The 57,671-nt window shown below is 35.8% G+C and carries 49 protein-coding genes and 1 pseudogene (1 of these 50 running past the window's edge); 12 read left to right on the top strand and 38 right to left on the bottom strand.

The window, feature by feature from the left end; genetic code table 11:
- Positions 1 to 344: 344 nt before the first annotated feature.
- From CBF35_RS06920 to CBF35_RS06945, 6 genes are all read right to left on the bottom strand, one after another.
- Positions 345 to 2,171, bottom strand: a complete 1,827-nt coding sequence (locus tag CBF35_RS06920; RefSeq protein WP_126779481.1) for an LTA synthase family protein — start codon at positions 2,169 to 2,171, stop codon at positions 345 to 347.
- Between the two features lie 47 nt (positions 2,172 to 2,218).
- The gene (locus CBF35_RS06925; protein ID WP_126779483.1) at positions 2,219 to 4,519 is read right to left on the bottom strand and encodes a bifunctional glycosyltransferase/CDP-glycerol:glycerophosphate glycerophosphotransferase; all 2,301 of its coding nucleotides are present in this window, start codon (positions 4,517 to 4,519) and stop codon (positions 2,219 to 2,221) included.
- Between the two features lie 57 nt (positions 4,520 to 4,576).
- On the bottom strand, positions 4,577 to 8,623 hold the full coding sequence (locus tag CBF35_RS06930) for a CDP-glycerol glycerophosphotransferase family protein (RefSeq protein ID WP_244922578.1): 4,047 nt from the start codon (positions 8,621 to 8,623) through the stop codon (positions 4,577 to 4,579).
- Positions 8,624 to 8,908: 285 nt separating this feature from the next.
- A complete protein-coding gene (locus tag CBF35_RS06935) occupies positions 8,909 to 9,985 on the bottom strand; it encodes a YcjF family protein (RefSeq protein WP_126779487.1) in 1,077 nt (358 codons plus the stop codon).
- Positions 9,960 to 11,168: a GTPase family protein gene (locus CBF35_RS06940; RefSeq protein ID WP_126779489.1), complete on the bottom strand. Its 1,209-nt coding sequence runs from the start codon at positions 11,166 to 11,168 to the stop codon at positions 9,960 to 9,962. Before CBF35_RS06940 ends, CBF35_RS06935 begins: the two co-directional genes overlap by 26 nt.
- 39 nt (positions 11,169 to 11,207) lie before the next feature.
- Entirely contained in the window at positions 11,208 to 12,626 is a 1,419-nt protein-coding gene (locus tag CBF35_RS06945) for a cryptochrome/photolyase family protein (RefSeq protein ID WP_126779491.1), read from the bottom strand.
- Positions 12,627 to 12,781: 155 nt separating this feature from the next.
- Between CBF35_RS06945 and CBF35_RS06950 the strand changes: the two genes are divergently transcribed.
- From CBF35_RS06950 to CBF35_RS06960, 3 genes are all read left to right on the top strand, one after another.
- Positions 12,782 to 13,213, top strand: a complete 432-nt coding sequence (locus CBF35_RS06950; RefSeq protein ID WP_126779493.1) for a GtrA family protein — start codon at positions 12,782 to 12,784, stop codon at positions 13,211 to 13,213.
- Positions 13,214 to 13,421: 208 nt separating this feature from the next.
- The gene (locus CBF35_RS06955; protein ID WP_126779495.1) at positions 13,422 to 14,612 is read left to right on the top strand and encodes a coenzyme F420-0:L-glutamate ligase; all 1,191 of its coding nucleotides are present in this window, start codon (positions 13,422 to 13,424) and stop codon (positions 14,610 to 14,612) included.
- A 214-nt stretch (positions 14,613 to 14,826) separates the two neighbouring features.
- A complete protein-coding gene (locus tag CBF35_RS06960) occupies positions 14,827 to 16,704 on the top strand; it encodes a DUF6020 family protein (protein WP_126779497.1) in 1,878 nt (625 codons plus the stop codon).
- A 243-nt stretch (positions 16,705 to 16,947) separates the two neighbouring features.
- Here the strand turns inward: CBF35_RS06960 and CBF35_RS06965 are convergent, their stop codons facing one another.
- From CBF35_RS06965 to CBF35_RS06975, 3 genes are read right to left on the bottom strand one after another with little or no spacing between them, the layout of a single operon-like run.
- Positions 16,948 to 17,286, bottom strand: coding sequence for a hypothetical protein (locus CBF35_RS06965; RefSeq protein ID WP_126779499.1), 339 nt, complete (start codon positions 17,284 to 17,286; stop codon positions 16,948 to 16,950).
- Between the two features lie 3 nt (positions 17,287 to 17,289).
- On the bottom strand, positions 17,290 to 17,628 hold the full coding sequence (locus CBF35_RS06970) for a DUF2304 domain-containing protein (protein WP_126779501.1): 339 nt from the start codon (positions 17,626 to 17,628) through the stop codon (positions 17,290 to 17,292).
- A 1-nt stretch (position 17,629) separates the two neighbouring features.
- Positions 17,630 to 18,355 carry a glycosyltransferase family 2 protein gene (locus CBF35_RS06975; protein WP_126779503.1) on the bottom strand — a complete coding sequence of 242 codons (726 nt, stop codon included), beginning with the start codon at positions 18,353 to 18,355 and terminating at the stop codon, positions 17,630 to 17,632.
- Positions 18,356 to 18,547: 192 nt separating this feature from the next.
- Here CBF35_RS06975 and CBF35_RS06980 point away from each other — a divergent pair, with 192 nt between their 5' ends.
- Entirely contained in the window at positions 18,548 to 19,537 is a 990-nt protein-coding gene (locus CBF35_RS06980) for an FUSC family protein (protein WP_170174735.1), read from the top strand.
- Between the two features lie 139 nt (positions 19,538 to 19,676).
- Here the strand turns inward: CBF35_RS06980 and CBF35_RS06985 are convergent, their stop codons facing one another.
- The gene (locus CBF35_RS06985) at positions 19,677 to 20,480 is read right to left on the bottom strand and encodes a Cof-type HAD-IIB family hydrolase (protein ID WP_126779507.1); all 804 of its coding nucleotides are present in this window, start codon (positions 20,478 to 20,480) and stop codon (positions 19,677 to 19,679) included.
- 18 nt (positions 20,481 to 20,498) lie between these two features.
- Positions 20,499 to 21,491, bottom strand: coding sequence for an ROK family transcriptional regulator (locus tag CBF35_RS06990; RefSeq protein WP_126779509.1), 993 nt, complete (start codon positions 21,489 to 21,491; stop codon positions 20,499 to 20,501).
- A 427-nt stretch (positions 21,492 to 21,918) separates the two neighbouring features.
- Between CBF35_RS06990 and CBF35_RS06995 the strand changes: the two genes are divergently transcribed.
- Positions 21,919 to 22,677 (top strand): DUF817 domain-containing protein, encoded by a 759-nt coding sequence (locus tag CBF35_RS06995; protein WP_126779511.1) that lies wholly within the window; start codon positions 21,919 to 21,921, stop codon positions 22,675 to 22,677.
- A 17-nt stretch (positions 22,678 to 22,694) separates the two neighbouring features.
- On the opposite strand, the gene CBF35_RS07000 is transcribed toward CBF35_RS06995, so the two are convergent.
- From CBF35_RS07000 to CBF35_RS07010, 3 genes are all read right to left on the bottom strand, one after another.
- Complete coding sequence (locus tag CBF35_RS07000) at positions 22,695 to 23,501, bottom strand: hypothetical protein (protein WP_126779512.1); 807 nt, start codon at positions 23,499 to 23,501, stop codon at positions 22,695 to 22,697.
- A gap of 134 nt (positions 23,502 to 23,635) precedes the next feature.
- Positions 23,636 to 24,265 carry a YfbR-like 5'-deoxynucleotidase gene (locus tag CBF35_RS07005; RefSeq protein WP_126779513.1) on the bottom strand — a complete coding sequence of 210 codons (630 nt, stop codon included), beginning with the start codon at positions 24,263 to 24,265 and terminating at the stop codon, positions 23,636 to 23,638.
- Positions 24,266 to 24,343: 78 nt separating this feature from the next.
- Entirely contained in the window at positions 24,344 to 26,110 is a 1,767-nt protein-coding gene (locus tag CBF35_RS07010; RefSeq protein WP_170174736.1) for a LysM peptidoglycan-binding domain-containing protein, read from the bottom strand.
- A 463-nt stretch (positions 26,111 to 26,573) separates the two neighbouring features.
- Between CBF35_RS07010 and CBF35_RS07015 the strand changes: the two genes are divergently transcribed.
- From CBF35_RS07015 to CBF35_RS07035, 5 genes are all read left to right on the top strand, one after another.
- Positions 26,574 to 27,845 (top strand): HdeD family acid-resistance protein, encoded by a 1,272-nt coding sequence (locus CBF35_RS07015; RefSeq protein WP_170174737.1) that lies wholly within the window; start codon positions 26,574 to 26,576, stop codon positions 27,843 to 27,845.
- A gap of 196 nt (positions 27,846 to 28,041) precedes the next feature.
- Positions 28,042 to 29,679 carry a peptide ABC transporter substrate-binding protein gene (locus CBF35_RS07020; RefSeq protein WP_126779516.1) on the top strand — a complete coding sequence of 546 codons (1,638 nt, stop codon included), beginning with the start codon at positions 28,042 to 28,044 and terminating at the stop codon, positions 29,677 to 29,679.
- Between the two features lie 11 nt (positions 29,680 to 29,690).
- Positions 29,691 to 30,752, top strand: coding sequence for a C45 family autoproteolytic acyltransferase/hydrolase (locus tag CBF35_RS07025; protein ID WP_126779517.1), 1,062 nt, complete (start codon positions 29,691 to 29,693; stop codon positions 30,750 to 30,752).
- A gap of 199 nt (positions 30,753 to 30,951) precedes the next feature.
- Positions 30,952 to 32,418, top strand: coding sequence for an AcpB/EbpR/MafR family transcriptional regulator (locus tag CBF35_RS07030; RefSeq protein WP_126779518.1), 1,467 nt, complete (start codon positions 30,952 to 30,954; stop codon positions 32,416 to 32,418).
- Positions 32,419 to 32,531: 113 nt separating this feature from the next.
- Positions 32,532 to 32,777: a hypothetical protein gene (locus CBF35_RS07035; RefSeq protein ID WP_126779520.1), complete on the top strand. Its 246-nt coding sequence runs from the start codon at positions 32,532 to 32,534 to the stop codon at positions 32,775 to 32,777.
- A gap of 83 nt (positions 32,778 to 32,860) precedes the next feature.
- On the opposite strand, the gene CBF35_RS07040 is transcribed toward CBF35_RS07035, so the two are convergent.
- The 8 genes from CBF35_RS07040 to ulaG form a co-directional block, all read right to left on the bottom strand.
- Positions 32,861 to 35,878 carry a DEAD/DEAH box helicase family protein gene (locus CBF35_RS07040; RefSeq protein ID WP_126779522.1) on the bottom strand — a complete coding sequence of 1,006 codons (3,018 nt, stop codon included), beginning with the start codon at positions 35,876 to 35,878 and terminating at the stop codon, positions 32,861 to 32,863.
- A gap of 189 nt (positions 35,879 to 36,067) precedes the next feature.
- The gene (gene araD, locus CBF35_RS07045) at positions 36,068 to 36,790 is read right to left on the bottom strand and encodes an L-ribulose-5-phosphate 4-epimerase AraD (protein ID WP_126779524.1); all 723 of its coding nucleotides are present in this window, start codon (positions 36,788 to 36,790) and stop codon (positions 36,068 to 36,070) included.
- Positions 36,783 to 37,637, bottom strand: a complete 855-nt coding sequence (locus tag CBF35_RS14865; protein ID WP_170174738.1) for an L-ribulose-5-phosphate 3-epimerase — start codon at positions 37,635 to 37,637, stop codon at positions 36,783 to 36,785. The genes araD and CBF35_RS14865 overlap by 8 nt, the downstream gene beginning before the upstream one ends.
- A complete protein-coding gene (locus CBF35_RS14870) occupies positions 37,638 to 38,279 on the bottom strand; it encodes a 3-keto-L-gulonate-6-phosphate decarboxylase UlaD (protein ID WP_170174739.1) in 642 nt (213 codons plus the stop codon).
- Between the two features lie 15 nt (positions 38,280 to 38,294).
- A complete protein-coding gene (locus CBF35_RS07055) occupies positions 38,295 to 38,597 on the bottom strand; it encodes a PTS sugar transporter subunit IIB (RefSeq protein WP_126779526.1) in 303 nt (100 codons plus the stop codon).
- Positions 38,598 to 38,620: 23 nt separating this feature from the next.
- On the bottom strand, positions 38,621 to 40,105 hold the full coding sequence (locus CBF35_RS07060) for a PTS ascorbate transporter subunit IIC (RefSeq protein ID WP_126779528.1): 1,485 nt from the start codon (positions 40,103 to 40,105) through the stop codon (positions 38,621 to 38,623).
- Between the two features lie 13 nt (positions 40,106 to 40,118).
- A complete protein-coding gene (locus CBF35_RS07065) occupies positions 40,119 to 40,574 on the bottom strand; it encodes a PTS sugar transporter subunit IIA (protein ID WP_126779530.1) in 456 nt (151 codons plus the stop codon).
- 16 nt (positions 40,575 to 40,590) lie between these two features.
- The gene (gene ulaG, locus CBF35_RS07070; RefSeq protein ID WP_126779532.1) at positions 40,591 to 41,658 is read right to left on the bottom strand and encodes an L-ascorbate 6-phosphate lactonase; all 1,068 of its coding nucleotides are present in this window, start codon (positions 41,656 to 41,658) and stop codon (positions 40,591 to 40,593) included.
- A gap of 162 nt (positions 41,659 to 41,820) precedes the next feature.
- On the opposite strand from ulaG, the gene CBF35_RS07075 reads away from it, so the two are divergent.
- Positions 41,821 to 42,588 carry a DeoR/GlpR family DNA-binding transcription regulator gene (locus CBF35_RS07075; protein WP_126779534.1) on the top strand — a complete coding sequence of 256 codons (768 nt, stop codon included), beginning with the start codon at positions 41,821 to 41,823 and terminating at the stop codon, positions 42,586 to 42,588.
- Between the two features lie 234 nt (positions 42,589 to 42,822).
- Here CBF35_RS07075 and CBF35_RS07080 read toward each other — a convergent pair whose 3' ends face one another.
- The 16 genes and pseudogenes from CBF35_RS07080 to CBF35_RS07155 form a co-directional block, all read right to left on the bottom strand.
- On the bottom strand, positions 42,823 to 44,463 hold the full coding sequence (locus CBF35_RS07080; RefSeq protein ID WP_126779536.1) for a peptide ABC transporter substrate-binding protein: 1,641 nt from the start codon (positions 44,461 to 44,463) through the stop codon (positions 42,823 to 42,825).
- Positions 44,464 to 44,490: 27 nt separating this feature from the next.
- Positions 44,491 to 45,567: a M42 family metallopeptidase gene (locus tag CBF35_RS07085; RefSeq protein ID WP_126779538.1), complete on the bottom strand. Its 1,077-nt coding sequence runs from the start codon at positions 45,565 to 45,567 to the stop codon at positions 44,491 to 44,493.
- Between the two features lie 209 nt (positions 45,568 to 45,776).
- Positions 45,777 to 46,127, bottom strand: coding sequence for a DUF2200 domain-containing protein (locus CBF35_RS07090; protein ID WP_126779540.1), 351 nt, complete (start codon positions 46,125 to 46,127; stop codon positions 45,777 to 45,779).
- Between the two features lie 30 nt (positions 46,128 to 46,157).
- Positions 46,158 to 46,487 carry a DsrE family protein gene (locus CBF35_RS07095; RefSeq protein WP_126779542.1) on the bottom strand — a complete coding sequence of 110 codons (330 nt, stop codon included), beginning with the start codon at positions 46,485 to 46,487 and terminating at the stop codon, positions 46,158 to 46,160.
- 100 nt (positions 46,488 to 46,587) lie between these two features.
- Positions 46,588 to 47,613 carry an amidase family protein gene (locus tag CBF35_RS07100; protein WP_211345299.1) on the bottom strand — a complete coding sequence of 342 codons (1,026 nt, stop codon included), beginning with the start codon at positions 47,611 to 47,613 and terminating at the stop codon, positions 46,588 to 46,590.
- A gap of 66 nt (positions 47,614 to 47,679) precedes the next feature.
- On the bottom strand, positions 47,680 to 48,891 hold the full coding sequence (locus CBF35_RS07105) for a phosphopentomutase (RefSeq protein ID WP_126779546.1): 1,212 nt from the start codon (positions 48,889 to 48,891) through the stop codon (positions 47,680 to 47,682).
- A gap of 4 nt (positions 48,892 to 48,895) precedes the next feature.
- On the bottom strand, positions 48,896 to 50,050 hold the full coding sequence (locus CBF35_RS07110) for an alanine racemase (RefSeq protein ID WP_126779548.1): 1,155 nt from the start codon (positions 50,048 to 50,050) through the stop codon (positions 48,896 to 48,898).
- 1 nt (position 50,051) lies between these two features.
- A complete protein-coding gene (locus CBF35_RS07115; RefSeq protein WP_126779550.1) occupies positions 50,052 to 50,402 on the bottom strand; it encodes a hypothetical protein in 351 nt (116 codons plus the stop codon).
- Between the two features lie 13 nt (positions 50,403 to 50,415).
- On the bottom strand, positions 50,416 to 51,339 hold the full coding sequence (yhfZ, locus tag CBF35_RS07120) for a GntR family transcriptional regulator YhfZ (RefSeq protein ID WP_126779552.1): 924 nt from the start codon (positions 51,337 to 51,339) through the stop codon (positions 50,416 to 50,418).
- Between the two features lie 10 nt (positions 51,340 to 51,349).
- Complete coding sequence (locus tag CBF35_RS07125) at positions 51,350 to 52,447, bottom strand: aminotransferase class V-fold PLP-dependent enzyme (protein ID WP_126779554.1); 1,098 nt, start codon at positions 52,445 to 52,447, stop codon at positions 51,350 to 51,352.
- Positions 52,448 to 52,452: 5 nt separating this feature from the next.
- Complete coding sequence (locus CBF35_RS07130) at positions 52,453 to 53,334, bottom strand: phosphotriesterase family protein (RefSeq protein WP_126779557.1); 882 nt, start codon at positions 53,332 to 53,334, stop codon at positions 52,453 to 52,455.
- 14 nt (positions 53,335 to 53,348) lie between these two features.
- The gene (locus CBF35_RS07135) at positions 53,349 to 54,665 is read right to left on the bottom strand and encodes a YhfT family protein (protein WP_126779559.1); all 1,317 of its coding nucleotides are present in this window, start codon (positions 54,663 to 54,665) and stop codon (positions 53,349 to 53,351) included.
- A 20-nt stretch (positions 54,666 to 54,685) separates the two neighbouring features.
- Positions 54,686 to 55,051 (bottom strand): DUF2620 domain-containing protein, encoded by a 366-nt coding sequence (locus CBF35_RS07140; protein WP_126779561.1) that lies wholly within the window; start codon positions 55,049 to 55,051, stop codon positions 54,686 to 54,688.
- 263 nt (positions 55,052 to 55,314) lie between these two features.
- Entirely contained in the window at positions 55,315 to 55,716 is a 402-nt protein-coding gene (locus CBF35_RS07145) for a hypothetical protein (RefSeq protein WP_126779563.1), read from the bottom strand.
- A gap of 46 nt (positions 55,717 to 55,762) precedes the next feature.
- Positions 55,763 to 56,286, bottom strand: a pseudogene (locus CBF35_RS07150) (HdeD family acid-resistance protein).
- Positions 56,287 to 56,306: 20 nt separating this feature from the next.
- Positions 56,307 to 57,455, bottom strand: a complete 1,149-nt coding sequence (locus CBF35_RS07155) for an ArgE/DapE family deacylase (protein WP_126779565.1) — start codon at positions 57,453 to 57,455, stop codon at positions 56,307 to 56,309.
- Between the two features lie 95 nt (positions 57,456 to 57,550).
- Here CBF35_RS07155 and CBF35_RS07160 point away from each other — a divergent pair, with 95 nt between their 5' ends.
- A protein-coding gene (locus CBF35_RS07160) for a TetR/AcrR family transcriptional regulator (RefSeq protein WP_126779567.1) crosses the window boundary here: on the top strand, positions 57,551 to 57,671 show its beginning. 479 nt of this gene lie beyond the right edge of the window; 121 of the gene's 600 nt are visible here — the first part of the coding sequence; its start codon is at positions 57,551 to 57,553; its stop codon lies off the right edge, out of view.

Here is a 57,671-nt window from a genome sequence, read left to right on the forward strand (position 1 = left end):
TTTAAACACCGCATTCTAATCAGTTTTAAAGTGACACAAAAAAGCAACTTCACCATTTCTGATGAAGCTGCCTAAGTAACTATTTATTCGACTAAATTTTAGCCATCCACACAATTTGACGTAGAGCCATAAAAAGAAGATATTTCTTAAAAAACAGAAACTTCTTCTTTTAGAATTAACTCATTAATCTTATTTAACAAAGACCCTAATTTTCCTATTCACTTTTAAAATTTAGTTAATCTTTCTTAGTCAAAAAATAACCATTTAGGACTAGTTTAAGCACCTATCTAAAATATTTCCATTCCAGTTTATGACTCTTCATTGATCTATTACTGTCTGATTCACTATTTAAAGAAAAACTCACCTGCATAATTTTTTCCAAATAACGAATCATATTGAATCCATTTGTAATCATTAACTAGTTGTTGAATTTCATCATCTAAGTCACTAATTTTTACTACTCTATCATTTAAGGTGACTGTTTCTGGATAGATGTCCCCGATACCTTTGTCAATTATTTTACCAATCAAAGTATAGAAGCCTGGTCGCTTATAATCTCCACTATTTACAAAGTGTGAAAAAAGAAATGCTGGAGTTATTTTAAAGTCTAGACTTTCACTCTTTCTCCCATGGTTCTTATATATAAAAAATGGTGCCTCTCGATGCTTATCTTTATACGCCGAAATATTTGGAATCACAGAGCCAGGTAGATGGTCGCCATAAAATATAACATTAATATTTTCCTCTGATTTTTCAATATCCCTAATAAATTTTTCAACTGCCTTATCTGTTTCATGTATGCCTTTAAAATAATTTTCTGCTATTTCCTTACGACTCTCATTTTTACCTTGATAAAATTCTTCGTTCATTTTTAAATCAATGTCACTATTAGGATAAGTATTATTATATGGGTAATGATTTTGAATAGACATTGCATGAATATAATTATAATCAGGTAATACATCCTGAATTTCTCTGAAAAATTCAGCATCTGATATAAATTTACCTCCATCTAACTTGCCTTGAAACTTAATTCCTTCATCCAAAAATCGGTAATCAGAAAATCCAAGCGCATTGTAAATATTTTTTCGATTGTAGAGTGTCGAAGTGTGCGAATGTATACCTATTGCCTTACCAGACAAATGGTTACTGGCAGTATGATTCAGTGACGATTCATAAAAATCTGTAAAAGGAATTGCAAGATCAGTATCTAATAAGGATAGAGTAAAACCACTTAATATAGAAAACTCCGTATTGGCTGTCCCACCACCTACAGTTTTAGGTGTAATCATTCCACCAGATTCGCGAATTAATCTATCTATATAGGGGGTAGGCGACTTTATGCCTGATGCAAGTATATCCTTATAATTACTAGTTGAAATAAAACTTTCTGAAAGAATCAAAATTGTTTTTTTATTCTTCAAATCTTTAGATTTTGATTCATCTAAACTCATATAACGATTTGTAATAAGTTTGATTTCTTTCTCAGTATAGTTATCTGGTTCTGCCATAAAAACTGGTGATATAGTATGTAAATACGAACTAACAAAACCATTTTTTCGTGCTAAAATAATTGGATTAATATTAGTTCTCTTTTCATCTAATTGATATTTAAATATATTATTATTAATTTTTTCCACATTGACTAAAAATAACCAACTACTAATAATCATTATTATTAACACTGATAACCGGACTTTACCGTTAATGAATGACAATTTATTCTTATCAACTTTTCTAATTAGTATAATTGATAACAAACATAAAATAAAAAATGCCACTACTCCACCTATTATCGGTATAAATGAGTTGGAAATTGCTGGGAGTAATGTGTCCCAAGCAAATAATGCGTCCATGTCGGAATAAGTAATAAACTCGTTTCTTAAATTAACTTTTACATTATTTGCATAGCCTACTCCTACTGAAAAAAAGATAAATATTACTAAAGTTAAAAAGTAATTATTCGTTATCATATATAGTAATAATACTAAAAAAAGCAAAATGCTCGCACCTTTGCCAAAAGAATCAAACAAAATACTCTCCGCTGGTATCTTGAAATCATTGTAAAGACTTAAATTCAAAAAAAGTTGCGAGATTTTACTTACGCCAATAAAACTGATTAGTATCAAGATTATTGACAAGAATTTAATTAGTTTTTGCTTTGATAACACTAAAAACGTCCTTTCGATTGCATATTCAAATATTTTATATTACTAGTTTAAGACGGAGTTTTAAAGATATTTGTAATTAGTTTTTTTATTTCTTCGTTACTATTAATTGTATTTTCTGAAATTAAATCCGTTTTATTAAAACGAGTATATAAATCTTTATACCCAGTCATTTTTAACGCCAACTCTGCTTCGTTGTAAGCCGTAACTTTTTCCAATCTTATTCTCAGATCATCATAAATCCCTCTAGATTCTGCGTATTGCTGTTTGTCTTTCATTAAGAGATAGAAAGGCACGTCTGCGTAAAGGCAATCAAAAATGATTGATGAATAATCACTTATTACAATATCTGCAACTAATAATAACTCTTGCGTATCTACATCTTTCGGAATAGATTTTTTGTTAACATTGTTAGTGGAATCATTATCAACATCCATATCATGAGGATTAAATAGAAACACATGATTACTAGGTAATTCTAAGTGTTTCTCTAATTGACTAAAATCTAGTAAATAGTCCATTACACGTTCATCCGTTTTATAATTGTAATCTCGCCATGTGGGTGCATACAAAATAATAATTTCTTCATTAGCCACGCTTAATTTTTCTTTAATTGCACTTTTTAGTTGCGTGTTTTGTTTGTTTTCTAATAGCCAATTATTTCGAGAGTAACCAGTTTCTATAATATCTGACTCTTCGATTGAAAAAGCTGTTTTGAATTTTTTTGTTGCTATTGGGCTATCCGATAATAAATAATCCCATCTGTTTACATCCCATTTCTTCCTTACTTTGTGGCTAGGATTAGCACTAACTATTTCTATCTCATGGGAATCAAACAATAATTTTTTCAATGGTGTTCCATGCCATAATTGAATTAGTTTTTGATTATCATGAATATAAAAATCTAATGGGACCCAGGATTCCGCAATAATAGCTTTAGAAGTACTTAACCATACATCAAACTCTTTACTTCTTGGTTCTATTCGATAATCTTCTGGCACACGCTCATCTGTCGTTACAAATTTTAATTGTTCCGTTGAAAAGTATGATTTTAAGTATTCGAATAAATATCTCGAATTGCCTTTATAATCATAATCAAAACCTAACATTAATATTTTATCTTCTGTTGCTACCATATTTTCTCGATAATTTACTAATGGTTTATTCTCTTTAATTGTTTGCTTTTTTTCTCTTTTAGTAATATTTCTCTCTAAACTTCCACGGTTTAAAATAAAATCATGATTATTAAAAACATTAATTCTATTGAGGACGTTTTTACCCTCACTTGCCAATCGATGATTTTCAGCAAACCTTTTTAATTTTTTTTTGTCAAAAGCTTTAAAAGAATAAACTTTTTTTAATTTTTCGATATCTTTATTTTTAAAGTAATCTGTTTTAAAGAATGAATAGTAATAGTCACTTTTATACGTATTCGGGAAGACGGTATCTTGATTTTTTTCAACTAATAATTCAATACCTTCAGTAATATATTTATTCCTAATTTCCTTATTATTAACTAATCTTCTATCTACATAAATAAATAATCTATCTAATAGATACTTTAATAAATTATATTTTGCTAATCGAGAACGCGGACTAAATTTTTCGTAAGTTGCTGTTACAGCTTGCATATATGAAATCAAATGGATTTCACTGTTTTCAGTATCTAAAGATTGGGTAGTTGAATTTTCATTTACTCGCACATAGTACAACAAGTTTGGTATTACTCTAATTTTATTAGCTGTTGTTGCTACATGAGCATAAAACTCGATATCTTCATAAAAATAACCTTCTCCGAATGCTATATTGTTACTAATAATAAACTCTTTTTTGTATAATTTATTAACACAAAAGTATGGTTGTAGTGCTAACAATTTTTCACAATCTTCATTTAAAATATAATCAGCCTTTAAAAAAGCTTCGTTGGGGTAATATGCCATCCCACGCCATTTCGTTTTAGGATTAGACGTTGTATAGTTAAAATAAACTAAATCAGTATCTTCTTCTTCCTCTGCCGCATTGAAGGTAAGTTCTATTGTTGATGAATGTAGCCAATCATCAGAATCTAAAAATAAGATGTATTTACCTAAAGCTTTTTTTATTGCTGCATTTCTTCTTGCTCCTTGTCTTAAATTTTGACCGTCATTTAAAATAGAAACAAAAATCCCTTTCTCTACTAACTTACTTTCCGCTTGTGTTAATTTTTCGACAGTATCATCACTTGAACCATCATCAATAAATAGGCACTCCATTTTCCCTCTAAAAGTTTGGTTCATTAAAGAGTCTGTTAACTCTTCAACAAACTCTTCAACGTTATAAGTTGGAATGATAATACTTACATCAATATTCATGACCTTTATTCTCCTCGTAACATCTTTATTCTAATCCTTTATCCCTGTAAATATTATTTACTCTTTAATTTTATCTTTAAATTTTTTTTGCATATTTTCAAAAATACGATTATTAGCATTCGCATCTCGATAAATATATAAATCATCTAATTTTCCCAAGTGGATGTTTCGCATCTCAGAATGATTAACAAAATAATTTAATTCTTCAATAACTTCTGATAGACTTATTTTTATTTCACCTGGAAAAAATTCAGTCGTTAATTGGTCACTTGTGTTATTTATTTTAGCATCAAATTGATAATAAATAATCGGTTTTTCTCTTAAGGCAAAATCAAGTCCCACACTGGAATAATCTGTAATAAGTAAATCACTTTCTGTTAGTAGCTCCTGAACAGTTGAAGTACCTTCAACTGCGATTTTTACAAAATTTGACTTAAAACACGATGAAAACTTTTGAAAATTTGTGTGCAAATAAAAAGTTACTTGCCAGTTATTTGCTTTGGCTAATTCTTCAAAAGCTTTACTTGTTAATAATTTATCAAATCTATCGTAAAATTCACTTTGTTTAAATACATTGTCTGGCTGAGTATCTAGATTTTCTCGCCACGATGGCATAATCAATATTTTTTTATGACTACTCATTGATTTTTTTTGTTCATTTGCAAACAACGCATCAAATCTAGATAACCCTGACACTATTACTTCATCATCGTCGTAACCAAAGTCACGCATTACAAGTTCTTTTTCACGTTTAGAGCTAGTAATAAACAAATTAGTAAATGGATTTTCTGGGTCTTTTCGATAAAGGTGAGCCATGTTTCGAACACCTAGAATACCATGTTGCAAGAATACTTTATACTTTTCAGCTAAGAGACCTTTGCTATAAGAATCTACTACTGGCGTTGCGTAGTTTGTTCCATGGCTACTAGCTAAGATATCCGCCTTAACAAAGACCTCAACATGCTCTTTCGTTTTATAAAAGACAATATTATCAAAATATCCTTCTAGATTGCCTAAGTCTTTCGACTCTTTACTAATTAAATAATAACTATCATAAGCATCTTGGTGATTATCTACTAAATATTTAAAATATGCCAACCCAGTATCTTGAGCCTTGTGAGGGTACTCACTGACTAAAATGATTGGTTTAGAATTTTTTACTAAACTTGCCTGGTCTTTGTAATCGATATAATACTGATTCACATCACGATTAATCAACGTCATCTTAGCTGATAAATTCTCAGTGTTTTTAGTCGGATAACAATGAATAACCATCACTTCATCCTCGCCATTACTAATGACTGCTGTATCTTTTGGTAAGTTTGGACAACTGATGCGGAAAGCAGTTGGCATTAATGGTTGCTCTGCTACTTCGAAAGTGAAAAAGAAATCAAATATATCATAGCTATAATAGTTTTGATTCAATTCACTAGCGACTGCCTTCATGACATCAGCAGTTAACACGATGTTAACTTGATGTTCAAAGATACCGTTCGCAAGTTCTTTTATTTGAGTGACTGCGCCTAATGCCTCATGTCGTTGCTGATTTCCTCGTAACTTGACTAACCCATTAACGCTTGCTAAAGGAAAGACTTCTGTTCGAATCGTTAAGTTTAAGTGCATATCACCGGCTTGAGAAGTCACTTCATCTAACTCATGGTTTTTATAATAGCTTTTTGGTGAGGGAGCCTTATCACGACTAACACGAATACAATTATCAACACTCCTGTAGATAAAATAACTATGTTTGTTATTTGTCAGATAACAATGGTTTTCTGCCATCACTTTGAATGCATCTGTCACCCTTAATTGTTGACGATTATTTGTCACAATCTTGATTAACCCACCGTCTTTACTAGATCCTTGATCGATTAGAGACGTTGGTATGTAGTAACCTAACTCATTTTTTTCAATCGGTAATAATTTATTTCCTACTTCTAAGAAGAGCTCTCCGAAATTAGTGGCACTCTTAATGAAAAAGCCTTGGTCTTGACTACCGATAATAAGCTCTTTTTTGTTGACTTGTTCAAGTGCTTTAATGTCAATGTAATCAAAAAACAATAGACTGAGTTCAGTTTCACTATGTTTTAACCCATCTTGATTCACCGCTGGCACTTCTTTCAGAAATTTTTCAAAGGTTTTAGATGCTACCTCAATTAACTTGATAGACAATCCCTGATTAGTTTTGGTAGCGTAACTTTGGATGACTAAATGACCTTGACGATTTTCTGAAAAAATCACACCTTCTTCAACTAAATCTTCACTAATAATACGCTGAGCGGTTCTCTTAGTTTCATACCCCTTTACATCCATTGAAAAATAAAAATCAAATGAAGGTATGAAGTAAGGCGCTGTTAGATTTTGCGTATTCAATTCAAGAATGTCTGCCAAATTAAATGTACAAGATACTTGATTACGATAAAATGTTTTTCCTAGCTTAGTAAAACTTATCACTTCGCCACGATACGCATGATTTTTTTGACTGTGACGAATTTTAGTTTCTAACTCAAAAGCTTCTATTGGCGCATAATTGGTAATAATTTCTAACTGTAAATTAACTTGATTTTTATTAATTTTAAAATCTCGTACTCGATGAGTGTGATGAAAATTCATAATACTCGGCAATTTATTAACTTGGATAGTTAAAGTATTCTCCGGCGTTTCAAATAAGTAGCAACTTTCTCCGTGAGACTCCCCCGCCATTAGACCGACTTGCGACATATTAGATATTTCCCAAGGTCTTCCGTCATCGGTTACTATTTCAAGCATCTCTTCTGTATCTTTTAACAGTTCAACTATTTTAGCAAATGAGACACGATAACTACCATTACTAACTGGAATATGTTCTTCATAATTTTTCCCTTTAATCATAAGGCCCTTAGTCTCAGTTTTTAGTAAAAATTCAGTTGCCGAATGTGATAGTTCAACTTTCCCCCTCACTTTTAGATTATTCTCGCTTAAGGGTTGTTCTTCAATGGTTATATTAGTCTTCTTTTTAGCTGCTTTAACTTCGCTAAAAACGGCTTCCGCAACTTTCTTACTCGAAGTACCATCTTCAATTCCACAATATTTCGTGTAAAACTCATTGTATTTTAAAGACAATGGTTCAACTGCAACCTGCTTAATATCCGTGATTAATTCTGTTGTTGTTTGTGACATTGGCCCAGGGGCTTCACTAACAAAATCAATATAAAAACCACGTAAAGTCTCTTGATAGTGCTCTAAATCATAAGTAAAAAAGAGTAACGGTTTCTTTGTATGAGCAAAATCAAACATTACCGAGGAATAATCAGTAATACACATATCAGAAACTAAATATAATTCTTGAATATCAGGATAATGACTAACATTCAAAACATCCATACGATATTGTTTTGGAATTGAAATATGTTGGGCTGTCGCCACATGGCCTCTAATTAATAAAATATAGTCCTCGGATAGTTCATCAATCATTTGCTTCAAGTCTAATTCTAACTTGAAATTTTTAATGGCGTCATCACGAAAGGTCGGCGCATATAGCAACACTTTTCGGTCATCATCAGCAATTCCTAATTCTTTTTTTACTTTTTCACTTATTGCAGCAAGTTCTGCTGGGCTGCGGTAAAAGATATCATTACGAGGATAACCTACTTCTAAAACTTCTTTTTTATACTTAAACGCTGACCTAAAGTTAATTGTGGCATAATTACTCGGTGAAACTAAATAATCCCAATAAGTCACTGCATGATTAACACGATCTAAGTAAGTCGCATTTCTTCCAATAATTTTATCTAAGTCATTTTGCATTCTTTTGAGTGGCGTACCGTGCCAAGTTTGTAAATATGTCGTACCTTCTCGTTTGACTAAATCTGTTGGGAAATTCTGGTTATTCACCCAGTAGTGAGCCCGAGCTAAATAATAATAATATTTAAAGCCAAAACGCAACACTTGCTGTGTATTGCTTCCCTTTATTTGAGCTCTTGACTCAACAATCCAGACATATTTATAATTCAAGTCTAATCCTTGTAAATAATCATAGATAGCTTTGGGACTATCCCCTATCGATTTACCAACGTTACTCTCAAAGACAATTAATTGTTTATTAATTGGTAAGACTGTTTTCATCACATTGTAAAACTTTTTTATGAGTGGAAAATAAAACTTGCTATTCCTCACTTTACGGTATATTTTTCTATTAATTTTAGTAATCATTTCACTCAAGTTTGTCATCCTTCCTACTTTTAAAAAACAATATATATATATATACCAGAACATTCACATAGACTTTTATATTATACCAATTTTCCTACTCGTTTAAAAGCTTTAGCTAGGACTAATCAGCTTTTGCGAAATAAAGAACTACCAACAATTGACACACTGGTCAACTATCGGTAGTTTAATTTTTTATTATTACTTCGATTTTTTTAACGCTTTTTTATACTGCTTTTTCGTTAAATCAATGATCTCACGATTCGTAAATTTTTGACCGACCGCCTGACCTTCTGCCACAATTTTCAAGACTTGGATATAACTCGTCGCTAATACTTGCGTAATAATTGCGGCGACACCACCACTAATAACACCTCCACCAACACTCCCAGCTCCTGGAATCAACTTAAATAGACTGCCTGAAACATATCGGCCGAGGTGTGTCGTTAGGCTTGTCCCAAGAATCACCGCTGTTAAATTAGTTAAGACTGATTTTTTTATTGGCAAGTTGAAAACTTTCGTAAGATGTGTCAACATCGCCACTTGAATTGGCACTAATGCCAGAGCATCGGCAAAGGGAATCGGGACGAAACTAGAGCCAAAGGTAGTCGCAATGTAAGCTAAGGCGATTTTATGCGCTGTTTGGACTTTTATTTGCATACTCACTTTTTGACTACTTATAAATGATTGGGCAACAGCTTCTGGCAATAGTTGATACGTCTCATCAACTAACTGACTTAAACCGGTTACTGGCACATCACTAATGCTTAATTTTACTGTTTCAGCAACAACTGGAAGAATTCTCACGACTTTCAACTCTGGCATCTCTGCTAGAATCTCCTTAAATTTCTCAGATTCCTGACCATAAGCTTGGGTCAAAACTAAAATAACAGATACTTTTTTGGAAAAGTGACTAATTAGTTTAAGCTCCGTTGACTCTATCCGTTTGGACTGAGCATTTATGCAATACCAAATAACATGTAGATAATCCTCACTTTGACCTGCTAAATAAAGACTATTAATCAAATCATCAATCTCTTGTTGACTAATTTTTCGACCTTCTTTAGCTAGTTCAAACCCTCTAGTATCATAAATATTAACTAGACTATTAGGATTGGTTATTTTAATTACTTGTTCTGTTTCGGGCTTACCAAGGGCCGTTTTGGTGAGTTCTTCACCAAATACACTGTTGATTAACGTACTCTTGCCAACTCCTGTTTTGCCGGCAATGAGAATATTCAAAGGCTGATCGCTAGGGAGTGGCTTTAGGCTCTTCATCTTCTTCAGTTCCCTCCTCCTTCTTAGTAAAAGCCCTTTTAGTCATGGTTAATAATTCTTCTTCCGTAATGATTTGACCTGCTTTTTCAAGGGTGGCGACTTGTTCTAACACTTTGATATATGTTTGTGCCAAGCCTTTGGTAATTTGTTTGGCAATGCTACTATTAATAAGGATTGCGGCAACATTCCCTCCTGGAATTAGCTTGCCAAGACTGGTAGATAAATACTTACCAATCATTTTCGCCCCTTGGGAGCCAAGTAAAGAAGAGCTCAGACCGAGAAGCAGAGATTGACTAACAGATATCCCAAAAGATACAGTTAAATGAAGTAGCATAACAACTTGAATACTCATTAGGGCTGTGGCGTCAGCAAAGGGCAGTGGGCTCGCACTAACACTAGCTGCTGCTAAGACATACTTATCAGCAATCTTTTGAGCCTGTGCGACTTTCATTTCGATATTAACTTTTTGGGCAATTGTAAACGCTTGTTGGGCGTATTCTGGTAAAATATCTTCTGTTAATTGGACTAACTCTTCGACACCATGGTGTGAAATTAGTTGCCCCTCCGCAAGCTCGAAATCTTTTGCTAAAATTGGGTGAACACAATAGACAGGTAAGTTCATCTCTTCTAAATATCTCAAAAATTCAGCATTCACCTCACCATAATACTGGGTTAAAACAATAATAACTGGGGCTAATTCAGATAATTTTCGAATGAACCCTAATTCAACGTCTTCAATTCGTCGCCCTTGGGCATTAATCCCATACCAAATAGCATGAACGTGCTGGCTTTTGTCTTGAACATAAAGTTGCTTAACTTTTTGAATAATTCCTTCGATGACTTTTTCTTGAGAATTAGTCATTAGCTCTAGGCCTTTTGTGTCATACACCCTTAGAGGCAGATGCTTTTTTTGATAGTGTTGTAAATGCTGAGTAACCGGCTTGCCGATGCCTGTTGTCGCTAATTCTTCTCGGAAAACACTGTTAATCAGGGTACTCTTACCAATTCCTGTTTTCCCAGCAATCAAAATATTAACAGGTTCATAACTTGCCTTGATATCGTCGACGACTTTTAAACTCGCCTTTTGAGATAGCCCAAAGAGACTAACTAAGTCTTCCGGTCGAATACTCTTCCCTTTTTGCTGAATTTTTTTCATAAAATTATCGAACAACAGTTTTGCCATAACATTCACTTCCTAACTCCCTTTATTTTGACTTTATTATTAATAGGTTTGCTTAAATAATTCAATTGCTAACTTACGAGCAACTTGATGGTCAACGATTGGCCCTGGGTAATCTTGACCAATGAGACACTGATATTGCTTTTGTTGAGCACTTGTCATCAAGGCTGGTTCATGAATCAAATTAGCAGGTACTTCGACTAGCTCTGGCACATACCGGCGAATGTACTCACCATTTTTATCAAATTTCCGACTTTGAGTTGTCGGGTTAAAGATTCTAAAATACGGCACAGCATCCGTCCCTGTGGAAGCTGCCCATTGCCAGCCACCAATATTACTCGCCGGATCGTAATCAATTAGCTTCTCCGCAAAATATTTCTCACCTAAACGCCAATCGATCAACAAATCTTTTGTTAGAAAGGAAGCCACAATCATACGCAAACGGTTATGCATCCAACCTGTTTGATTTAACTGACGCATACCTGCATCGATGATTGGGTAGCCTGTTTTACCAGCTTTCCACTGCTCAAACAAGTCGTCTTCTTGTTTCCAAGGTAAACTCCGATAAGCAGCTTGAAGTTCTTGGTCCTTTTGATTTGGATTAAAATAATAAATCATATGATAAAAATCACGCCAAGCTAATTCTTTTAAAAAGATTGTTTGCCCTTCACTTTCTTCCATTGACGTTGCTGCTAGCCAAACTTTACGAATTGATAATTCACCGGTTCTTAAATAAGGAGAAAGTTGACTTGTCCCAGCTAAACTGGGTATGTCACGGTCTTTTCCATAATTTGCCATTTTATTCAAAACAAAGTCATTTAATTTTTTTTCGGCTTCTTCTTCACCGACTAATTTATTAAAATCATGTTCTCGCTTAGATAATAACTCTTGGAAAACTGACTTACCAGCTTGAAAGTTCGTTTGATTTTCAACAAATCTCACGCCAGATTGCCTTAAAGGGACTTTTCGATACAATGGTTTTGGAAGCTTGAGCCATTGGTTATAGTAAGGTGTAAATTTTTTGTATGCTGTTCCGGTTTTAGTTTGAACTTCCTGGGGCTGATGAAGATGACCGTCAGCATAAGCATTAACTTGAATTCCCTCAGCATTAAAATAAGTGACAGCTTCTTCGTCACGCTGACGCCCAAAACCGCGTTCGTCTTGATTAAAATATATTTTATGCCATTCAGGATAGCTGGCCTTTAATTGTTCAAAAGAAGATACTGGACTCCCTACTAGGAAATGTAAAGTTACTCCTGCTTGCCCTAAGGACACTCTAAAATGTTCTAAGGCAGTAAAGAAGTGATCGTGATTTAAAGAGTTAGGCTTAAATTGTTGTGGGTTTAACTGGAAGAGGCACAATAATTCCTCATCTGGTCTTAAATTCAGCAACGCTTGATTTAAAGCTTGATTATCTTCTATTCGTAAATCTTTGCGAAACCACATAACAACTGTTTTCATTTAATTCCTCCATCTAAATTTAATTATTTTTATCATACCACACTCTTTTATAAGTTAAGTTAAAGAAGCCTAGGCTTAGTCGACAGCTCCCCCCTTTACTGCTATAATAAGCAAGATTCTAATTAGAAATTATTAACTCAAGGAGTCATTATTTTATGAAAAAAATGAAAGAACTTTTATTTCAACTTAGCTTCATGAATGATCATTACTATTCAATTTTAATGTATTTAGTTATGGGTGGTATCACCACTTTTATTAATATTTTTATCTTTTGGTTGTTTAACTCACAATTCGGCTTAAACTATACTATCGCAAATATTATTGCTTGGTTCTTCTCAGTTTTATTCGCTTATGTTTCTAATAAATTTTATGTTTTTGAAAGTAAAAACACCTCCTTGAAAACCTTAACCAAGGAAGTCTCTTCATTCTTTTTCTTCCGTATCTTATCCTTATTTATGGATTTATTAGTAATGTTCATTTGTATCAGCCTACTGAGCTTTAATCCCCTACTAGGGAAAGTCTTAGCTAACATAATTGTTTTAATCGCTAACTACGTATTTAGCAAATTTTTTATTTTTAATAAATGATTTTCAAAGCTAAGCCAGAGGTTTTCAGACTCTTCTTAGCTTTTTTTAGTATTTTCAGTGGATTTATTTTACTTACACCACACTTATACGGTATAGTATAGAAGGTAAAAAAGTCCTCAATCATTTTATGAGAGACTTATTGTTAAGCTTTTAAGGTTATTTTAACTAGGAAAGACCTTCAAAAGCCTTAAATAAAGGAGCGAGTCAATTGGAAAGAACTGTTGGAACTACTGTCCGTGGTCTCCGTGGACCAATTATTAATCAAGGGGACGATTTAGAAAGCATTATCGTAGATACTGTTTTAAACACTGCGAAAATGGAAGGGTTTGACATTGAAAATCAGGATATCGTTACTATTACTGAATCAATTGTTGCCCGTGCTCAAGGAAACTACGCGACGATTAATCATATTGCCACAGACATCAACACTAAATTTGGCGATGAAACAATCGGTGTTATTTTCCCAATTCTCAGCCGTAATCGTTTTTCAATCTGTCTGCGTGGCATCGCCCGTGGCGCTAAAAAAATCGTACTAATGTTAAGCTACCCTTCTGATGAAGTTGGCAATCATTTAGTCGATTTAGATGAATTAGATGAAAAAGGGATTAACCCTTGGACTGATGTTTTAACTGAAAATGACTTCCGTCAACACTTCGGTTATAAAAAGCATACTTTCACTGGCGTTGACTACATTGATTATTATAAATCTCTAGTCGAAGCTGAAGGGGCAACTTGCGAAGTGATTTTTTCTAATAACGCTAAAACAATCATTGATTACACAACAAGTGTTTTAACTTGTGATATCCACACCCGTCAACGGACGAAAAAAATCTTAAAAGCTAACGGTGGTACGAAAATTTTTGGCTTAGATGATATCTTAAACAGCTCAATTGATGGTAGTGGGTTTAACGAAGCTTACGGTTTACTTGGCTCAAACAAATCAACTGAAGAAGGCATTAAATTATTCCCAAATGATTGCCAACCCTTTGTTGACAGTATCCAAAATAAACTTAAAACAGCTACAGGTAAATTAGTCGAAGTGATGGTTTACGGTGATGGTGCCTTTAAAGATCCCGTTGGTAAAATTTGGGAACTTGCTGATCCAGTTGTCTCACCAGGTTTCACAGCTGGCTTAGAAGGAACGCCTAATGAAGTTAAGCTAAAATATTTAGCGGATAATAACTTTGCTGACTTACGTGGCGATGAATTAAAAACGGCAATTTCATCTTACATTGAAAATAAAGACGATGATCTCGTTGGAGCGATGGAAGCTCAAGGGACAACGCCTCGTCGCTTAACTGATTTAATCGGTTCACTTTCTGATTTAACATCAGGTAGTGGTGACAAAGGAACACCTTTCGTTTACATTAAAGGATATTTTGATAATTATACTAAGTAAATTTAAAAAAGTTGAAAACTTTACTCTTTTAATTTGGGATTAGCTTAGTAGACAACGTTCGTTAAACTTTAAGGCGCTGCTGACTTCAAGTCCCAGCGTCTTTTTTATTTCTTGGCTGTTCTCCCCTACTTATCTATAGTAGAATAATAGCTAGCAGTAAGTAATATTAAGCATCACTAGACTATAATAATTTTAATCATTAAGGAGTTTTCAAATGAAAAAAAAGGTAGTTATATTTTTTATTGTTCTCAGCCTCTCTCTCTCTATTCAAAAACCAGTTATTAATGCCATTGAGTATAATAGTATTGATAGTCAATTTTTGGCACTTATCTATCATTTTTTAGCTAATTTTACTAATTCTATTAAGTATAGTCCTTTATCTATACTCTTGTTAAGTTTTGGCGTTTATTTTATTATGAATAAAACAAAATCCTTGAAAATCACCTCTACTTCTCTTATTCAAAAGATACTATCTTTATTTTTAGCTGTTATGACTTTGATTGGCTCTGTCTATGCTAGTAATATTGAAAGTATTACGATTGCTTTTGCAGGGATTGTTCAGCTAACAAAGAGTGGGATTATTATGACAGGTTGGTTCTTTATTTTTGAAATATCTCAACTATTTTTAACAACTATCATAAAAACTGGCATTCCTAACATAAAACAACCGACTTTTTTAAAGTCAATTATTAGTAGGTATCAGAAGAAACCTTTTACAACTGCTACTATTGTTTTAACTATTATGTGGCTACCTCTACTGATTTTAAATTATCCCGGAATCATAATGGGGGATAGTTTACAACAAATCACTCAATTTTTTGGTTTTGTGCCCTTGCGCAGTGATAACCCGATTTTATCAACAGTTTTTATCTCTGCTTTTGTAAAATTAGGCCAGTTCCTTGGGTCTGCTAATTTCGGAATATTTTTACACTCCATTGTTCAAAGTGCTATTTTAGTCCTTTCATTAGCTTTTTCTTTAAAATTGATTCAACGTTTTGGAAAAAGTGAATCATTTACTTTTTATATGACTTTTTTACTTGGCTTTTTACCTATTATTAGTGGTCTAATAAATGTTGCAACTAAAGACCTCTTATTTTCCGCTTCCTTTTTAGTGTTTATTGTAAGTTTAGCTATTTACTTACACGACCAAAACTATTTTTGGAAACATCGGACTTATTTAATTACGATTGGTTCCATTCTTATCGGTATCCTATTGAGAAAAAATAGTTTATATGTAGCCATTCTTTCTTTATTAGTAGTTCTGGTTAGTGCGCTATTACGTCGCTCTGTTAAAAATTATCGAATTGTCCTCATTGTGATGGGTTCGATCAGCCTAGCAGTTGTTATGGATAATGCATTAGTTAAGCTCGCCGGAGCCAATAACGAAACATTACGAAGAGAATCTCTCTCCGTTGTTTTTCAACAAACTGCCCGCTATGCCCACTACTACGATGAAGAAATTACTTTAGCTGAAAAAGAAACAATTAATAAAGTCCTTGATTATGATAAAATAAAAAATGTCTATAATCCGAGAATATCAGATCCTGTGAAAGCTACTCATTTGGAATCTGCTTCTAGTCAAGAAATGAAGGACTACCTTAACCTTTGGTTTAAACAATTTAAAAATCATCCTTTAGTATACTTAGAGGCTACTTTAAACCAAAACTATTCTTTTTTCTACTTAGAGAAAAATCCTAATGTTTATTACTTGTTTTTAACCGATGCTTATAGAAGAAATACACCTATCAGAATTCAGTACTACGAAGATTTAGGCTTCAAAGAAAATAAACAGGTCAAAGATTTTCAACTTGTTAAAAAATACTACTATCAGCTTTTTGATAAGCTACCCGTTTTAAGTCAATTAAATAATGTCGCTTTTTATATTATTCTTTTGATGATGATTATGGTTTTTTCAATCCAAAAGAAAAAAAATAAAACCTTAGTTTTACTAATTCCGCTTATCGCTTTATTCCTTTCCCTTCTTGCTGGACCTGTCGTCACTGGCTATGTCAGATATTTAATTCCTTTTGTGATGTGTGGTCCACTAGTCTTTGCCTTCAGCATTTGGGAAAATCGTCAACCTTCTCCATAATAAAAAAACTAGTAAGCAGTGGCTGAAGGTTAATAAAACACTTATGGGGGCTGCTAGTTTCCGATGATCTATCGGAGACTAGTGGCCTTTTTTCTATTTTATCGCCCTTAATAGCATGCTAATCTAACTAAAAAAGACACCTCCCTGTTTCACTTTCATGAATACTAGGGAGGTGCTTTATATTGACTCAATTAATCAAACATTTTCAAACATGTTTGATTTTATGGGTTCTTTTTGACTTTATTACATACTAATAATCATAACCCCAACAAGGATTACCCCTGCTCCAACAATATTCATTAGCGAAATACTTTCCCCTAATATAAAGTAAGAGCCAACTAAAATCATGACATTTGTTAAGCCCAAACCTAAGGGGACAATATAACTAACATTTTTGTTAGCAATGATGTACATCCATAAAATAAAACTTAACAAGTAACACAACAACCCAATCATACTAATATAAGACATGTGAAAATTAAAGATCCCTTTAGTTAAAGAAATTGAAGCATCACTGGCTCCTAATTTGAATAAAATAATCCCCATTGATGATAGGATGACATAAATAATAAATGAAATCATTGCTTACTCCTTATCCGATTGCTTATTTTTTAATAGTGAAACTTCTTGAACCAATATTTTTATTGTTTCATTTTTTTTTGACGAGGCTGATGTCACGGAAAATAATTGGACAAATAAAAAAATAATGCTAATAAACATTAAGAAATTTAATGGCAACTCAAAGCCAAGGGCACTTGATATGATTCCTGGTAAATGAGGAAATATCGCAAAAACAACCATCGTTAAACCTAACAATAACCAAATAAGCGAATGGTGAATTAATAATTGATTTTTACTGACCATTTTTAAAATATAAGTCACAAAAAGTAAAGCAATAGCTAACACAAATAATTGTAACAACATCTTAACTTTCCTCCCTTTTAACTAAGGATAATAGCAAAATCGAATAGGATACTTCAATCATATACACAATTGACTTAAGAGGTGTAATTGAAGACGATCCCGCTTGTCTTTCAAACATATTGGCAGGTACTTCTAAAAATTTATAATTTTTCTTTAAGACACGAACAAGTGTCTCTGGCTCTGGGAACTTAATGGGGTATTCTTGACAAAATAAGTCAATAATATTGCGGTTAACTGCTCGATAACCTGAGGTAACGTCATAAATTCTTGTTCCTGAAACTAATTTTATCAAGCCTGAAATAATTTTTATGCCGAACTGTCTTAGTTGTGATGACTTAAATTCTGAAGGACTATTGGAGACAAAACGGGAACCTAACGTAAAGTCAGCCTTGCCTTCAATTATTGGTGTTAATAAACTAGCTAAAGAGTTAATATCGTGTTGTCCATCACCATCAAACTGAACAGCAATATCAAATCCATGAATAGCAGCATATTTATAGCCCGTTTGAACCGCCCCACCAATTCCGAGATTAGCAACAAGGTTAACGACATTTTTCCCTTTTTCTTTTAATAGTTCCTTTGTATTATCAGTTGAGCCATCATTTATTACAATATATTCAATATGATACATTGACTTTTCACGATAGTTTTCAACACTGGCAATCGTCTTTAAAATACTTTTTCCTTCATTATATGCTGGAATAATAATTAACACTTTTTTTGACATATTATTTTACGTCTCCATTCTCTTTATTCTATCAAATTGTACCATAAGATACAGATAAAAAATATGGTATTACGTAGTGTTCTAGGTTTGTCAGAATGACATCTTAATCATCTTTATGTCAGGGCAATTGATTGCTTATTTAGTCAATTCTATGATATGCTGTTCAACACTGTATTTTTGAAAGGAAGTTTTATGAAAAAAATTAATCGTCACTCCATTATTAGTAGTCTAGTTAAGTTAACTATCATTATTTTGTTTATTTCAAGTTTCACAGCAGTCTTTGGTTCTCAAGAAGCCTTAACCTCTGTTTCTGCGATTACCGGGATCTTAATCTTTTTTTATGTCCCCCTAAATTTATCTGTTAAGACTGGCGCCCTAGTAACTGGTGGGAGCTTTTTTATTTTAGGTCTCCTAGCTTCTCTTAATCTATTCCTCCCAATTGGGCTATCACTAATCATTAATTTACTGAGCATTTTTCTAATGATTTGTCTGTTCGGTCGCCCTTTTGCTTATAAACTCTATGTCCCTTATATTTTACTTTATATTTTTGCTAGTACAACTAGCCCCCTTGAGTTTAAGTTATCGATTCGAATTGCTGCTCTAGCTTTTTCGGCTTTGATCATCACAGGTATTTATTACTTTAGACATCAAAAAAGTTCTGGCACTGAGACGTTAAAAAGCATGCTGACCATCAAATCAATTCCACATGAGATTCTTCACGTCGCCTTCACAATGGCCGTAGGAATCAGCCTAACCTTATTAGTTAGCCAGATTTTACACTTTGAAAAGGCGATGTGGATTTGCATGACGATTATGTCGTTATCACAAATTGAAACGCAAATGTTCAAAGACCGCTTCAAACAACGCATGTTTGGTAGCCTTATCGGCATTGTTGTTTATGGGATTTTATTTAGCCTACTTGTGCCCAGTCATTTACATTTACCGCTAACGTTGTTTTTAGCTTTCGTCTATAATTTCCTTGACGATTATTTCTTACAAGTTATTTTAATTACGGTCAACGCCTTATACGCTGCTAATGTCATTTGGCAATTTAATGTGGCTTCAATTAATCGCCTACTGTTTATCTTGATTGGTAGTTTGATTGTTTATGCCTTGACCCGTTTTGTTAAAAGCAGTTATCCCCAACGACTACTTAACTTAATACCGAATAAAAGCAATTAAAAAAGTGGTGTGGCAAACGTCGTTTAAATACGACTCATTGACTTTTGAAACCCGTTTATCAAATAATATTCGTCAAAAAAAGGCGCCGTGTGATTTTTAAATCATACGGCGCCTTTTTTCTATTCAGCTACACTTCATCTCAGTCACTCAAACCTAGTAACTTTTCTAAAACAACTAAAACTCCCTCATCTTGATTACTTGGGGCTAGGGCTTTCGCAGCTTCTTTAGCAACTTGACTGCCATTTTCCATGGCAAAACTGTGGCCGGTATAAGCTAACATCTCTTTGTCATTGCCACCGTCACCGAAACTCACAATATCAGCTGTGGCAATGTCCCACTTAGCTTGTAGCAGGCTTAAGCCATTAGCTTTGTGTAAGCCTGGAATAATTAAATCAATGTCTCCATGGCCACTTGTAACAGCAGTGATTTCTCCGGCGAAATTATCATTGAATAAAGCCATTAATTCAACTGTTTTTTCTTCCGGTCCATTTAAAGCAAATTTGAAGAAAACATCTTGATCTAAGGTTTTCAAATCAGGTACAACAGCTAGACGATGATAAAAGATACCTGCGTGTTCAACAAATGCTTGCCGCTCTTTTTCAGCGATGTAAGCACTTTGACGGCCACATAAAATTGTTTGAACTTCCGGTAACTCATCAATAAAACTTAAGACTCGTCTAACTAAGTCTAAACTCATCTGACCACAAAATAACTCTTGCTCCTCACTAATGACTAAGGCGCCATTTTCTGCTACAAAGGAAATATCTTGAGCAATCTCTGGAAAAAATGATTTTAACTGGAAATATTGATTGCCACTAGCCACAACAAACTTAATATCTTGTTTCAGGGCCTCTGCATAAATCTTCGCGAATCGTTGACGATTGTACTCATTTGTGGCTTTTAAAAAAGTCCCATCCATATCAACTGCGATCATTTTAATCATTATTAAACGCCTCTTTCTCTAATTAGTTATTAATTTCAATCCTTGACTGACTAAGCCTTTAAAATAATTATCAGCAAAGTCATTTGATAAACTTAGCTTTGGTAAAACTAACAAAGGAAATAATTCAACCATTTTTTGCTGAACTGAGGCTAAATCCGTTTCAGTAATTCGGTTATCACGAGTATAAACTAGGATTTCTCTAGGGTCGTACAAACTGATTAAACTTTGAACAACCTCACTTAAATTAACAACTAAATCAACTTTTTCCAAAGGTTGGGATTCCCATTTGGCTCCTAAAGGCAAGTATTGAATTTCCCCAGCAAAGCCATTGCGACCTTTAAGGATTTTGCCATTTAAGACAATCCCAGCGCCTGGTGGAAAATCTTTAGGATAATAGATACCAATCACTGCATCCTCTTGATTGCCTTGAGCTTCAGTATACCCTAGGACTGCTAAATTAATATCGTTTTCAATCGCCACTGGTAATTGGAACTCTTGTAGTAATTCGCTGCGAACATTAACATAAAGTAATGGTGGATAGTCTAACATTTTTAAACTACCATCTAGCTCCACACCGGGGATTCCTAAAATAATACCACTGATTTTCGGATAGTTGCGAATCAACTCTTTAAAATATTCTTTTAAGCCTATCCAAGAAAGGCTGCTACCTTTCTTCTCTTCTTGAAATAACGCCTTGCCTTCCAAGTCACAAATATAAAAATTAAAAATAAATTCCCCGGCTTGTTCAATCAATTGACCAATTAACAGGAGGCGCTGGGCCGCATTAAACTGATAAGAAACTGCTCTGCGACCACCTGTCACAACAGAAACTGACTCTTCTTTAATAATTTCACGAATTAATAACTCTGGCATAATCTTACTAATTGTTACGACACTCAGGCCACTGATTTCCGCTAGTTCGCGCTGAGATAAGGGACCGTGTTCTTGAATCAAGTTCGTTAAAAAGGCTAGATTTTGCGCTCTGATTTTCTGAGGCTTAATAATTTCCATCTTGTCACCACTCTTTTTTAATTAACTTAATTAATCTAGTTAATTATCATTTTAAAGTACTTTAAGGACAATAGCAAGCCTTCTTTACTGATTAACGACTCATCTCAATTTGTTTTTTTAATAAAATTTTGTTAATGTGCCACACATAACACTTAACCGGCTTGTACCATCAAACAAATTGCGACGTCATTTACTTCTTCCCTCGCCTTCCCATTTTCACTTGATAAATAATAGCTCAACAAGTCGTTGCTCCATCTAAGAATAGCAGAAATATAAACTGTATTCGATTTAATGGCTCACTATTATCTAAATTTACCTTAAATTAAATAAGAAACCTTAAAATCAGTAAACATAATTATAAGCTTCTTGGTATTCTCTCTCTCGACTTTGCCCCTATGGTATTGTTACATTTAAAGGAGAGTGTACTATGGGTTACTTACTAGATTTTACAATCAAGCAAATCAGATCATGTTTATTTCCAGCCTTAATATTCATTGCCTTAGGCTTATCAAAAATCATCAATATTCCTGGTCTTCACCGCTACGATTTGTTATTTTATAGTGTTATTATCATTCAATTTATTTTAATAAAAACAGGTTACGAAACTTGGCCTGAGATCAAAGTCATTTTTCTGTTTCATTTGATTGGCCTAGCTTTAGAAATATATAAAATAAACATCGGCTCTTGGTCTTATCCCGAAGCTGGTTTTTGGAAAATCTTAAACGCACCCCTCTATGCTGGGTTTATGTATTCCAGCGTTGGTAGTTACATTTACCGTGCTTCCAAGGAACTTAAACTAAAATGGCACCATTGGCCAGCAAAAATTGGGGTGATCTTGATTAGTGCCGGCATTTACTTGAATTTTTTTACTCATCATTTTTTTTATGATTACCGCTATTTAATTATTCTAGGTGTCTTCATCTTTTTCAGAAATACTTTTGTTAAGTTTGAGCTTAATAACCGGCTGTTCACGATGAATGCTCGCCTATCCTTTTTACTCATCGGTATTGCCATGTGGGTTGGTGAAAACATCGCTAGTTTTCTAGGAGCTTGGGTTTATCCTAATCAAGCAAAGACTTGGCACCTCGTTCACTTAGGAAAAATCACTAGTTGGGGCTTGTTGATTATATTGAGCATTGCTCTAGTTTATTATGCCCAACAAAAAGAAGAAGCCGCCACTACTTAAAGTGGCGACTTCTTCTTTTATTCCACGACAGTCCAAGAATCTATGGTTTTGCCTTCTTCATCAAAAAACTGTAACCAGCCGTTCGTTCCGGCATAATATAAAAATAAACCAACTTCATTCACACTTTTCAAAATAATATCTTCAGTCGTTTGAAAATCAACAATTTTATCACTGTAATCGGAGCGCAATTTGTCTCCCATTTTTGCTGAATAACCAACTGATCCATCTTTGTTTAAGGGGGCTTCTTTAACTAGTTTGGCGCCCGCTTTTAGTAACAGTTCATTGCGTTTTTGCCAGATAATCCGACCTTGACTGCCACGAAAATTGCCACTGAACTCAACTTGACTGACGGCTTTGTTCCAACGATGTTGGGCTTTGCCTGGTTTTTTCTTTGCTGGCTTAGCTGCTTCAACTGGCTCAGTCAACTCATAACCGAAAGCCTTTAGTATGTATTGTAATTGGTTTACATACTCACCGACTTGAATTTCAGCACTTTTAGGTAGCTTTGAGTTTGCTTCTTTACCGATTTTAAGGGCGATGTTATTTTCTGCTGCTAAGTTCAAGAATGACTGTTCCAGATAGTTTGCTTCAATCTCCCAACTAGGTGTGATTTCAATTAGTTGATCATAGTCTGTTTCAAAAGCCCCAATCTGCTCTAAGTCTTGAGTGACACCAACAAACTGTTTCTTTTTAATTAGTAATAAGACTGCGCCAACTTGGGCCTGCTTAACTGCGCCACTTGTAATGATAATCTGGCCTTGATTATCAGCTAGTTCAATGATTATTTCTTGCTCTTTGACTTCTACTGCTAGCTTTATATTCATCTTGTTTCCTCCAAGTTAATATTAACTTTTTATTCTCTTAAAGTTTAGCATATCTTAGAAAAAAGATTGATTATCTTGCTTAATAAAATAAAAAAAGTTGCGACATACGTCACAACTTCTTCAGTCTTTAATGATTACTTACCAATTTCAGGAATATCAGCTAAAAACTCTTTCTTTCCATAAAAATCAGTGGCTAATAGTTCAGGGAAAATATTTTCGAAGAAATAAGTCACTGACGGTCGATGGTTATAACCTTTAATTGTTTTCACAGATTCAACAAACATCTCTTTGTAAACTGGCTCAGGATTATTTTTAACAATTTCTTCAAAAGATTCATACAATAAATCGACCTTATCGGCAATCGCTAAAATTTCGCCTTCGACGCTTTCATCTTTCCCTTCAAACAAACGACGACGATAGATTTCTTGAAATTCACCTGGGATTTCTAAGTTAATAAACTCATCGGTCATTTTTTCTTCAACAGTTTGGAGCATTCCTCGTAATTCTTTACTTGCATATTTAACTGGGGTTTTGATATCGCCAATAAAGCGTTCTGTATAATCATGATTTAACGCTTTTTCATAAAGCATTTTCCAATCTACTTGAATGCCATGGAATTCTTCAATGTCACCTAACACTTGAGAAATCGAAGCCACACGATAGGAGTGAGCAGCTACTGTGTGTTCAGTAAATTTGAAAAAACCTGGTGCTCTAGTTATTTTTTCTAAGTTATTTAAGCCTAATATAAATTCATTTAATCCCATTAACTGTCCTCCTAATTTTTAACTATCATACCATGATTTAAGAGTCTGTCAATTTTTAACGAGATGCGTCAGGGGTTTTTAGGGAATTAGAATCACTTGACCTAAGTATAGCTCTTCACTTTGTAATCGATTTTTAGCTTGTAAGTCCATGACACCGACATTATATTTTCTTGAGATAGCATATAGTGTTTCGCCTTTGCTGACGATATGCTCCTTAATTTCTGGAACTGGCTCTGGGTCCGGTTTGGATATTACTGGTGTGGAACTTTCTAGTATGACTTCGTTGACTTTAATTGCATAATCTGGCAGTGCCAAAGTTGAACCTGAGTAGATTGTCATATCAGACAATCCATTGACCTTCTTTAAATCTCCAACAGTTACGCTATATTTTTCGGCAATCTCTGTGAGACTTTCGCCAGCTAAAACTCGATGAGTTATCGTTGAGACATTCAGAGGGGGTTCTTCATTTTTCTTTTCTGGTTCTTTAATATTAAGAACCTCTCCTAATCTCACTTCATCACCACTTAAGCCATTCCACTCTCGTAGTTGACTAATTGTCACATTAAACCGTTCGGCTAATTCAGACAAGGTTTCACCTGTCTTCACAGTGTAGGTATCTTTCGGTTCCTCAATTTTTTCAACGCTTTCCTCCGTCACAGAGCTGATTGTTGTGGAGACAGTTGACTCTTGGCTTTTAGCCTGACTTTGACTAGTCGTTGAGGCTGGTGCTGAACTAGCCATAAAGTTACTAACTACTTTTGGACTAGAGGGGGCTTCAGCCTTCTTACTAGGATAACTCAAAGCAGCAACTACACCCACAATGACGACTATTCCGACTAAAAAAACAAGCCATAAACTGCCATTTCTCCGTTTTTTTTGTGGTTTCCGTTCCCGTCTTTGACTTTTATTTCGCTGGGCTGACCGAGAAAGAGGATCAGCTAAGGGAGAGGCTTGATAACGGCTTTCTTCAATAACTTTTTGAACAATTTCATCACTTAAAATAATTGTTTCTTGTTGATCCAGGCTTGTTTGATCACCTGTGACATTTTCCGTGATTTTTGGCGTTCTGACTATGTGCTGTAATTGGTTATTGTAGCCTTTTTTCCAAAAGTTTTTTTGGTCGTGAACTGACAACTTTTCAATATTCTGATAATAAACTTCATAAGCACCAAGAACTTCAGCCGTTGGACCGTGTTTTTTGAGTTTACCAAACTCTAACCAGAGAACTTTGTCGCAGTAGTTTGCAACATTTTTTAAGTTCTCAGTCTCAATCCAGATACTTGTACCTAGAGCTTTTAATTCAACTAACGCTAAAAAGAATTTTATATAAAAATCTTCTCTAACTGTTAATAGTGACTCATCGATATAAATAATTGCTGGCATTGCATGTAGCATAATACTCAATTCCAATTGAACTTTTTCTTCAACTGTGTAGTTGCGTAGCTTTTCCTTAAAAAGCCCACCAAGTTCTGAAAAAAGTAGGATTGCCGATAATTTAACATCTAGTTGCTTTCTTTCAATACCGGCTTTAATTAAGCGTTGACGTGTATAACTCTCGCCTGTTTTATCTTCACTCCGCCGATCTGGTAAAAGGATTCGATAAAAATTCTTATCTCGACCAATAACTTTTCCAATACTAGGCTCATATTCGCCCGCTAATAGCTTAACTAAGGTCGTCTTGCCAGAGCCTTTACTGCCGACAATTCCCACTACTTCGCCATAAAGTTGGTTAAATGACAGGTCATTTAAGGATCTTAAGATTTGCCCATCCTCTCTTGCTTTATTTCTAATATCTTTTTGATAATCATAACTGACATTAATAAATTTCCACTCAGCATACGTCACAGTCATTCCTCCTTGGACTTGTTTCTTTAAAAATGGTATTGCTAGTAACCTTTTATTGAATCGCCATTACTAAATAACTTTACCTATCAACTTTTCTTTAACACTCTAACTAATTAACGAACGTTAAACGAATAAGCCGTTTTTATTATTTCTCTTATCTTTCAGGGCAGGTCTGTTTTTTAAATAAACCGTTCATTTTCGGGTTTCTAAACGAACAAAAAATTACAGTTCCCCTAATTAATCAATCGCAACTTAGTATACATTTCCATATATATTCCATTATAACACTCTTTTAATCTCATTTATAATTATATATTTAATTACAAATATTTTTTTATTGATAGTCTAAGGACTAGTATACACACCTTAGGAAGTTTCTTCATATTAGAGTTACTCTTTCAAGATAGCTGACCTTCCTTTATAATGAATGAAGATATCTCTTATCTCAGAAAGAAGGTTAATTTTGACTATTCAAGACTATCGCGAGAACTACCATTACTTCATTACTTGTTTAATCATTGGGATAAGCATTATCGCTCTTTCCATCATGATTTTAATCGATCCGGAAAATTTTTGGATAAAAATCTTTCAATGGCTTGGTTGGTTAATGATTTTTGGCGCCATTCGCGCTTGGCTCCATTACTTTCGAAAACCCGATAACCAATTTTTACTACGTGGGTTACTTAATACTTTGGCTGGTTTTTTATTAATTACTTTTTCCGAAATTCCTTCTAGACTGGCATTTATTTTAATGGCTGTTTATATTATTGCTAATGCGATAATCAAATTAGTTTCTTATCTTTTATTTAGAAAAAGTGCTGTTACTAAACGCTTCGTCTTTTTATTAACTGCCATTATCTTGATTATTGTTGGTTTATCGATCTTAGCAGGTGAGACCTTGAGCACTCGTTGGACCATGATCTATTTCGGTATTTACGGCTTATTTCTTGGCCTAACTTATTTACGAGATGGTTTTGCCAGTATCACACCAAAAAAACAAAAAGAAGCTCTTAAACGGCGCTTTCGTGTCTCACCGCCGTTAATTATTACTGCTTTGATGCCGCGATTAATGTTAGAAAAAATTAACGAATCCGTGGCTAATGAGGCTCTTCCTAATCAGGCAATGTTTGACAGCAAAATCAGAACGAATGTCGAAATTCTTGTCCATGTCACGGAAAATGGTTTTGGCGCAATTGGACACTGTGACTTGATTATCAATAATCAAGTGATTTCTTATGGTAATTATGACAGTGCTTCTTATAAATTATTTGATGCTCTTGGCGATGGTGTCTTACTTAGAACTAATAAAGACAGCTATATTCCCTTTTGTTTAAAAGAAAGTCAAAAAACGATTTTCAGTTATGGCTTACTTCTCGATTCCACTCAGTTGGAACAAGTCGAAAGAGATCTTAATAAACTTTTAGTCCCTGCTTATGATTGGCGACCGAAAGCTTTTTACGACTCTAGCAGTAATCAAGATTACGCAAGTAAAGTTTACTTAGAATCCGATAAAAAAGCTTGCTTTAGCAAATTCAGTTCCGGTAAGTATCAAACTTACTTTGTCCTTGGGGCTAATTGTGTCGAAGTCGTTGAAGCCCTCTTAGGGCCTGCTGGGATGGATATCATTCGCTTTAATGGCATTGTTTCCCCTGGCGCCTACCAAGATTATTTAGAAAAAGAATACCGCCGTGGTGATGGGATTGTGCTTTCCAAGCAAGTCTATCAACCTAAGTAAGCTGAAGTTAGGACTATTCCTACTTCAGCTTTTTCAACAATCTTAAATTAACTAACAACGTTTAATATTAAGGGTTCATTAAAAATAAATGTCTTTTCAATTAGAAAAATATCATTTTATGCTATACTTATTATTAATAAATTAGTAGTTTCGTTCGTCCACTCACTAATTATTAATATTTTAAGGAGGTTCTTTTATGCAATTAACTCTGAGTAAAAAGTTTTTTATCGCAACTGCTTCCTTGCTTTTTTTAAGTGGTTGCCAAAATTCCCAACCAGATACTGAAAAAGAAACAGCGGAAACAGCTTCTTATAAAGTCATCGTTAAGCAAGAAATCCCTTCAATCGATGCTTCGATTACTAACGATGTTGTTGGTTGGGGTGTCTTAAAAAATACTGGTGAAGGATTATTTCGATTAGATCAATCAAGTAAACTAATTCCCGCTGGGGCAGCAGCCATTCCTGAGATTAGTGCTGATGGCTTAACTTATACATTCGCCTTGCGAGAAACAGCTGTCTGGGCCAACGGTGAGCCCGTCACCGCTCAAGATTACGTCTATGGTTGGCAACGAACTGTTGACCCGGAAACGGCCTCAGAAGTCGCCTATCTCTTTGAGTCGCTGGAAAACTATCAAGCTATTTTGAAAGGGGAGTCACCTGTTTCAGAATTAGGTGTCAAAGCTTTAAGCGACTACAAACTAGAAGTCACCCTTGAAAATCCAGTACCTTATATTCAATCTTTATTTTCACTGCCCCCCTTTTTCCCACAAAACAAAAAAATGATTGCTGACAGTGGCGATAAGTACGCGACTGCTAGTCAATTTGTAGTTGGAAACGGACCTTTTACTTTAGAAAACTTCGACGGTGCTGGGACTGATACTAACTGGTCATATGTTAAAAATGAAACTTATTGGGATCGGGAACAAGTCAAAATCGATGACATTCAAATTGATGTCGTTAAAGAAGATGCTACTGCCTTGAACTTATTTCAAGATGGTCAAGCAGATGATATTGTTATTAGTGGTGAAATTGCCCAACAAATGAGCAGTGACCCCAGCTTCATTTCCCAGGAATTATCAACGACTACATACATTGAATTCAATCATACTAAAAAAGAACTACAAAATGAGAACTTGCGAAAAGCTTTAACTTACGCTTTTGATCGCCAACTCTTAGTAGATAAAATATTAGGTGATGGCTCCCTCCCTGCCACTGGTTTAGTCCCTAAAAACATGTCTTTTAATCCAACAACACAGGCAGACTTCGTAACTGATTCAGGTAATCACTTAGCTTTTGATGCAATAAAAGCCCAAGAGTATTGGAAAAAAGCCAAAAAAGAACTAAATATTGAGAATTTTCACTTTCGCTTAATGTCTTCTGATACTGATTCAGCTAAAAAAGTCGTTGAGTACATGCAAGGTGCCATTCAAGAAACCTTGCCAGAAGTCACTGTTGATGTTTTATCTGTTCCTTTATCAATCAGGCTCGATCGGGAAACAAAAGGTGACTTCGATTTAACGTTAGTCGGCTGGGGAGCAGAGTACGATGATCCCAGTGTCTTTTTAGAACTATTTGTTACTAGTAATTTTAATAATAGTGGACAATATCGTAATCCAGATTTTGATAAGTTAATTCAAGCCGCTGGCACGACTCATGCTAGTGATCCTGATGCTCGTTGGCAAGACCTTTTAGAAGCTGAAAAAATTCTTTTAGAGACTGCTGGTGTGGCGCCGATTTATCAAAAAGCTGAAGCCCACTTACGCAATCCTAAAATTAAAAATATCCTTTCTGCTGGACCAGAATTTGATTATAAATGGAGTTACATTGAAAAATAAGGAGAATGCAAATGATTACACGTTATTTACAAGTTAAAGGGACTGCTTATGAACGAGGCTTTCAAATTGGTCAGTCTTTGAAAAATCAAATTGCGACAAATTTAGCTAGTCAAAAACTTTTTTACAACGATACAGCTACTAGCCTTTTAGCTTGGTCGGAAAAAGCCCAAAGCTATGCTGATTTCACAGCCGAGTTAGCCCCAGATGTCTTAGCAGAATTAGAAGGAACGGCTGCTGGAGCGGAATTAAGTTTTGCTGAAATTTTATACTTATACACGATTTATGAGCGCTCCTTTTTCGCTGAAGCGATTACCGATAAGTGTACGTCATTTGTCGCCCATGGCGCTGCTACCACTGACGGCTCTGTCATTTGTGGCCAAACTAATGACGAACGTTTAGATGAGTATCGCTCAGAAATGGATTGTGTGATTCATCATCTTGACAGTCAGTCTAAGCTAGAATCACTCATTTACACTCACCCTGGTATTCCCGCCTATATGGGCATGAATAATTATGGACTAGCGATTATGTGGACTTACATCGATAATGGTCAGCGACAACCTGGTTTACCTACAGCCGGAATTATTCGCCAGTTATTACAAATGAAAACATATCAAGAAGCTTATGACTTTTTACATGAATTGCCACATGCAATTCCTAATCAATTTACTTTAGCTCATGCCAGTCAAGGTGTGGTCAATGTTGAGTGTTTCCCAAATCAACTTTACGACAGTCAACCTGCTGACATTTTAATTCATGCGAACCATAACTCAATCGCCCTGACGGAGCCAGAACTTGGGGGATCAACCACTTCCCATTCCCGTTACGCTGGTATGGAAGAAATCGTCAATAAACACTATGGCCAAATTGACGGGACACTTGCCCAAAGTTTTTTGGCTAATCATATCAATTTTCCTAAAAGCGTATGTAATCACCCGTCACCTGAACACCCATTATCGAAATCCTTAGCTTCGATGGTCTTCGATTTAGGTAAAGGTGAGTTCCATCTTGCCTTTGGGAATGCGTGCGAAATGCCCTTTAAAACTTATCGCTTTACTGAATGGTTAGGGTAAAAAAGACTTTTAGTGGCAGCTTGCTACTAAAAGTCTTTTTGCTATAATAACAAACTTATCTTTGTTCAAGGAATCAATTAATTATCCGGGCAATAAGCAATAGATAAAATAACACAAAAACACTTTTATTCCGCATATTCATCTATTATTTACAACAAACATGCTATAATATATAAAAAAGTAAGGAGTGTTTATAGTTATGATGAAAGCGACTTTAGAAGTGAATTTACAACGTTTGGTCTCCATCATTGATATTGTTACTTTACATAAGGCTGTAGATATTTCCGAACTAGCTGATTACGTTGGGGCTTCGAAAAAAACATTGCTAAATGATATCAAAGACTTTAATGAAAACTACCCACCCTTCAAATTAGAAGCCAGCCCTCACTATTATCGCTTAACCCATCCAGTCAATTTTAGCATTAGGGAACTTTACCAAATGATTTTAAATAACTCAAGTTCCGTTGAGTTTATTTGGAGTATTTTACTGAAAGAGTATTCTTTAGATGAGTACGCAGAAGTCAACTTCACCAGCTCTTCAAATATTCGGCGTTTAATCAAACGCTTTAACGATACTTTTGCGGAAAAGAACTTACCTTTAGAAGTCGTCACTAAACCTTTTTTACACATTGCTGGGGAAGAGAATTTAATTCGTCAACTTTATCAACATTTAGTGACCGAGCGCTATGGCATTGACTTTTTAACTGAATTTCCTGGTTTGCCTGAAATTTATACAGAAATTCAGCACTTAGTGATTCGAAATTTTCCAAATGATAAAGACATCGTTGATTGCTATTCCGTAGTGCTGTTAATTTTTATCGCAGCTAAACGCCAGAATCAAGCTTTCTATACGACTCATAGTGCTAAACACAAAATCAAAGCTTACACGTTAGCTATCACAGCCCTCTTTAAGAAGAGCACCTTGCTAGATAGTCTCTTATGGGATCACTTGCAATTTAAAGTCAAAATATCATCAGTTGCTGATATTTTGCCCTTTGATTCCCCAAGTATTATCCCAACAATGTATTTGAAGCACAAACCTGACTATTACATTAATAAAAATCTTGGGATTACTTATGCTGACGTTTTAGAATTTACGACTGACTTTTTTAAAGCTATTGATCTAGAAGTCGAGCAAATTACACCACCAACGATTTGGTTATATAACGTCATGGCCGCTCAGCAACGCTTCCCCTTTTACATTTTTAACCGTTATTACTTTTTTAAAAATCACTTAAATAAGACTAAACCGACAACTGTGACAACCTTTTTTGAGCATTGTGAGCAATCAAAATTATTTGATCAATCGATCCAAACAGATGATTTAAGAAATGAATTGTTTTACCATATTATTATGGCGACACCAGAGTTCTCAAATCGTTTATTATCAGTGATTGAGCCTAAAAAAGTCATCTTTCTCTCAACTTTCTCGACTTTACTCTATTTCCGTTTACAATACATTACCGCAAAAAAATACCCTCAGCTCAGTGATGTCGATATTTACCACGGCTCTTTGACTAACTTAGATTATGAGTTATTAGACAAATACGATGTGATTGTTACTGACATGCCTTTAGTTGATAGTCCGATTATTGATAAAGTCATTCGTTTTAGTTTTAGTGATGTTGCAAACTTTTGGAAAGATTTTGAAACCTTAATAACCTAGTGTTTTATTGATATTTGTCATATTATTCCATTTGAAGCAAAAAATTGACACATCTTAGGCTTTTTTTAATGATAAACTATGTTCATAGACATAGCTTGTAGGAGGAATTTAAGATGAAAATCGATACATACTGGGAAGACGTAACTGGATACTTAATTGAAATTTTAACGACTGACAATATTAAACATTCACGAATCATCGTTTTACCTACTGATTTACCTGAACTAAGTGTTAGAACCTTAATCAAACAAACCTTACCTAATGTCAAAGAAATTCTTTGTCTAGATCAATTAAGTGGCGCTTTAACACCTAAAGCCGATTCACCACTTTTTATCGAACAAATGAGTGAACATACGTAAGCAAAAACAGACCACAACTCTCGAATCTGAGAATTGTGGTCTATTTCTTTGGTGATTAACTGATAGTTAAAAGATATTACTTGCTACTTTGAAATGATTTTTTGTGTTTGATTGGCAATTACTTGATAATAAGCTTTCTCTTTGAATCGCTGGTAGTCACCAATCATCACTAGTTCTTTTTTGGCTTGGCTGATTGCCATCGATAATAAATTAGGATCTTGACAAGACCAGTTAGCATCTTCATCGGTTTTTTCATCTGTGCCACAAATAAAGTAGAGACTTGAGCGACCTTTTGTCTGTAAATTAGCCACGGTACCAATACTTTCTTGCAGCCAAGACTCAACTTCCTTGATTGAATAATGACTAAATGCCTGAGCGTGCTGACGAAGATAATTGCGAGTTTCTTCTGCCACAGTCTTAAAAGGCGTTAAGACTAAAATGTCTTGCAGTCGTTTTGTATGTGTCAAAGCGTTTAAAAGGGCCTCACTTTGTTCAAGAACATATTGCTTTTTGATAGCTACTCCTTGGCTATCAATCCAACTGACTTGGCCTTGCTTAGCAATAATTGCTGGGACTCCTTGAATCAGTTTCCCTTCGTAAGATAGTTGGTTAGTAATCTCGAACATCGGATTTAAGCAGCGGCGCTGGACCCATAAAGGAATGCCCAGTCGCTGCCCGGTTGTTTTAGTAGTCCCGTAAGCACTTGCTAAACTTGCTAAATGTTGCAGTGAACTTGTGGCTGATAAATAACTACTAGTCAGCTTATTCGTTGCAGCTACGTTTTTAAATAACGTGTCACTAAAGAGTTTAACTGGAAATTCTTGGGATTCATCACCTAAAACAACGACTTGCTTTGCTCGCCACATTCCCCCTACGCCAGCTTGGGGGGATTGATTATTCCCTTGCTCAATTAACAAATAATCAATTGAACCAGGTCCAAGACCAGCATAAAGTTCACCTAAACTAGCTAAGTTTGTCGAAACAACAGGAATTAATAAGTGGAAAATTTTCCAAGATTCTAGCAATAATGCCTGCTCCTTGGGATTGTCCAAGTTAAGTTGCTGGCGTTTCTTTAAGGCCGTTAATGCCGAATAGATTTTCGTTGAATTACTTTGATTAAATAATTTATGAATGACTAATCCTTGAATAAAATATTTTCCTCGTAAATAATTTAGTTTTTTCGTTAACCAAGGAACTGTTTTTTGTCTTTCAGTCTCATCCCTCTGGAGATCACTCTTAATTGTTTGATACTCATTCTTTTCAAAATGTAAACCTAATGAGCGGCTAAAATGACGAGCCGAAGCGAATTCACTTTTAGCCATCTTTTGGTTATACTCAAGTTCTTCTATTTTCTTAATTAAGTTGACTCTGACTAGTTCAAACATGGCTTTTTGCTTAGTTAGTTCACTGATTTCTGAATGATAATGTGCCAACAGCTCATTTTTCTTACCAGTGATTTTCCAAATTAGCTGTTTAAACCAAGTCGGTTTTGGCAATAACCTGATTTTCTCTTGAACGTCTTTCAAACGATTTAAGTTTTTTTCCAAGCCACGAGTATTTTCAGCCATTAAGCTAATCGCCTCGCGAGTGTTTTCCTCAGCAACTTTAACCTTTGCTGCTAAGGGGCCAATTTGTTCCGTCACTTCCCAGTGGCGTTTAATTTTAGCTTCCTCAGCCACAATCTCTGCTTTAGTTGCGGCAAAGTCGCCACAGGCTTGTTCCCAATTCCTTTGAATAAAGCCTTCGTTTTTTAGTTGTTGGTACAAACTATGAACGTCGGTTCCATCCTCTAAAGTCAGACCACCTAACATTCGCTCAAATACTTGATTGGTTAACTCAGCCTTGCCTAGAGGTAGAGAAAACAAGCCCCAGTAGTCATTCAAGAGGTGCTGACGGCTGCTATTAGGGGCTTTTTCAACAAGGTAACGGACATACTCAGGGAACAAGTTCATTTCCCTAACAAGCTCACCATAGCTCTGTTCGCCTGGAGCAAAGCGATCAATCCCGTGAATTATTTCTTGACCTTTCCCTAGCTTTTTAGTTAACCCTAACGCCGCCTCTTCATCTTCTGTAGCCACAACGACACCGTAGCCTTTTAATAAAGAGCTTAACTCATAACGATGGAGGGTTTCGCCCTTAATATCAATCATTCCCAGATGTTCAAAGGCATCTTCTGGTTCTTTAAACGTCACCATTTTTTCGGCTCTTTGCACAACTAAACCAGCTATAATGTCTTTTAAGACTGTCATTTTACCTGTACCTGGTGGCGTGTTAATAGCATGAATTGCTTTGTTTTCATTTAGAACTAAATTAACAGCAACTTGTTGCATCATGTTTAATTTATGATTAATCGTTGAAGGCCAGCGCCCATCAGGAATATTATTTAATTTCAAAATACTATTAAGTAATTCTAGATTATGACTAATTTCTGTAAAATCAGCTTTTCCAGTTAGATAATTTTCCAACACAAATGAATTTTCCTGACTCGCCAAAATGTCTGATAAGTCATTTATTAGTCCTTGATTCGTTTCTATTGGCTGATTTTTTATACTAACATTGGGAATACTGTAAACCTTATCCTTTAACCACTGATAATTAAAATGTTTTTTAATCATCTTGTTCGTTTTAGTGAGGGCCTCTTTGGAGATCCCTGATTTAAAAATCGCCACTAATTCTGGTTCAATCATCTCTTTAGCTCTTTGACTAGCTGCGACTATATTTTCAAAAGTTAAATTAATTTTTTCCTTTGTTAACAGTTCTTGCAACATAAATTGATTGTCTGGAATTACTAGACTATTAGAAATATAATTGCCTTTGTCATCTAATTGACAAGCTAATGTATAATACAACACTTCTTCTGCCATTACGGGAATTGCCGACTCTTTAAAATACTTTGCCACTACGTCTTTAATCTGCTCCGATGGATACACACCAAAATATAAATAACTGGAATTTCCTGATGCTATGTTTGTAAAGCCGGTGACATCGACTGTCCCCTCTTTAAAAAGTTGGCGTTGGCGGTCTAGTTCTGGTAATTCTCCAGCTTTTAAACGCTCCACTAACAACCAGCTTTGAATAATTTTTTTGTTTTCTGCCTTCACTAAACATCTCACACTCTCTGCCTTGTTTTTCACTTTACTTAACTAAATTAGTTATTTAATTTACTTCTTAATCATACTGCAAAACTAGTGGAATTCCAATGGTTAGTAAGCAGTTTCTTCCACAGAAGGGTCACTGAAAATAAAAAAACAGCGAATAATTTCGCTGTTTAAGATTGTCTTCTGACTAAACTATTCACTAACTTGTCCGTAATAGGCTTTCTCACCATGTTTCCGCTGATAATGTTTCAATAGTAAATAATCTGGCATCACCTGACTTTGAGGATTAAGGAGTCGCGTTTCTTTCGCCATTAACGCTACCTCTTCTAAAATCAGACTATTTTCAACTGCTTTTTCAACTGATAGTCCCCAAGTAAAAGGACCGTGATTTTTAACGAGAATCCCTGGCACTTCTAGGGGCTTTAACTGCTTGTCTTTAAAAGTTTCAACGATAACGTCACCTGTATGTTTTTCATATTCTTCCGCAACTTCACTTTCACTTAATTGCCGAGTACAAGGAACTTCGTTAAAAAACGTGTCAGCATGAGTCGTCCCTAAGGCTGGAATCTCATAGCCGGCTTGGGCCCAACTAACTGCATGGGTAGAGTGAGTATGGACGACACTTTTAATTTCCGGAAAGTTTTGATACAAAATCACATGAGTAGGTAAATCAGAGGAAGGCTTTAAGCTCCCTTCACCTAGGACTTCCCCTCTTAAATCGGTGACTACCATCTGGTTAGGCGTCATCTCTTCGTATGGAACCCCACTTGGCTTAATCACAATCACCCCTAAGTTGCGATTGATTTCACTGACATTGCCCCAAGTTAATTTAACTAGACCAACTTCTGGGAGTCCCATATTTCCTTCGTAGACCCGATGTTTCATATCTGTAATGAGTCTTTCTGTTTTATTCATAACCTGCCTCCTGTAACAACGGTTCTAAGTAAGCCTTCGCCTGATGGATAGCCCCTTTGAAATCGCTTTGTTTTCCACTCCACATCTCAATTAAAAAAGAACCTTGATAATCTAAACGCCGTAACGTTGTTAATAAACCTAAAAAATCGACACAGCCTTCCCCAAAAGGGACATCGCGAAATTGACCATCAAACTCTTGAGTGACCCCTAAAGTATCTTTCAAATGAATGGCAACAATATGGTCAATGCCTTTTTCTAGTTCATAACTTGCCTCGTTCTCTGGCCATGCTGACAAATTGCCTAAATCTGGATAGACTTGTAAATAAGGTGAGGCTATTTGCTCTTTAATTTTGAGAAATTTGCTGATTGAATTCATAAAAGGGTCATCCATAATTTCAATACCTAAAGTAATTCCCAAAGGCGCTGCCTGAGCCAAACCATTTTTCAGCCCTTGAATAAAGCCCTCTCGTGACAGCTGACTTTTTTCTTCGTAATAAACATCATAACCAGCAATTTGAATGAGGGGGACATGGAGCTGATGAGCTAACAGAATGGCTTTTGTTAATAATTCTGCTGCCATTTGTCGATTGGCTAACTTTTCAGAGCCAAAAGGGTACCGGCGATGACCGCTTAAACAAATGGAGTGAATCGGAACCCCAGTTACTTTGATACTTAAAAGTAGCTCTTCGATGTCCGCCTCATCCCAATCAAGGCGGGCCAGGCGTTGATCCGTTTCATCAATCGACAGCTCAATAAAATCAAAGCCTAACTCTTTGACTAAAGTTAAACGCTCTAACCAAGTTAAATTTTCTGGTAAGGCTTTTTCGTAAATTCCTAAGCGGACCATTTACTCACCCCAAATCTTTTGAATTTCAGCTTTGAAAGCTAAGGCCGCCCCTTTTGGATCAGGACTTGCCGTAATTCCTCGACCAGTGATAAACGTCGCCACAGGTAAGTCTTTAAACAAGTTCAAACTGGCAACAGTTAAACCGCCTGTTACCGAAACATCAAAGCCCATCTCAATTAGCTGAGCGACTTTTGTTAAGTCTTTAGGGCCCCATGTCTCTCCTGCTAACAAAGCATCCCGACTTTGATGATAAATCACTTGGTCAATGCCTAACTTGCGCCAGTCCTGAGCTTGTTCAAAGGTCCAGTCACCATATAGCTCAACTTGTAACGCCTTGACTTCTTTTTGTGCGGCGGCCATTGTCGGCAAGGTAGCGCAACAAATCGCTGTCATCCAGTCTGCACCAGCCTCTGCCACATTTTTTGCAACAGTGCCCCCAGCATCGGCGCATTTAGTATCTGCCACAATGATTTTATCCGGATATAAACTTCGCAAACAACTAATTGCTAAACTGCCTGCTTGTAAACATAAAATCGTGCCAACTTCGATAATATCAACGATGTCCCCCACTTGATAACTATCCTTTAAGGCATCTTCCAATGTATTATGATCTAAAGCTATTTGTAATTTGGGTCTTGCCATTTTTCAACACTCCTTTTACTTTTTAATTGTTTGGTAATAGTCTGAGTCAGCAAATTTCTCTGCAATTTCTTTGTGAGACATCACATTGCGAATCCCAATAATAGGGACACCTTTTTTCTCAGCTTGTTCAAACATTCCTAAAAAATTAACAGGGGTAAAAACAACATCGTACTGGGTAGCTGAACTTTTTCCTTCTGAAATTGAGCAGTGATGAATTTTAGTGATTTTTATGTCCAGTTCTTTCATGGCTTTCTCAACACTTCTCATCATCATTAAACTTGTACCAGATCCATTGGCACAGGATACTAGAACTCTCATTTTTATTTCCTCCTAGATATGTTTTATTTTTTAAATTTAGTTTGATAGTCATCATAGTCATCGACGATTAAGAAATAACCTTCAGGATTTTTCCGGTATTGCCATTGTGGAATCAGCAACAGTAAAATTACGACAACTGCAATTCCAGTAAAACCTAAGACTTTCATAATTACCGTGAAGGCTGGCCAAACAGTTGCCCAGTCGAACATGCCAATGTAACCACCATATTGTGATAAACCAATCCAACTTGCGAATAAAGCTGAACCGCCGACTTGAATAATCCCTGACAAGAATGGGAATAAACAAGCTGCTTTAAAACCACCACGGTTATTAGCAAAGACTGCAATTACTGCATTATCGAAAAATAAAGGAATAAAGCCGGCAATGACAATTGTCGGTGACTTCATTAAAATCAATAAGCCAATCATCAAAAACTGCCCTAGTGAACCAAACAAGAAACCAACTGTCACCGCATTTGGTGAACCAAAACCAAATGTCGCTGCCACATCAATGCCTGGAACAGCTCCAGGTAAAATCGTATTAGAAATTCCTTGGAAAGATTGAGTCAGTTCATCAACGAAGGTTCTAACGCCTAGTTGTAAAATAGCTAAGTAAACAGCAAAGTTAAGAGAGGTCGTTAAAATATAAAAGAGAAAACTTTGACCTTCTTGCATAAATTCTGCAGCGATTAAATAATCTTGACCTAAGACAAGTAAAATAATTCCGAAAAAGAAGAGCATTAGTAAAGAAGTCGCTACCATATTTTCATTAAAGATTGATAAAAAGCCTGGTAACTCAATGTCTTCTAATTTTTTGTCTCCTTTAGACTTTTTACCTTTTTTCTCATCATGTTTTTTTAATTTTTCAGCTAACTTTGCAAAAAAGTAAACACCAAACATTTGTTGATGAGCGATAGCAAAACCAGCCCCCTCGGTTAATTCTTGAGTAATATCAACAGTTAAATTGGAACCGACTGCCCAGTAACAGCCTAAAATTAAGCCCATTGAAATTAAAACTTCGATTCTTCCAAGGTTTGGGAAACAAAATAGCAAAATCCAAAAAGCGGTAGCAGCTTGTTGCACTTGGACATTCCCAGTTGTAAAAACAGCTCGTAACTTCGTATATTTTTGAAATCTCACAAGTAAAATGTTCATGACAAAGGCAATTAATAATAAAATCATGACGTCGCCAAACGTTTTGCCAAAAGTTTCCATTAAGCCGGCATCAACCGCATTTTGACCAAAGTAGGGATCTGTCACCATGGCATCTAAGTTAAAACGTTCTTTTAAACCGACTAAAATTGGGCGAAAGTTATTGACTAACCCACCAGAACCCACTGTCAAAATAAAGTAACCGACTGTGGCTTTCAAAAACCCCGCTAGACACTCATACAAGGGACGCTTCAATAACAAGTACCCTAACAACACAATAAATCCAATTAAGTAGGCTGGTTGCGTCAGAATATTTTTAGCAAAATATTCCCACATAGTCATCAATACATCTAACATAATTATCCTCCTTTTATTCGTATTCCCTCATCACTTGCTCATAATCTTCAATGCTACTCGTCGCTACTAGTTTTTCAATTAAGCCTTCCGTCATTAATAACTCCGATAGTTTTGTTATATTTGCTAAATGCTCTTCAGTATTTTTAGCTGCTAAAGTAAAAAATAGCGTTGCCTCTTTGTCTTCAGTTTCGTCATCAAAAAGGACTGGTGACTGCATTTTTGTGAAAGAAATCCCAGTTCCAAAAACCCCTTGACTCTCTCCAGATGAGTGAGGCATGGCGACTTGAGGAACAATCACAATGTAAGGACCATGCTCTTCCACACAAGCAATTATTTCAGTAATATAACTTTCGTCAATCACCTTTTTTTCTAATAATAGTTGGCAACTTTCAGTGATAGCTTCCCGCCAATTCAGGTTATTTTTTTCAGAGTATCTGATCAAATGGTTGTCATAAAAGTAATTTAACATCTCGTCTGCTCCTCTTTTATAAAAATGATGGAAAGGGTGTGTCATTTTGAATACTAAAGGCATCATCAAAGCCGCGATTAAAATTAAACTCTAAATCGTCTTTGTTAGTTGGGTAAGTAAACTTTCCACCCACTTGCCAAATATACGGTTTGAATTGATAGTTTAAACGATTTTTTTTCATTTCCCATAAAGCCGTAATCTCTTTAGGGTCAGCCATGAAATTTGCCCAAATATCATAGTGAACTGGTATCACAACCTGAGTTTTAAGGGCTTCTGCCATTCGCAACATATCAACTGAAGTGACTTTGTCGGTAATCCCCCGTGGGTTTTCGCCGTAAGCACCGAGACAGACATCAACTTGATAATTATTACCATGTTCAGCAAATTTATTACAGTAGTGAGAGTCACCAGCATGGTAGATATTACCACCTGACGTGCAAAACAAATAATTTACAGCAATTAAGTCCATATCTTGAGGAACTTGACCTTTTAACCTTTCTTCAGGATTATCCCAAGTAATTAAAGCTGTTCGATCAAAGGCTTCTAAAGCAACAAGCTTGATGTCTTTCACAACAACTTCATCTCCTGGTTTTACGACAATCGTCTTCTCCACAGGTATTCCCCAATTTAACCACGTCTGAACCACTTCTTTTGGGCCAATAAATTTAGCCTCAGGACAATTTTTGTGAACAGCTGCTGCCGTATGAATATCTAAGTGATCGCTATGAATATGAGTAACGACTAAGGCATCAACATCTTTGATTTCAAAAGGATCGATGACAAAAGGTTGTGTTCTTAAATTAGGTTGCATTTTTTGGACACCACTCATTCGCATCATTTGATGACCTTTTTTCATTAAACCATCACCGTGAGTTCGTTTGCCGGTACCGCACCAAAGATCACATAGAATATTGGTTCCTTGATCTGATTTTAACCAAATACCAGTACAGCCGAGCCACCACATTGAAACAGTATTTTTTTGAACTTCTTCGGCTGCAATCTCTTCATTTAGCCATGTTCCCCATTCAGGAAAAACGGCCTTTACCCAGGCTTCTTTCGTGATGCTATTGACATGTTGACTCATAAAAATTCCTCCTATCCATTACTTACAAGTTCATACTATCGCCTTTTTTTCTTTATGAAAACCCTTTTATATGACTTTATGATTTTTATATGATTTTATGATTCCATTGTTCATCTTTAGTGGTAATATGGTCATATAAAGATTAGGAAGGTAGGTTTCTTAATGAAAAATTCAATTGAAAATATTCAGATACGTCAAGCCAGTATCTTACTTCTACTCCAAAAGAAAGGAGAACTGACTGCCAAAGACTTAGCTGAAGAACTTAAGGTCTCCCTTAGTACTATCCGCAGAGACTTAATCATTTTAGAAAATAAAAATGATATTATTCGGAAGCATGGCTATTGCCTCTTTAACTTTAAAAACAAAGAACATTTTGATGAAACCGGTCCCCTAGTAATCAAGAATTTGATTGGCAAAGAAGCTGCTAAATTCATTAATAATTATGACAGCGTTTTTATTAACACGAGTTCAACAGCCCTTTCAACTCTTGATTATGTCACTGCTGACTACTTAACAATTATTTCTAATAATTTAAAATTAAAACACAAACAACACATTCAACATTCCACCTATCTACTAACTGGTGGGGAGATGCGTTTTCCAAAAGAAGCTTTAGTTGGTGATATTGCGATTAATACGATTACAGGAATGAATGCTGATGTTTGCATCATTGGATGTAACGGTGTTGATTTAGAAAATGGCGTCACTACAAAAATTCTTCATGAAGCTAAAATTAATGAAGTCATGATTAATCAGACCCGTTCTAAACGAATTTTAGTGGCTGACCATCGAAAAATCGGCCAAACATCTAAATTCAAAATCGCCGACCTTTCAGTCTTTGACTACTTGATTACTGACCAATACAGTTCAGCGCCGACTTTAAAGGCGATTGAGAAGTTAGGCTTGCAAGTCATTCAAGTGTTTGTGTGACAGCTAAAAACCTCATTGTGTCAGAATTAACTAAAGGCTAGCTTCTGCTAATTCACCTTTGATTCTTCGACACAATGAGGTTTTAAATTAAAAGCAACTAATTGTTTACATCAAGGCAATCCTAGCTAACTAATCAAAAGAGGAAACTAACCTTTATCCTTCCTTTTTCTAAATAAAATAAAAAAGAAAAAAATAAGCCCACGTAGACTGGCTTATTTTTTTGCTTAAAACTATTTATTTTTCAATCGAAACATTTTTATAATAAGGACTACCTAAGGCGCGATAGACGAGACCTTTGACTTCTTCTTTCACTAAGTAACTTTCACTACTTTGATAAAGCGGGGTGACTGGGGCATTGTCAATTAATAATTTATGAGCTGCTAGTAAGGTTTCCCAGCGTTTTTGATTATCATTCACATAAGTCGTCGCAGCAGTCTTTAATAATGCTGTGTATTCAGCGTTATCCCACTTACCGTAGTTTTGGGTGGTGCCAGCATTAACTAGTTGTAAGAAATCGTAGGGGTCTGCATAGGTTGCTGCCCAACCAGCTAAGACAAAATCAAAGTTACCTTTACTCATAGCGTCTAAGCGATTGTTAAAAGGAACTGTCGAGACATTGACTTTTAAGCCAGCTAATTCACTAGTTAAGACGCCTTGAACATACTCCGCTAGCTTCTTAGCCGAATCAGTATCAGAGGCTAGTAGCGTGACTTCAGCTTGATCAAGCTGTAACTCAGCCTTAGCTTTTTCCCAGTGTGCCTTGCCAGCTTCAATATCTGGTGTTAGTAACTTACCAGATTTTTCTGAAAAGTCTTCTTCCGTTTCCGGGTTAATGATGCCAGAAGGAACAAAGCCATAGAGTTCCTTAGAGCCGTCTCCTAAAATATTACTAGCAATTTGTTGTGAATCAATCACTTTTGAAATTGCTAAACGAGCTTCTTTGTTTGCAAAAATAGCATTTTCAAAATTATATTGAATGTAATAATTTCCAGGGTACTCTCTTAAAACTAAGTCTTGGTTAGCACTTTCTTGTTGAGCAAATTCCCCTTTGACTTGAATGACTTCAACTTCATCTGAGTTGTATAAGTTCAAACTAGTGCCATTTTCTTTAACTACTTGGACAGCAATTTCATCAAGTTTAACTTTATCTGCTTGATAGTAACTATCATTCTTAAGATATTTCCAAGTCATGCCAGTGCCATCCCATTCCGCTAATTCGAAAGGTCCGTTAGACAGGACGCTGTCACTATTCATACCATACTGGTCGCCTTTTTCTTCAACAAACTTTTGGTTTTGTGGGTAAAAAGTCGGCTTAGCTAAAATCGAGCTTAAGTAAGGAATCGGGTACTCTAAATTAATTTCTAACGTAAAGTCATCAAGGGCTTTCACACCTAATTCACTAGGATTTTTTTTACCTGTGACAACTTCACTATAATTTAAAAAGCCGTCGAATAAGTAGGCGTATTCAGAAGCAGTTTTAGGATCCACTGTTCGTTGCCAAGAATAAACAAAGTCATGGGCGGTAACTGGCTCACCGTTACTCCAAGTGGCATTCTCTTTTAAAGCAATCGTATACTTTTTGCCATCATTAGTCGGTTTGACAACTTCTTTAGCAATCGCTGGTTGACTGCTGCTATTATCAGCAAATTCGTACAAGCCTTCCATTACTTGGCTAATTGCCGAAAAACTCACAACGTCTGTTGCTTGTGATAAATCCATCGTCGGTAGCTCCGACATTTCGACAACTCGTAAAACTTGGCTAGTTTCTCCCGTTGGCTTATCCGTTGCTGTTTCTTGTTCCTTACTACTACAACTAGCTAAGGCTATTGTACTCCCTAATATCAATAAACTTATCCCGAGTTTTTTGATTGTCATATTAACAACTCCTTCATTTTTCTTAGTTTAAAAACTGGCAATGATTTCTTTGTTTAAATGTTTGATTAACTCTAAAGCTAATTTCTTAGCACTAACAAAATCTTCGTAGGCGCTATAACCGTAATGGGTATGGGCATAACGGACAGGGATGCCAATAACAATACAAGGGACACCTCTGTTAACTAAATTAATCACTGCACCATTTGTGCCGCCACCTTTTCTGACTGATGCTTGAACTGGAATCCCTAACTCTTTCGCTAAGTCTAAAGCAAATTTTTGAAAGCGGGGATTAGTAATCATCGAAACATCAAAATGTCGTAACATCGGCCCTTTTTTCAAAGCTGACTGAATCATATAATCCTCTTCAAAAGTATCATCTGCGGGACAGCCTTCAAAAGCAATCGCAATATCTGGTTGAACGTTACGAGCTGCCACCGTCGCCCCTCTTTCGCCAACTTCTTCTTGACTAGTTAAAGTTGCTATGATATTCAAGTCACTTGCTAAACTAGCAGATTCTTGTAAAGTTTCTAACAAACAAGCACAGCCAATGCGGCAATCAAAAGCTTTGCCCGTTAGCACTTCTAAGTTTTCATCATAAGCAAACTGACCTTCTGGAACAACTGGGGCGCCAATTTCTATTTTTAATTTTTCCATAACTTCTTGAGCACTTGTCGCCCCTAAATCAATGACCATATCTTCAATGCTTAGTGGTTGATTCCGTTCTTTCTCTGACATAAAATGTGGCGGTTTGCTTGCGATAATCCCAGATAAGTAATGTCCTTGACTATTGCGAACTCGGACGCGATGAGCAGGAATATTATTTGGAACCCACCCCCCTAAAGGTAAAAAGCGCAAAGTTCCATTAGGTTTGATCGCCTGAACGATAAAACCAACTTCATCCATATGAGCATCTAGTAAAATAGTTGGCTTAGCTGGGTCTGCCTTCCTAGTTGTCAGATAAAGATTGCGCATGTGATCTTCTTTTATGGTGGCAAAGTCCGCCGCATATTCTTTTGCCACAGTAACTACTTCATCTTCAAAACCTGAAACCCCATTAGCTTGAGATAAGTTTTTGATTAATTCAATTGACTCTTTGTTAATCATTTTGTTCCTCCTAGTTCTTATTAAAATTAGATTAGTTTAATTAGAGTTTTCTAATACATAAACTTTAGTATACGGAAAAAATTCAAATAAATCTAGTTATTTTACTTAACTAGATGATGTTTTTTTAAGTTTCTCTTGAAAATTCACCAACTAAAAAAGCCTCTAACTAACTTGTCATCAAGTCAGTCAGAAGCTTCTAAAGAGTTTTTTTATTGCCGTAAAATTTTCTCCATCTTCTTCCCTTTCGCTAATTCGTCAATTAACTTATCCATGTAACGAATTTTTTGCATCAAAGGGTCTTCAATTTCTTCCACCCGATAACCACAGATCACACCTTTAATTAAGCTCACATTAGGATTTAAAGCTGGTGCTTCGGCGAAGAACGTTTCAAAATCAACCATCTTTTCGATTTGACTGACTAACTGGTCTTGGTCATAACCGGTTAACCATTGGATCACTTGATCAACTTCTGCCTTAGTCCGGTCCTTTTTCTCGACTTTAGTAATATATAAAGGATAGACACTAGCAAAACTCATCTTAAATATTTTTGGTTCCTTCATTATTCCACTCCTTTCTAGCTAGGTTCTTCATTAAGCTTTGATATAACGATAGCTGTCTTCTTGTAACTCAACTAAGCGGTAAATCCCGGCTGGAACAACTTCGACCCCTTCTAATAAGTCTGCTACGTTTATTTCTAAACTGTTTAAAGAATTTTGGCAAGCAGAAAAAGTCACGCCACTAGCTCTTAAAACCGTCACTTTAGCTTGATAGTCTGGTTCTAAATAAGCTTTAACTCCTTGACTGTTGGCAACAACTTCGATTGTTAGTGTCTCTTCAGTGGCTTTGATTAAGTTTTTAACATTACTTAAGGCACCACTAAATTTCTCTGCTTCTGATACGTGAACAACAACTTTGACCATTTCCAGGACCTCCAATTTCAGTAATTTTTTATTACATTTATTGTATCATACCCTCTGAATTATTCTGAATGATTGAGCCCTTCTTGTGATCTGTTAACGTTTAGATTCCCATCTCAAAGTACTTTCCTAGTTCGCCAAAGTAACTAGTTACTAAAGGATCCAGCGGACATTCTAAACATGCTGCTACTTTTAATAATTTATGTAAATCAGCTAAATTATTTTTACAGATTAAAACGTAGCCTTTCGCCAACTCCCCAGTTGGTACAGTAATTGCGATTGCCCCAGCCATATTAACGACTCTGACAAAGCCTTTATTAGCTTTGATTTGTTCTGCTTGTGTCTGTTGATCAAAGTGTCCGAAGATGCTTTCGCCAAAACCTGCCACATCGACTGGGCCTTCTTCGGAAATCAAAAGGTCACAACTACTTAAAAGATTAGTTAATTCTTCAATTAAAACTTCCCGACTGGCTGTATATTTACTAGTTAAAGGCACTAGCTGAATGTCTGAAGTCACGGTCTGAAGTCTTTCTTTTAACTTCGGACGACTTTCATCTAAGATGATCTTAGGTGACTCTCTTGACTGATTAACTAAGGGAAAGACCTCCTCAATTAAGTTAACTAAAAGGTGCCACTCTTTAGTCATAAAGCCTAGTGACGGGGAAAAGCTGATGCCATCTGTTGATGTTTTAGCCTCAACTTCTTTTTGAAAACTTTTGCCTAAATCTGGATGAATAAAGCCGTATAAGTTTAAACTCATAGCTGGCGCTAAGACGGAACCACCGCCATCTGTACCAATCCCAATGTCATTGATTCCTAAAAAAACATTCAAGGCTGTCCCACTTGATGAGCCCGTCATTGGTCGTCCTGTTAATGGATTCGTTAAATCTAAATCAATCCCTCGACCAGACAAACTTCCTTTATCAACTGTGTGCTGATAATAACCTGCCTCTCGTAAACTCTCTACGAAGCTGGTAGGAATACTTTTGACTTCTTTAACTCCTAAGTAGTAACCAGACTCCTCGGTAATTTCTAGCAGTTGATTAGGGAACACTTTTTTGACTGACTTGGCTGGATTGACTAATGCTAAAAAACTTTTCTGAGCGTATTCTTTAATGCGATTTTCCATCATTTGCCTCCTTCAATAGTAAAAAAGACTGGGAATCAATAACTTCCCAGTCCCTTTTACTCACAACTATTCGATTATTTTATTTAAAAATGAACTACCGTGTTGAGGTGCTTCGACTTTAAAGAAGTCTGCCACTGTCGCTCCCACATCTGCCATTGTTGTTCTTTCGCCAATGACTTTGCCCTTAACATTTGGACTATAAACTAAAAGTGGCACTCGTTCCCGAGTATGGTTACTATGGCCAATCGTCGGATCATTGCCGTGATCCGCCATAACAACTAAGATATCACCTTCAACTAATAGGGGTAACAGTTCTGCAATCCGCCGATCACTTAGCTCTAAGCGGTCAGCGTAGCGCCCAACATCTTCAGCATGACCTGCTAAATCTGTTTCCTGAATATTTAAGGCGATAAAGCCCTCGGTAACGTCTCTCACTTCTGACAGTAAGCAATCAAATAAATAATCGGAATCCACCCCAGGAAATAACCGTTGACTATCCGTTTGAATAATATCAGCAATTTTTCCTAAGAAAGAATTCGTGATCCCATGATTATCTAAAATAGTTGGGGTTTGAACTTTTTTATCAATCCCATAACCTAAATGGACAACTTGGTAACCATGATTATAGACCCCTGATTCAGGGGCATCAACACCAGCAATCTCAGCATTTTTCGTTTTAAAGGCTCCTAGTAAATCAGCTAATGTGACTTGTTCGCCGCCAAAAGTAATGACCCGGGAAACTTCTACAACTTCTCGGACTACTTGGCCGAGCTTGCTTAAATCTGAAAAACTAATCAAATCAAGACAAGCTGAGACATTGTAGACTTGACCGTAATCAGTTTCTAAGTTGTCACCAACTGTGGCGTAGTCATTAACGACTAAGATTTGGGTACCAGGCTCACCGACTCGGCGGACGCTGTAGCCGTTTTTAACTAAATTAGCTTCAACTTCAGCAATTTTTTGATTGAAGGGTTGAATCAATGGAACTTTCGGTGTTGTTCCCATAATTTCTTGATGACCTAAAAATGAATCTGCCCCATGATGGGCTAAGTTAGCTGTCCCGTAATTTGCTTCTTTTGAAAAATGGTGACTACCAATTTCATAGCCAAGAGCATTCATCAAGCCTAATTTTTCTAATGTTGGTAACTTAATTGCCGGCATTTTTTCGATAATATGACCTGCCGTAGTACTACCAAGGTCACGAGGACGAACTTTAGCCACATCTGCCATCGCACCGACCCCAAAACTATCTAAGACAATAACGATAAATCTACTCATTTTTTCACCTTCTAATTAAATTTCCAAGACTGTTATAAATACCTTCGATTTTAGGCTTCCCGCTTTGGATGCCAGAAACAACGGCAACGTCACTACGAGTTACAAATATTTGGGTTCTAAAAGCCGCAATCACCGTTGCACCAATCGGATGGGTGTGTTGACTCGTTAAATAATAGTCGATGCTCTCATTACCAAATGGAGCGACTTGATCTTGAACAGCATAGTCTACATCATTAACTAAAATTTCTTCTAAATGGCCGCGACGGTAATACCCACCACCATAAAAATAACCTTTCCCATCTAAGTTATGGGAAATTTCACTGACGTAAACCATTCCTGGCAATTCAGCTAAATCCATTTTCGCATGTAAGGGTGTTGAGCCTGTCAAAGCATGACCTGGTTCGCCTTGGGTGCCTTTAATGCTTTTTATCATAGGAATTGTTTTGCTACAAGTAGCAGAAGGAATATTAATTTCTGAGATTTCAATTCCTTTAGCCCCTAGTATTTCAACAGCTTTTTCAATTGTTTTAACATTATTCGTCGGGGTTAATTCTGAGACGCCGTCAAATAAGAAACAAGGAAATGAAGTAATCCCAGCAATTTCCACATGTTCAAGATTTTTTACTAGTGTTGCTAACGCACCTAACTGGTCTAGATGAAACCCACCATTTTGGCCTTCATAAATTTCGTCAGTACTTTCAATCATTTTAATTAATAATTTTTGCTTCACATTGAGTTTTTTAGCAATTTCATTAATCTGTTCAATGATTTCTAGTGAAAAAACGGTAAAAAATTTAGGGCCATAAGCAATCACTTTTTCTAATAAATGTTTCGGCACTTGGACTAAATGCCCCACATTGCCGATTGGTAACTGCTGCTCCATCATGACTAACGCTTCTTTAAAATCAACAACGACAGCATCAGTAATTCCTGCTTCGTGAATTTTTTGGGCAACTAACGGATTACGACCAAGTTGTTTCGTCATATAAAACAAGTCGATGCCAGCTTGATCCGCACTCGCTTTTAACGTTTTGGCATTAGCGACGATAGTATCTAAATCTAAGACGTATGTATCTGGCAAAATTGCGCCACTTTGATGTAATTGGATTGCTGATTCGATCAACTTAGGATTTCTACGTTTCGTAACATCTAAAAACATCTTAATCCTCCTTCAGCATATTAATAATGTGAAGATAGAAGTAATCTAATTCTGCCTCTTCAAATTTATTCTCCGCCATCTCTTCTAAATCTTGCCATAGCTCTTTAGAATGTAAAAAATTAGGATCACCAGTAATTTCAGCGACGATAAAGTCATCTAAGCTGGCGATTGATTCATTCTTTTTACGACGAGCATCTGCCATCGCTAAATGTGTTAAGAAAACATCGGCCTTCGTAGCATCACTAATAATCTTAGTCGCTAATAAATAATCTAGTACTTTTAGCACATAATCTTCTGTTGTTTTTTCAATAATTTGTGACTCAACTAATATCTCAAGTTTTTGTTTTATCATTTGTTTGGCTCCTTTAGTATCTTGGGATAGTCGTCCCTCTAACCACATCTTCTTGGATGGTAATAACTTTTTCTTTTTGAAAACTTTTAGCAAAAAAGGCCTTCATCGAAGAATCTTCTTGATGACAAATAACGACTGAAGCCCCCATCTCTGTTGCTAATTTATTTTCAGTTAAATTGACATAATTTAAGTCTTCATAGTTTTTATCACGAATTTCATCAAAGTTCCAAATACCAGCATCAATTTGTTGACTCTTTAAGGAGTGAATAATTTGATGACCTGGCATTTCAACTAAGGTGACTTCTTTGTCTTGAATATTATCTTTCGTCAACATTTGTTGGTCCAAAGAACTATAATCAATTGCCACTTTCATTCCATCCCTTATCTGGTCATTGGCTAAATTGGCAAATAATAAGACGTGACCACTTAAATAAGTGTTGTTGCCAAAGTCCACGGCAACTTCGATTGGCTCCCCTTGCTCAATCGCTCGCTTAGCAGCAAAGCGTGACACTACTGCAAAACGATAAGTTTTCATGGTTATTGAGCGAACCCGCTCTTTTGACCCTCGAATATAAGCTAAATTTAATTTAATATTATTGTCTTTAAATTCCTCGTAAATCCCTGTTGCCATGCCTTCGTATAATCTAGAATAAGGCAAGGTCATCGTTCCTAAAATGGCTTCAGAGAGAGCATATTCTTGTAAAATGGCGTAGTTAATTTCTTCAATAAAAGTGCCCAAGTGCCCACTGCTTTTTGTTTTCAAAGCTTCTTCAGTTTTCAAATAATTCAAGGCATTTTGGACAGTTCCTCTAGCAACATCGTACTTTAATTGATACTCAGAAATACTCGGCATTTTATCGCCTTTCTTTAATTGCAATAAATCTGATGCTAAGTAATTAACAATGACGCCTTTTTTAGTTAAGAATTTATTACTCACTCTGATTTCCTCATTTCTTGACTTGTTTCATCGCTTCTTTTAAAATAGTTAAAATCGTTTCCGCTCCAGCACGGTTAGGATTAATTCTGATCATTGTGTCTTCAGCTGTTGGATCGGCAGCTCGGAATGTGCCAGAGACCCGATAAACTAGAGGTGAAAACTCATACTTTGATTCCGCCCCGACTGGATTAGGTAAAGCACCAAGGGTAGTAGCAGCTTCAATGACTGCTTTGGCATTGTCTTGCTGTAATTTAACGACTACAACTTTTGATTGAGCATTCACAACAAAGGCCTCAGCTAAGCCTTGAACTTCCCCTTGATTAATTCTATCACAAATTTCCTCACTTACTTTAGCGGAAATTGCTAAAGAGACTGGGGCATAGATCAAGCCTTTTAAAACATCTAAGGCTTCATGACCTTGAACTTGACCCCCACCTGAGTAATTTTCAGTTTTTAACTGTTTTAAATATTTTTCGTCACCAACAATACAGCCAATGCCTTCTGGACCTAATAGTTTAAAGGTTGAGAAGCAAGCCAAACTTCCGCCAAATTGACTACCAATCCCTGCAGTTTTCATCGCTGAATAGTTGTCATCAGTAATAATCGGAATTGTCTTATCAAGATTGCGGATAGTGGCAATCAATTCCGCTAAATCATAAGAGTCATCCATTTTTTGACGAGTGACTTGAATTAAAATACCGTCAAATCGCTCCTTAGCTAAGATGGCTTGAACCTCTGCCAATTGGTTAAAATCAACAGCAACTGTTTCAATGCCTAGCATCTCAAATGAGACTTGGGTTGTCGGATAAACCGGTGCCTGATGGACTAAGACTTTCCCCCCTGAACCAACAGCAGCATGTAAGGCTAAACGAATGGCATTAGTGCCTGCCCCACGAACGAGCAGAGCGCTTTCCGCTTCAAAGAAATCAGCTAAGGCCGTTTCTACTTTATTAGTTGTGACCGGTTGATTAAGCCCTTTAACTACGCCTAAATCGCCACGGGTTAAAATTTCATTGCCTGGAAAGTGACGAGTAATTGAATCAACCAGCTTAAATTGCAGCTCAGTTGCTTCGCTTATCGTTAAACTTTTCAAAGGATAGACTTTCATTGTTTTCACTTCCAATTCATAAATTCATGAGGGTTTTGTTCTAACATTTTTGTAATAAAACTTTGAGACACACCATTTTCTAAAGCCATTGGCACGAAGGTATCTAGTAAATAAGAATAACCCATGCCACCCATGTATTCTAAGTTAGACTTACGAGTAATGTCCATTGATAAAAAGACTTTGTCAGTGTAGCCACGTTTCTCAATTTCTTTAAGCATCTCAACTCTTAAAAGGTCTGGTTGATAGTTTTCTTTACCAATTGTATCAAATTCAACATAAACCCCTTGATCCAATATTTCTAAAACATAGTTGATATCACCAGTTAAATCCACATGACCAATGACGATTTTATTCAAATCAGCTTGGTGCTTTTTGAAGAAAGCCACTTGTTCATGACCGTATGTCCCTAAAGTCGTGTGGGTCGTAATTGGCACCCCAGTCTCTTGTTGGGCGATAACTGACGCTAAGAAAACTTTTTCTTCTTTTTCCGTCATCATGTTTTTACTTGTCCCGATTTCACCAATAATTTGTGCCTTGATCGTTGTGTCAGCAATGCCTTCACGAATTTCTTTCACCATGAACGCCGTAAGCTGCTCTACTGAATATGTCTCCACAAAAGCTGGTAAAAATTTGTCTTGGTAAAATCCTGTGGCTTGAACAATGTTCATGCCAGTTTCTTCAGCAACCCTTTGGACATAGGCAGGGTTTCTGCGCATGTCCATATTGGTTACATCAACAATGTTTCTAACACCTTTAGTATACAATTTTTTGTATTCTAAGACAGTTTCTTCGTAACAGTTTAAGTTTGTATCATCAATATTTTTCAACCGTGATAAATCGATGGTTGTGTGTTCGTGCATGTATGTGATTCCCGGTTTTAAAACCATTTAAACCATCCTCTCTAGCCAACAATAACTGGGGTAAACAAGCCTAGTAAGTATAGAATATTAACAATAATACCTAAACTAATGGCTGCGATTGGCCCAACAGCTAAGTCAACAACTGGTTTTTTCGCTTTACGGTTAAGTAATAACAAACCAATTACCCAGAAGTAACCAATGCCAGGAGCAATTGCTTCAGATGCCATCGCACCACCAATTAATAAGGCAACTTCTAAGACTTTGTTCATAGCTGTTCGAATGTGGTCACCCATTTCTCTAATTCCAGGGAACTTATCTAAAGCTTTAGCCATTAATGTTAATAATTGGACTTCAATGACCATTACTAAAGCACCAAGGACAAAGGCTAAGATTGGGTTACCTTTTAATAAGATACCAACTACAAAGACAAACGTTGTGCCAGCAGGACTATAAACACCTGTGACGATTGCTGTTGAGAAGACTAAGGGAATAAAGCCAATCCCTCTAGCAAGAGCTGCTAAAGCTGCTTCATTCATTTTTCCTTCAGCTAATAAATTTAAAGAAATTGGATCACCAGCAATTAATAATAAACTTGTGGCAGCTGAGACTAATCCGCCCATAACTGATAACCACATCCAGTTTTTCTTAATGCGGTTAACCCGTTCTAAGAAAATACTAACAAGACTTTCATTTGAGGTACTACCATCGCTTTTAACTTTGATTGCATAATAAATCATGAAAATCATGCCGACTAAAAGAGACATACCTTCTGCACTAAGTGTTAGTGAGGCACCATTTCCTACACTAAATGTTCCAAATTGTTTTACAATGAATAATGTCAATAACGTTGCAGAAAATGAAATAAAACCTTTTTTAGCGCCATGTTGACTCGCAATTGCTACTGCTGGGAAAATACTAAACGCAACGACAACTGGTGCTCCTACTTTTGATAATGAATCAATAAAGTTAACTGGCATCATGGCAAACCCATCAACTACGGCTTGTAAACCTAGAACTAAACCGATCCCGTAAAGAGCGCCGACGATTCCGGCAATGATCATGCCTTTTTTACCTTCTGGTGCCCATGAACCAATAATATCAGTCATTAATAAAATACTATGAACTAATAAAATCGACGCCCCAATTGAAACGGGGATCCCAAAACCAATAACTAATCCAAAACTTAAAGCAAAACTCGTTGCTGCTAATTCTTTTTTACCAATTTTTCCTTCTAAAAATTCTGGGACAATCGGTCGTAAGCCATCATTAAAAACGGCGATGCCTTTATTTGCTAAAATTGAACTTAAGCCACCTAATAATGCAATTGCAATTAATTCAATTATCTTCGAAGACTCCATAATTTCTCCACCTTACTCTTTTAATTTAATTTTTTTAATTCATCAATAATGATTGGGACAACAATGTCTTTATGTTGAGCTGTGAAACCAAAAGCTTTTTTACCACTTTGGACTTCAGCCCGGATTTCTTCTTCCGTCATCATGTTTGATGGCATTGAAACGGTTACACAATTTTCTCTACCTAGTAATGCTAGAGCCATTGCCAAAGCACCGCCACCACCTGTATTACAAGCACCTAAGTAATAGTCAGCTTGACCAGCCTTAACAGCCATCGCTGCATCTAAATCACTCTTAACATCAATTTCGAAACTCCCTTGAGTACTACTTTCGACTAGAACTTTAACTTCTGGTTTGTCGATTTGTCCTCCAATGACGATTTTTTTCATTGAAATTCCTCCTCTTTCTCAATATACATTTTTTTGTATTTTGATACCTACTTCTTAATACCCCCTCATTATAATTAGATAGTTGTCAAAATGCAAGCCTTTTCTTTTGATTATTAAATAAATACTTATTTAACTAATAATTACACTATTTATTTCACTATTATTAAATATCCGATAATTAAACTATTCTCACCTTTACTAATAGAACATAAAAAAACAGGCAGACACTGCCTGTTTTTAAAATTTCTTTTGCTGGCTTCCCTTTAACTTAACAAGCCTGACTCTTTTAATATTTTTCGAGCTTCATGTAAGGCTTTCTTTTGCTCTAAGAAGCTGGCTACTTTATTCGTTGATTCAGCCATTTTAGTGACTGTTTCTTCTAGTTTAACAAAGTCGTTATCAATTTTTTGAGCAAGCTCTAGTTCTGACTCTGTTTCATAAATCACATCGTCAATCGCCTTATCAATCGCTTTTCCTTCTAATTTCTCAACTTTTTTAGCCTTTCTAACAATCACATGAATATTGTGAATGGCTTTCTCTTGCTCGTAAAATTCTTTGACTTTACTATCGGTTTCTGTCATCTTTTCAAGATTGACGGCTAAACTTTCTAACTCATTATTAATTTTGTTTAATAGTCTAACTTCTTTATTCGTTAATTCTGACATGATTGATTCCTTCTTTCTTATTTTAATTCAGCGTCACCACTTATGACTAGCTGAAAGCTTCCACGATATAAAAAATACCAATCCACATTAAGTAAAATCCAACTAAAAAGCTTAAAGTTAGCGCTGAAGTAATCGGATCAAAAAGTAAGGAAATACTAATCAAAATACCTACTATACTTAAAATTAACTGTAACCAATAATTGGCAGTACTTAGAGATTTCGCTTGTTCTAAAGAGAACAAACCGCCAATTGAATCGACTAAAAACCAAGTAGCAAAAACAAAGGGCAGCGCCATAATACTCGTAGTTAGATTAAATAGTAACAAGAATCCGAGGATAATATCAAAGACCCCAATAATCAGTAAACTCGTTCCTGGCATGCCGGTTTTTTTTTTACTTTATTTCTAAAAAAGACATCAAATCCCCCTTTGACAATCGCAAGCATCCCAAAGAATACTGTAATCCCCGCTAAATTGCCAACGGGATTTCTAAAAGAAATGAGGGCAGTTAAGATAAACAACACGCCGACAATTAAATTTCCCCATTTAAAACTACTTTTACTGTGAGTCATGATTAAGACCTTCTCTCTTTTTATTTTAAATAGTTTTTAGCAATTTCTTGGTACGTCTCACTCATATCTAAATAATTACTAATTAAAACATATTCATTAATTTGATGTGGCAAGGTCGGTTCCCCAGGTCCAAAAACAACAAAGTCAAAGGCTTGTTTTCCTTTGATAAACTCAGCTGCATCCGTCGTACCAGCAACACCAAGTAAAGGCATTTTTTGCCCCTGTTGTTTTTCGACAACTGACTGAATCACTTGAATTAATTTTGAATCTGCTGCTGATTTAACTGGTAACTTGTCATAATCAATCGTTAATTCTAATGTCGTTTCTGATTGTTGATTCAATCTCTTCACTAGTTCTGTTAAATCTTTAATAATTTTTTCGTTACTATAAGCTGGAATCGAACGAATGTTGCCTTGAACGGTCGCTTCCCCCGGAATGCTATTAACTTGGCTTCCACCTTCAATTACCGTTAAATTGTGTATCGTTTGACCTAAGACCTCATCACTGTATGACTGACTTATCTCAGCCATTTTCTGATTGATTTCCGTCATAAATGGCAATAAGTGATCGATCGCGTTAATTCCTAAATCCGGCATTGAGCTGTGGGCTTCTTTACCAATCGACCTTACTCGGTAATTAATTGACCCCATATGTGTGTAGACTAAATTATAATTACTCGGTTCACCGACAATTAAGCCTGCCAAATCGTCAATATAACCTGCTTTTGTTAATTGTTCTGAACCTAACTCGCCGATTTCTTCACCAACTGTTGCTAATAAGCGCAACGTGCCATTGAAAGGTAAGCCACTTTCTTTTAATTCAATCATCCCGATAACCATTGCCATTAGACCACTTTTCATATCAGTCGCTCCACGGCCATAAAGACGATCCCCTTCGATTTCAGCTGCGAAAGGGGGATATTTCCATAAACTTAAATCCCCAGGCACGACCACATCCATATGACCAGTCAAGCCTAAGACTGGTCCATCACCATGGCTAATTTCAGCAACTAAATTACTCCGTTCCGGACCATAGGAAATTAATTTTGAGTCTATCCCGTATTCTGCTAATAAGTTTTGAATGTATTCAGCTACCCGCTTTTCTTTACCATTAACTGATTCTATTTTGATAACGTCTTGTAAGATTTTAATTTTTTTATCTTTATCCATCAAACTCAACTCCTAAGTTTTAATTTTCTTTACATTTATATAGTACAACTTATTTAACCTGTGTATAATAGACAGAAAAGAGGAGGTGTTTTATTTTGGACACATCTTTGGAATTGTCTAATAACTTCCCTTATAAATTAGACATGAAGCTTAATAATACTCATAAACACTTAATCAATGCTCTTTACCGTTTAGTTGAAAAATATCCCTTCGATA

Origin of the sequence: Vagococcus salmoninarum, assembly GCF_003987495.1 — a bacterium.
In the GTDB taxonomy this organism is placed as follows: Bacteria; Bacillota; Bacilli; order Lactobacillales; family Vagococcaceae; genus Vagococcus_D; species Vagococcus_D salmoninarum.

Bases quoted from the DNA above. Each gene is read 5' to 3' on its own strand.
- CBF35_RS07055 (WP_126779526.1), bottom strand. From the start codon at position 38,597: ATGAGAGTTCTAGTATCCTGTGCCAATGGATCTGGTACAAGTTTAATG.
- CBF35_RS07135 (WP_126779559.1), bottom strand. From the start codon at position 54,665: ATGGAGTCTTCGAAGATAATTGAATTAATTGCAATTGCATTATTAGGT.
- CBF35_RS06995 (WP_126779511.1), top strand. From the start codon at position 21,919: ATGGGTTACTTACTAGATTTTACAATCAAGCAAATCAGATCATGTTTA.
- CBF35_RS06960 (WP_126779497.1), top strand. From the start codon at position 14,827: ATGAAAAAAAAGGTAGTTATATTTTTTATTGTTCTCAGCCTCTCTCTC.
- CBF35_RS07105 (WP_126779546.1), bottom strand. From the start codon at position 48,891: ATGAGTAGATTTATCGTTATTGTCTTAGATAGTTTTGGGGTCGGTGCG.
- CBF35_RS06985 (WP_126779507.1), bottom strand. From the start codon at position 20,480: ATGATTAAAATGATCGCAGTTGATATGGATGGGACTTTTTTAAAAGCC.
- CBF35_RS06965 (WP_126779499.1), bottom strand. From the start codon at position 17,286: ATGATTTCATTTATTATTTATGTCATCCTATCATCAATGGGGATTATT.
- CBF35_RS07080 (WP_126779536.1), bottom strand. From the start codon at position 44,463: ATGACAATCAAAAAACTCGGGATAAGTTTATTGATATTAGGGAGTACA.
- CBF35_RS07130 (WP_126779557.1), bottom strand. From the start codon at position 53,334: ATGGTTTTAAAACCGGGAATCACATACATGCACGAACACACAACCATC.
- CBF35_RS07140 (WP_126779561.1), bottom strand. From the start codon at position 55,051: ATGAAAAAAATCGTCATTGGAGGACAAATCGACAAACCAGAAGTTAAA.
- CBF35_RS06990 (WP_126779509.1), bottom strand. From the start codon at position 21,491: ATGGAAATTATTAAGCCTCAGAAAATCAGAGCGCAAAATCTAGCCTTT.
- CBF35_RS06945 (WP_126779491.1), bottom strand. From the start codon at position 12,626: ATGAAAACAGTTGTTATGTGGTTTCGCAAAGATTTACGAATAGAAGAT.
- CBF35_RS07060 (WP_126779528.1), bottom strand. From the start codon at position 40,105: ATGTTAGATGTATTGATGACTATGTGGGAATATTTTGCTAAAAATATT.
- CBF35_RS07020 (WP_126779516.1), top strand. From the start codon at position 28,042: ATGCAATTAACTCTGAGTAAAAAGTTTTTTATCGCAACTGCTTCCTTG.
- CBF35_RS07075 (WP_126779534.1), top strand. From the start codon at position 41,821: ATGAAAAATTCAATTGAAAATATTCAGATACGTCAAGCCAGTATCTTA.
- CBF35_RS07000 (WP_126779512.1), bottom strand. From the start codon at position 23,501: ATGAATATAAAGCTAGCAGTAGAAGTCAAAGAGCAAGAAATAATCATT.
- CBF35_RS06940 (WP_126779489.1), bottom strand. From the start codon at position 11,168: ATGGCAAAACTGTTGTTCGATAATTTTATGAAAAAAATTCAGCAAAAA.
- CBF35_RS07035 (WP_126779520.1), top strand. From the start codon at position 32,532: ATGAAAATCGATACATACTGGGAAGACGTAACTGGATACTTAATTGAA.
- CBF35_RS07100 (WP_211345299.1), bottom strand. From the start codon at position 47,613: ATGGAAAATCGCATTAAAGAATACGCTCAGAAAAGTTTTTTAGCATTA.
- CBF35_RS06935 (WP_126779487.1), bottom strand. From the start codon at position 9,985: ATGAAGAGCCTAAAGCCACTCCCTAGCGATCAGCCTTTGAATATTCTC.
- CBF35_RS06980 (WP_170174735.1), top strand. From the start codon at position 18,548: ATGAAAAAAATTAATCGTCACTCCATTATTAGTAGTCTAGTTAAGTTA.
- CBF35_RS07065 (WP_126779530.1), bottom strand. From the start codon at position 40,574: ATGTTAAATTACTTTTATGACAACCATTTGATCAGATACTCTGAAAAA.
- CBF35_RS06925 (WP_126779483.1), bottom strand. From the start codon at position 4,519: ATGAATATTGATGTAAGTATTATCATTCCAACTTATAACGTTGAAGAG.
- CBF35_RS07095 (WP_126779542.1), bottom strand. From the start codon at position 46,487: ATGGTCAAAGTTGTTGTTCACGTATCAGAAGCAGAGAAATTTAGTGGT.
- CBF35_RS07110 (WP_126779548.1), bottom strand. From the start codon at position 50,050: ATGTTTTTAGATGTTACGAAACGTAGAAATCCTAAGTTGATCGAATCA.
- CBF35_RS07085 (WP_126779538.1), bottom strand. From the start codon at position 45,567: ATGATTAACAAAGAGTCAATTGAATTAATCAAAAACTTATCTCAAGCT.
- CBF35_RS06930 (WP_244922578.1), bottom strand. From the start codon at position 8,623: ATGAAAACAGTCTTACCAATTAATAAACAATTAATTGTCTTTGAGAGT.
- CBF35_RS14865 (WP_170174738.1), bottom strand. From the start codon at position 37,637: ATGGTCCGCTTAGGAATTTACGAAAAAGCCTTACCAGAAAATTTAACT.
- CBF35_RS07155 (WP_126779565.1), bottom strand. From the start codon at position 57,455: ATGGATAAAGATAAAAAAATTAAAATCTTACAAGACGTTATCAAAATA.
- CBF35_RS07115 (WP_126779550.1), bottom strand. From the start codon at position 50,402: ATGATAAAACAAAAACTTGAGATATTAGTTGAGTCACAAATTATTGAA.
- CBF35_RS07030 (WP_126779518.1), top strand. From the start codon at position 30,952: ATGATGAAAGCGACTTTAGAAGTGAATTTACAACGTTTGGTCTCCATC.
- CBF35_RS07025 (WP_126779517.1), top strand. From the start codon at position 29,691: ATGATTACACGTTATTTACAAGTTAAAGGGACTGCTTATGAACGAGGC.
- CBF35_RS06975 (WP_126779503.1), bottom strand. From the start codon at position 18,355: ATGTCAAAAAAAGTGTTAATTATTATTCCAGCATATAATGAAGGAAAA.
- CBF35_RS06970 (WP_126779501.1), bottom strand. From the start codon at position 17,628: ATGTTGTTACAATTATTTGTGTTAGCTATTGCTTTACTTTTTGTGACT.
- CBF35_RS06950 (WP_126779493.1), top strand. From the start codon at position 12,782: ATGAAAAAAATGAAAGAACTTTTATTTCAACTTAGCTTCATGAATGAT.
- CBF35_RS07145 (WP_126779563.1), bottom strand. From the start codon at position 55,716: ATGTCAGAATTAACGAATAAAGAAGTTAGACTATTAAACAAAATTAAT.
- araD (WP_126779524.1), bottom strand. From the start codon at position 36,790: ATGAATAAAACAGAAAGACTCATTACAGATATGAAACATCGGGTCTAC.
- CBF35_RS07090 (WP_126779540.1), bottom strand. From the start codon at position 46,127: ATGAAGGAACCAAAAATATTTAAGATGAGTTTTGCTAGTGTCTATCCT.
- ulaG (WP_126779532.1), bottom strand. From the start codon at position 41,658: ATGAGTCAACATGTCAATAGCATCACGAAAGAAGCCTGGGTAAAGGCC.
- CBF35_RS14870 (WP_170174739.1), bottom strand. From the start codon at position 38,279: ATGGCAAGACCCAAATTACAAATAGCTTTAGATCATAATACATTGGAA.
- CBF35_RS07005 (WP_126779513.1), bottom strand. From the start codon at position 24,265: ATGGGATTAAATGAATTTATATTAGGCTTAAATAACTTAGAAAAAATA.
- CBF35_RS07125 (WP_126779554.1), bottom strand. From the start codon at position 52,447: ATGAAAGTCTATCCTTTGAAAAGTTTAACGATAAGCGAAGCAACTGAG.